This is a genomic window from Streptomyces sp. WAC 04229 (genome assembly GCF_003947455.1).
Lineage (GTDB): Bacteria > Actinomycetota > Actinomycetes > Streptomycetales > Streptomycetaceae > Streptomyces.
The window spans coordinates 1-57,671 of the sequence record NZ_QHJH01000010.1 but is presented as its reverse complement, the minus strand read 5'-3'; the positions used below and the strand labels follow the sequence as shown (position 1 = coordinate 57,671).

The 57,671-nt window shown below is 72.1% G+C and carries 48 protein-coding genes and 5 pseudogenes (1 of these 53 running past the window's edge); 22 read left to right on the top strand and 31 right to left on the bottom strand.

Annotated elements, in window-relative coordinates; translation table 11 throughout:
* The 12 genes from DMH12_RS04860 to DMH12_RS04805 all read right to left on the bottom strand — a co-directional run.
* On the bottom strand, positions 1-671 hold the 5' portion of the coding sequence (locus tag DMH12_RS04860) for a class I SAM-dependent methyltransferase (RefSeq protein WP_125490281.1). The gene continues 565 nt to the left of window position 1, outside the view; only the first 671 of its 1,236 coding nucleotides appear in the window; its start codon is at positions 669-671; its stop codon lies beyond the left edge, outside the window.
* The gene (locus tag DMH12_RS04855; protein WP_125490280.1) at positions 668-1,909 is read right to left on the bottom strand and encodes a glycosyltransferase; all 1,242 of its coding nucleotides are present in this window, start codon (positions 1,907-1,909) and stop codon (positions 668-670) included. The genes DMH12_RS04860 and DMH12_RS04855 overlap by 4 nt, the downstream gene beginning before the upstream one ends.
* A 1-nt stretch (position 1,910) precedes the next feature.
* A complete protein-coding gene (locus DMH12_RS04850) occupies positions 1,911-3,152 on the bottom strand; it encodes an O-antigen ligase domain-containing protein (protein ID WP_125490279.1) in 1,242 nt (413 codons plus the stop codon).
* 1 nt (position 3,153) lies between these two features.
* Positions 3,154-4,674: a right-handed parallel beta-helix repeat-containing protein gene (locus tag DMH12_RS04845; RefSeq protein WP_125490278.1), complete on the bottom strand. Its 1,521-nt coding sequence runs from the start codon at positions 4,672-4,674 to the stop codon at positions 3,154-3,156.
* Positions 4,675-4,682: 8 nt separating this feature from the next.
* On the bottom strand, positions 4,683-6,659 hold the full coding sequence (locus DMH12_RS04840; RefSeq protein ID WP_185832148.1) for an alginate lyase family protein: 1,977 nt from the start codon (positions 6,657-6,659) through the stop codon (positions 4,683-4,685).
* Positions 6,656-8,842: a bi-domain-containing oxidoreductase gene (locus tag DMH12_RS04835; RefSeq protein ID WP_185832147.1), complete on the bottom strand. Its 2,187-nt coding sequence runs from the start codon at positions 8,840-8,842 to the stop codon at positions 6,656-6,658. The genes DMH12_RS04840 and DMH12_RS04835 overlap by 4 nt, the downstream gene beginning before the upstream one ends.
* Before the next feature lie 16 nt (positions 8,843-8,858).
* The gene (gene asnB / locus DMH12_RS04830; protein WP_125490277.1) at positions 8,859-10,793 is read right to left on the bottom strand and encodes an asparagine synthase (glutamine-hydrolyzing); all 1,935 of its coding nucleotides are present in this window, start codon (positions 10,791-10,793) and stop codon (positions 8,859-8,861) included.
* 3 nt (positions 10,794-10,796) lie between these two features.
* A complete protein-coding gene (locus tag DMH12_RS04825; RefSeq protein ID WP_125490276.1) occupies positions 10,797-12,329 on the bottom strand; it encodes a Wzz/FepE/Etk N-terminal domain-containing protein in 1,533 nt (510 codons plus the stop codon).
* Positions 12,326-13,693, bottom strand: a complete 1,368-nt coding sequence (locus DMH12_RS04820) for a Wzz/FepE/Etk N-terminal domain-containing protein (protein ID WP_125490275.1) — start codon at positions 13,691-13,693, stop codon at positions 12,326-12,328. Before DMH12_RS04820 ends, DMH12_RS04825 begins: the two co-directional genes overlap by 4 nt.
* Positions 13,683-14,969 carry a glycosyltransferase family 4 protein gene (locus DMH12_RS04815; protein ID WP_185832146.1) on the bottom strand — a complete coding sequence of 429 codons (1,287 nt, stop codon included), beginning with the start codon at positions 14,967-14,969 and terminating at the stop codon, positions 13,683-13,685. The genes DMH12_RS04820 and DMH12_RS04815 overlap by 11 nt, the downstream gene beginning before the upstream one ends.
* On the bottom strand, positions 14,959-16,278 hold the full coding sequence (locus DMH12_RS04810) for a nucleotide sugar dehydrogenase (RefSeq protein ID WP_125490274.1): 1,320 nt from the start codon (positions 16,276-16,278) through the stop codon (positions 14,959-14,961). Before DMH12_RS04810 ends, DMH12_RS04815 begins: the two co-directional genes overlap by 11 nt.
* 73 nt (positions 16,279-16,351) lie before the next feature.
* Positions 16,352-17,845 carry a sugar transferase gene (locus DMH12_RS04805; protein ID WP_125490273.1) on the bottom strand — a complete coding sequence of 498 codons (1,494 nt, stop codon included), beginning with the start codon at positions 17,843-17,845 and terminating at the stop codon, positions 16,352-16,354.
* 813 nt (positions 17,846-18,658) lie between these two features.
* Here DMH12_RS04805 and DMH12_RS04800 point away from each other — a divergent pair.
* Complete coding sequence (locus DMH12_RS04800; RefSeq protein ID WP_125490272.1) at positions 18,659-19,210, top strand: EF-hand domain-containing protein; 552 nt, start codon at positions 18,659-18,661, stop codon at positions 19,208-19,210.
* A gap of 99 nt (positions 19,211-19,309) precedes the next feature.
* Here DMH12_RS04800 and eno read toward each other — a convergent pair whose 3' ends face one another.
* A complete protein-coding gene (eno, locus tag DMH12_RS04795) occupies positions 19,310-20,617 on the bottom strand; it encodes a phosphopyruvate hydratase (protein WP_125490271.1) in 1,308 nt (435 codons plus the stop codon).
* A gap of 240 nt (positions 20,618-20,857) precedes the next feature.
* Between eno and DMH12_RS04790 the strand changes: the two genes are divergently transcribed.
* A complete protein-coding gene (locus DMH12_RS04790) occupies positions 20,858-21,280 on the top strand; it encodes a MarR family winged helix-turn-helix transcriptional regulator (RefSeq protein WP_125490270.1) in 423 nt (140 codons plus the stop codon).
* 23 nt (positions 21,281-21,303) lie between these two features.
* Here the strand turns inward: DMH12_RS04790 and DMH12_RS04785 are convergent.
* Positions 21,304-21,561: pseudogene (locus DMH12_RS04785) on the bottom strand (alpha/beta fold hydrolase); the annotation flags it as partial.
* Between the two features lie 24 nt (positions 21,562-21,585).
* Here DMH12_RS04785 and DMH12_RS04780 point away from each other — a divergent pair.
* Positions 21,586-21,975, top strand: coding sequence for a hypothetical protein (locus DMH12_RS04780; protein WP_185832145.1), 390 nt, complete (start codon positions 21,586-21,588; stop codon positions 21,973-21,975).
* A gap of 87 nt (positions 21,976-22,062) precedes the next feature.
* On the opposite strand, the gene pntB is transcribed toward DMH12_RS04780, so the two are convergent.
* Both pntB and DMH12_RS04770 read right to left on the bottom strand, forming a co-directional pair.
* Positions 22,063-23,508 carry a Re/Si-specific NAD(P)(+) transhydrogenase subunit beta gene (pntB, locus tag DMH12_RS04775; RefSeq protein WP_185832144.1) on the bottom strand — a complete coding sequence of 482 codons (1,446 nt, stop codon included), beginning with the start codon at positions 23,506-23,508 and terminating at the stop codon, positions 22,063-22,065.
* The gene (locus DMH12_RS04770) at positions 23,508-25,076 is read right to left on the bottom strand and encodes a Re/Si-specific NAD(P)(+) transhydrogenase subunit alpha (protein WP_125490268.1); all 1,569 of its coding nucleotides are present in this window, start codon (positions 25,074-25,076) and stop codon (positions 23,508-23,510) included. Before DMH12_RS04770 ends, pntB begins: the two co-directional genes overlap by 1 nt.
* Before the next feature lie 207 nt (positions 25,077-25,283).
* Here DMH12_RS04770 and DMH12_RS39655 point away from each other — a divergent pair.
* Positions 25,284-25,648 (top strand): annotated as a pseudogene (locus tag DMH12_RS39655) (long-chain fatty acid--CoA ligase); the annotation flags it as partial.
* 50 nt (positions 25,649-25,698) lie between these two features.
* Here DMH12_RS39655 and DMH12_RS04760 read toward each other — a convergent pair.
* Positions 25,699-25,899 (bottom strand): hypothetical protein, encoded by a 201-nt coding sequence (locus DMH12_RS04760; RefSeq protein WP_125490267.1) that lies wholly within the window; start codon positions 25,897-25,899, stop codon positions 25,699-25,701.
* 120 nt (positions 25,900-26,019) lie between these two features.
* Positions 26,020-26,820, bottom strand: coding sequence for an SDR family oxidoreductase (locus DMH12_RS04755; protein WP_125490266.1), 801 nt, complete (start codon positions 26,818-26,820; stop codon positions 26,020-26,022).
* A 164-nt stretch (positions 26,821-26,984) separates the two neighbouring features.
* Between DMH12_RS04755 and DMH12_RS04750 the strand changes: the two genes are divergently transcribed.
* Positions 26,985-27,206: a DUF3072 domain-containing protein gene (locus tag DMH12_RS04750; RefSeq protein ID WP_125490265.1), complete on the top strand. Its 222-nt coding sequence runs from the start codon at positions 26,985-26,987 to the stop codon at positions 27,204-27,206.
* A 109-nt stretch (positions 27,207-27,315) separates the two neighbouring features.
* Positions 27,316-29,157: a GAF domain-containing SpoIIE family protein phosphatase gene (locus DMH12_RS04745; RefSeq protein ID WP_125490264.1), complete on the top strand. Its 1,842-nt coding sequence runs from the start codon at positions 27,316-27,318 to the stop codon at positions 29,155-29,157.
* A 129-nt stretch (positions 29,158-29,286) separates the two neighbouring features.
* Here the strand turns inward: DMH12_RS04745 and DMH12_RS04740 are convergent, their stop codons facing one another.
* Together DMH12_RS04740 and DMH12_RS04735 are read right to left on the bottom strand one after the other, a co-directional pair.
* Positions 29,287-29,937 carry a hypothetical protein gene (locus DMH12_RS04740; protein WP_185832143.1) on the bottom strand — a complete coding sequence of 217 codons (651 nt, stop codon included), beginning with the start codon at positions 29,935-29,937 and terminating at the stop codon, positions 29,287-29,289.
* Between the two features lie 72 nt (positions 29,938-30,009).
* A complete protein-coding gene (locus tag DMH12_RS04735; RefSeq protein WP_125490321.1) occupies positions 30,010-31,278 on the bottom strand; it encodes a PP2C family protein-serine/threonine phosphatase in 1,269 nt (422 codons plus the stop codon).
* A gap of 869 nt (positions 31,279-32,147) precedes the next feature.
* Between DMH12_RS04735 and DMH12_RS04730 the strand changes: the two genes are divergently transcribed.
* From DMH12_RS04730 to DMH12_RS04705, 6 genes are all read left to right on the top strand, one after another.
* On the top strand, positions 32,148-32,903 hold the full coding sequence (locus DMH12_RS04730; protein ID WP_125490263.1) for a (5-formylfuran-3-yl)methyl phosphate synthase: 756 nt from the start codon (positions 32,148-32,150) through the stop codon (positions 32,901-32,903).
* 8 nt (positions 32,904-32,911) lie between these two features.
* Positions 32,912-34,315 (top strand): aldehyde dehydrogenase family protein, encoded by a 1,404-nt coding sequence (locus DMH12_RS04725; protein ID WP_125490262.1) that lies wholly within the window; start codon positions 32,912-32,914, stop codon positions 34,313-34,315.
* Between the two features lies 1 nt (position 34,316).
* Positions 34,317-35,429 (top strand): NAD(P)-dependent alcohol dehydrogenase, encoded by a 1,113-nt coding sequence (locus tag DMH12_RS04720; protein ID WP_125490261.1) that lies wholly within the window; start codon positions 34,317-34,319, stop codon positions 35,427-35,429.
* Positions 35,426-36,334, top strand: coding sequence for an SAM-dependent methyltransferase (locus DMH12_RS04715; RefSeq protein WP_125490260.1), 909 nt, complete (start codon positions 35,426-35,428; stop codon positions 36,332-36,334). Before DMH12_RS04720 ends, DMH12_RS04715 begins: the two co-directional genes overlap by 4 nt.
* 58 nt (positions 36,335-36,392) lie before the next feature.
* Entirely contained in the window at positions 36,393-37,586 is a 1,194-nt protein-coding gene (locus DMH12_RS04710) for an acyl-CoA dehydrogenase family protein (RefSeq protein WP_125490259.1), read from the top strand.
* A 228-nt stretch (positions 37,587-37,814) separates the two neighbouring features.
* Positions 37,815-38,354, top strand: a complete 540-nt coding sequence (locus DMH12_RS04705; RefSeq protein ID WP_125490258.1) for an EF-hand domain-containing protein — start codon at positions 37,815-37,817, stop codon at positions 38,352-38,354.
* 85 nt (positions 38,355-38,439) lie between these two features.
* On the opposite strand, the pseudogene DMH12_RS39650 reads toward DMH12_RS04705, so the two are convergent.
* Positions 38,440-38,577 (bottom strand): annotated as a pseudogene (locus DMH12_RS39650) (NADP-dependent oxidoreductase); the annotation flags it as partial.
* A 300-nt stretch (positions 38,578-38,877) separates the two neighbouring features.
* Between DMH12_RS39650 and DMH12_RS04695 the strand changes: the two are divergent.
* Complete coding sequence (locus DMH12_RS04695) at positions 38,878-39,903, top strand: YncE family protein (RefSeq protein WP_125490257.1); 1,026 nt, start codon at positions 38,878-38,880, stop codon at positions 39,901-39,903.
* Between the two features lie 52 nt (positions 39,904-39,955).
* Here DMH12_RS04695 and DMH12_RS04690 read toward each other — a convergent pair whose 3' ends face one another.
* A complete protein-coding gene (locus DMH12_RS04690; RefSeq protein ID WP_125490256.1) occupies positions 39,956-40,297 on the bottom strand; it encodes a hypothetical protein in 342 nt (113 codons plus the stop codon).
* 84 nt (positions 40,298-40,381) lie between these two features.
* Between DMH12_RS04690 and DMH12_RS04685 the strand changes: the two genes are divergently transcribed.
* On the top strand, positions 40,382-40,573 hold the full coding sequence (locus tag DMH12_RS04685; RefSeq protein ID WP_125490255.1) for a hypothetical protein: 192 nt from the start codon (positions 40,382-40,384) through the stop codon (positions 40,571-40,573).
* A 52-nt stretch (positions 40,574-40,625) separates the two neighbouring features.
* Here the strand turns inward: DMH12_RS04685 and DMH12_RS04680 are convergent, their stop codons facing one another.
* The 5 genes from DMH12_RS04680 to DMH12_RS39640 form a co-directional block, all read right to left on the bottom strand.
* Entirely contained in the window at positions 40,626-41,438 is an 813-nt protein-coding gene (locus tag DMH12_RS04680) for a GvpL/GvpF family gas vesicle protein (protein ID WP_125490254.1), read from the bottom strand.
* A complete protein-coding gene (locus DMH12_RS04675; protein WP_125490253.1) occupies positions 41,435-41,749 on the bottom strand; it encodes a gas vesicle protein K in 315 nt (104 codons plus the stop codon). The genes DMH12_RS04680 and DMH12_RS04675 overlap by 4 nt, the downstream gene beginning before the upstream one ends.
* 49 nt (positions 41,750-41,798) lie before the next feature.
* A complete protein-coding gene (locus DMH12_RS04670; RefSeq protein WP_260474053.1) occupies positions 41,799-42,728 on the bottom strand; it encodes a gas vesicle protein in 930 nt (309 codons plus the stop codon).
* Positions 42,718-43,215 carry a gas vesicle protein gene (locus DMH12_RS40225; RefSeq protein WP_312023902.1) on the bottom strand — a complete coding sequence of 166 codons (498 nt, stop codon included), beginning with the start codon at positions 43,213-43,215 and terminating at the stop codon, positions 42,718-42,720. The genes DMH12_RS04670 and DMH12_RS40225 overlap by 11 nt, the downstream gene beginning before the upstream one ends.
* 193 nt (positions 43,216-43,408) lie before the next feature.
* Positions 43,409-43,567, bottom strand: coding sequence for a hypothetical protein (locus tag DMH12_RS39640; RefSeq protein ID WP_260474052.1), 159 nt, complete (start codon positions 43,565-43,567; stop codon positions 43,409-43,411).
* 228 nt (positions 43,568-43,795) lie between these two features.
* On the opposite strand from DMH12_RS39640, the gene DMH12_RS39635 reads away from it, so the two are divergent.
* Positions 43,796-44,122 (top strand): hypothetical protein, encoded by a 327-nt coding sequence (locus DMH12_RS39635; RefSeq protein ID WP_125490251.1) that lies wholly within the window; start codon positions 43,796-43,798, stop codon positions 44,120-44,122.
* Between the two features lie 36 nt (positions 44,123-44,158).
* Here the strand turns inward: DMH12_RS39635 and DMH12_RS04650 are convergent, their stop codons facing one another.
* Both DMH12_RS04650 and DMH12_RS39630 read right to left on the bottom strand, forming a co-directional pair.
* Positions 44,159-44,596 carry a glutaredoxin domain-containing protein gene (locus DMH12_RS04650; protein WP_125490250.1) on the bottom strand — a complete coding sequence of 146 codons (438 nt, stop codon included), beginning with the start codon at positions 44,594-44,596 and terminating at the stop codon, positions 44,159-44,161.
* A gap of 113 nt (positions 44,597-44,709) precedes the next feature.
* Positions 44,710-44,805 (bottom strand): annotated as a pseudogene (locus DMH12_RS39630) (oxidoreductase); the annotation flags it as partial.
* A 174-nt stretch (positions 44,806-44,979) separates the two neighbouring features.
* On the opposite strand from DMH12_RS39630, the gene DMH12_RS04640 reads away from it, so the two are divergent.
* From DMH12_RS04640 to DMH12_RS04615, 5 genes and pseudogenes are all read left to right on the top strand, one after another.
* Positions 44,980-45,342, top strand: coding sequence for a hypothetical protein (locus tag DMH12_RS04640; protein ID WP_125490249.1), 363 nt, complete (start codon positions 44,980-44,982; stop codon positions 45,340-45,342).
* A 7-nt stretch (positions 45,343-45,349) separates the two neighbouring features.
* Positions 45,350-48,061, top strand: a complete 2,712-nt coding sequence (locus DMH12_RS04635; protein ID WP_125490248.1) for a substrate-binding domain-containing protein — start codon at positions 45,350-45,352, stop codon at positions 48,059-48,061.
* Positions 48,061-49,473, top strand: coding sequence for an extracellular solute-binding protein (locus DMH12_RS04630; protein WP_185832142.1), 1,413 nt, complete (start codon positions 48,061-48,063; stop codon positions 49,471-49,473). Before DMH12_RS04635 ends, DMH12_RS04630 begins: the two co-directional genes overlap by 1 nt.
* Before the next feature lie 395 nt (positions 49,474-49,868).
* Positions 49,869-51,091, top strand: a pseudogene (locus DMH12_RS04625) (serine hydrolase domain-containing protein).
* Positions 51,092-52,821: 1,730 nt separating this feature from the next.
* Complete coding sequence (locus tag DMH12_RS04615) at positions 52,822-53,931, top strand: hypothetical protein (RefSeq protein WP_125490318.1); 1,110 nt, start codon at positions 52,822-52,824, stop codon at positions 53,929-53,931.
* Between the two features lie 198 nt (positions 53,932-54,129).
* On the opposite strand, the gene DMH12_RS04610 is transcribed toward DMH12_RS04615, so the two are convergent.
* Positions 54,130-54,603, bottom strand: a complete 474-nt coding sequence (locus DMH12_RS04610; protein WP_125490247.1) for an RICIN domain-containing protein — start codon at positions 54,601-54,603, stop codon at positions 54,130-54,132.
* A gap of 447 nt (positions 54,604-55,050) precedes the next feature.
* On the opposite strand from DMH12_RS04610, the gene DMH12_RS04605 reads away from it, so the two are divergent.
* Both DMH12_RS04605 and DMH12_RS04595 read left to right on the top strand, forming a co-directional pair.
* The gene (locus DMH12_RS04605) at positions 55,051-55,719 is read left to right on the top strand and encodes a maleylpyruvate isomerase family mycothiol-dependent enzyme (RefSeq protein ID WP_312023901.1); all 669 of its coding nucleotides are present in this window, start codon (positions 55,051-55,053) and stop codon (positions 55,717-55,719) included.
* 322 nt (positions 55,720-56,041) lie between these two features.
* Positions 56,042-56,482: an OsmC family protein gene (locus tag DMH12_RS04595; protein ID WP_125490245.1), complete on the top strand. Its 441-nt coding sequence runs from the start codon at positions 56,042-56,044 to the stop codon at positions 56,480-56,482.
* Positions 56,483-56,917: 435 nt separating this feature from the next.
* Here DMH12_RS04595 and DMH12_RS04590 read toward each other — a convergent pair whose 3' ends face one another.
* On the bottom strand, positions 56,918-57,490 hold the full coding sequence (locus tag DMH12_RS04590; RefSeq protein WP_125490244.1) for a GNAT family N-acetyltransferase: 573 nt from the start codon (positions 57,488-57,490) through the stop codon (positions 56,918-56,920).
* Positions 57,491-57,671: the final 181 nt, after the last annotated feature.

Sequence of the window (57,671 nt, the reverse complement as noted above, 5' to 3'; positions counted from 1 at the left end):
GCGACCGTGTAGTACTGGAAGTGCTCGTGGTAGATCGTGTCGTACTGGTTCTCCTCGATCAGCGTCAGCAGGTGCTGCACCTCGATCGAGACCCAGCCGTCGTCGGCGACCAGGGCGCGCAGCCCCTGGGTGAACCCGACCACGTCGGGGATGTGCGCGTACACGTTGTTGGCCACGACCAGGTCCGCCGGGCCGTGCTCGGCGCGGACCGCGGTGCCGGTCTCCGGATCCAGGAACGCCGTGAGCGTGGGCACACCCGCCTCCCGCGCCGCGGCGCCGACGTTCACCGAGGGCTCGATGCCCAGGCAGCGGATCCCGCGGTCCGTCACGTGCCTCAGCAGGTACCCGTCGTTGCTGGCGACCTCGACCACGAAGGCGGCGGGGCCCAGGTCCAGCCGCGCCGCGGCGTCGGCGACGAAGGTGCGCGCGTGCTCCACCCAGGAGGTCGAGTAGGAGGAGAAGTACGCGTACTGCGTGAACGTCTCCTCAGGCGTGATCAGCGGAGGTATCTGCGCGAGCCAGCAGTCGGTGCAGACCCGCAGGTGGAGCGGGTATGTCGGCTCCGGCTGGGCCAGTTGCTCCGCCGAGAGGAAGCTCTCGCACGGTGGTGTCGCCCCCAGGTCGACGACGCTCTCCGTCGCCTCGGAGCCGCAGAGTCGGCATCTTGTCATGTGCTGTTCCCATCCCCCCTGCCCGCGCGGGCGCGCCCGCCCCGGGCCAGTGCTGACCGATCCGCGATCGCGGTGCGGTACCCCTCCAACAGGCGTTCCAGCCCGACGACCGGGCTGAAGCCCTGCTCGTAGCGGAGCCGGGCCGCCTGCCCCATCTCCCGGTTGCGGGACGCCCCGGCCGTGATCCGGCGCAGGCACGAGGCGAGCGAGGCGGGCTCGCCCGGCCGGTGCAGCAGCCCGCTCACCCCGTCCTCGACGAGTTCCACGAAGGCGCCGTGACCGGCGGCGACGGCCGGGACCCCCGCGGCCATCGCCTCCACGACCACCAGGCCGAACGCCTCCAGCCAGGTGGACGGCGCCACCACGGCGACCGACCGCGCGACGGCCTCCCGGCACTGGGCCGGGTCGTACAGGCCGACGTACCGCACGTCGTCCCGGCCCGCCGCCCAGGCGGCCACCTCCCGCTCCAGCGGCCCCGCGCCGGCGATCACGAGCGGCACGCCCACGCCACCGCCGGCGGCGATCTCGTCCCACGCGGCCATCAGCAGCCGCACCCCCTTGGCCTCCGCGAGGCGGCCGAGGAAGAGCAGGTGCTCGCCGGGGCCCGTCCGCCGGGCGCCCGGATCGGGCACGAAGTTGTGCTTCACCGACAGCCGTTCGGGCGGCATGCCCGCTCCGACCAGCACGTCGCGCTGCGCCGCGGAGATGCAGAAGAACCGCTCCACGCCGGACCACCAGCGCCGCCGGTTGACCGACATGCTGACCGCGAGCGGCACCGTCGCCAGCCGGGAGTTCCGGTAGCAGCCGTGCCGGACCGCGGGCAGCGGACCGGACCCGACGCACTCGGTGCACGGCCGGCCGTCCCGCTGCAGGGTGCCCGGCGGGCACACCTGGGTGTAGTTGTGCAGCGTGGCGACGGCGGGCACACCCGCGTCGGCACACGCGGCCAGCACCGCCGGCGACAGGAGCGGGAAGACGTTGTGGATGTGCACCACGTCCGGCCGCTGGGCACGGAGCCGCGCGGCGAGCTCCGCCCGCACCGCCGGATTCCACGGCACGAGGAGCGGCACCGCGACCTTGCCCGGCAGCGACCGGGCCGCGATCTCGTCGCTGCGCCGCTCGAACAGCTCGACCCGGTGCCCGGCCCCGCGCAGCAGCGCCACCTCCTGGTCGACGACCTTGTTCTCCCCGCTCGGCTGCGCCGAGGCGTAGCGGTTGTGCGCCACGAGCACGTGCATCTCAGGTCACCTCCGGTGTGCTGCGGGCCCATCGCGGTACGTGTCGGCCGGGGGCTCCCGGCGTCGGCAGGGGAGCGGCCGCCGGGGCGGGAACCGCCAGGAGCGACGCGGCCACGGCCAGGTGCAGCAGATACGGCGAGGCGTCGCCCAGCCCCGCCTCGGTGTACGACGCGATCGCGCAGTAGCTGATCAGGAAGATCGCGCAGGCCCTCGACAGCGAGGGCGGCCGCAGCAGCGCGACGGCGCCCAGGACGACGACCATGCCCGCGACGAGTGCCACGCCGGTCACGCCCTGCTCGTGGTAGACGGCCAGCCAGCTGTTGTCGATCGGCAGCCCGCCGAACGACTTGTCGCCCAGGCCCGCGCCGAACAGGTACTCCGCAGTCGTCCGGGGAGCCGCCAGCAGGGCGTCCCAGACCTTGGCCCGCCCCGTGAGGCTGGTGAAGTTCTCCTCGCTCTGGCCGCGCAGGAACCACGCGTGCAGCGCGGAGCCGAACACCACCGCCGCCAGCGCGGCGCACCCCACCGCCCGGACGAAGAACCGCCGGGCGGCGGCGCTGGTCAGGACGAGCGAGCCGATCGCCAGGGCCAGCCCGACGAGCAGACCGAGCGTGGCGGTCCGGGTATGGGTCAGCATGAGCAGGACGAGCGCCGGCACGACGACCACCGCCGCACTGGTCCTATCGGTCCGGTGGCCGAGCACGAGCAGCACGGTCAGGCCGATGACCACCGCGGCGTACTGTCCGATCTGCGGCGGGGTGAGCGGCCACAGGGCGCCGACCAGCCGCCCGCCGTACAGGTCGGGCATGGCCTTGCCCGGTGAGACGACCGCGCCGGCGGCCACCGTCCCGAGGACCGCCACGTACATCCGGATGTGGTGCCGGACGAACGTCGTGCCGCCGTCCCACCAGCGGCTGAGCAGCCACAGGGTGGCGAGGAAGAGCGCCAGCCGGGCGCAGCGGAACAACGCGCCGAACCCGGACTCCAGGCTCAGGCTGGAGAGCACGCTCGGCACCAGCAGCAGGGTGAGCAGGAGGAGGAAGGAGCTTGCCCGCACGCGCAGCCGGAGGTTGACCACGAGCGCCAGCGCGAACGCGGCGACCAGCGCGCCCATGGTGACCATCTGGATGAGGGAGCGGGGGAGCGGCACGACGGTCTCCGCCCCGGTGGAACCCAGCGTGTTGAGGACCAGCAGCCCCCAGACCGTCGCCACGGTCCTCGGCGCGGTGTGGCCGGTGGTCATCTCAACCACCGTCCCGAGCACGGAAGGTACTGCCCTCGTCCTGCCGGTACGGCATGCCCTGCCACTGTCCGGAGTCGAGGGTGCGGCTCGGGTCGTGGGCGACGAACGTCCACGCGCCGAGGTAGACGTTGTCGTACCAGCGGTTGTGCTGCTCGCCGGTGATCGCCTCCGCCACCCGCTCGCCCTGGTACGGCGACCAGTCCGGGTAGGTCCCGTAGTTCGCCAGTACCGCCATCCGGTCGCAGAGCGCCGTGCAGTCGACGACGGACTTGTCCAGCACGAAGCGGTTGTCGTGGATGTCCACCCGCTGGGTCTTCCACCGGCAGTCGGCGTACAGCGGTGCGGTGGCGATCGCCGGCTGTGCGCACCGGCCGGTGTCCTTCACCAGGAGCGTGCACTCGCCGGAGGAGGTGTTGGCCGGGCTGTTGCAGAACCGGTCGGCGTTCTCCCACAGGGTGATCCCGGACCAGTTGTTCTCCAGCAAGTTGCCGTAGATCTCGATCCGGTCCGTGCGGGCCCGGATCCGCGGTTCGCCGCCGGACTCGGACACGTAGACGGTCGCGAGCGGGAAGCTGTCGCCGCGGTCGGCGTACCTGCGGCCCTCGACCCAGTTGTTGCGCCGGATCGTGTTCTTGCGGACGACGGCGTTGTAGCTGGTCTCGTAGATCAGCGCGGCACCGTCGTTGGCCTCCAGCACGTTGCCCTCGATGCGGAAGTCGTTGTTGTTGGTGTCCGCCCACAGGCCGGCTCCGCGGTTGTCGTGCACCCAGTTGCCGCGGACGTCGGCGCCGTCGACGGCCCAGAACTTGACGCCTCCGGTGCAGCCGCACCCCGGCCGCCGCCGCTCCCAGTCGTCCCTGTTGTTGCCCGTGATCTCGTTGCCCTCGACCACCAGGCCGGTGATGCCGCCGCCGCCCTTGTACGCGTTCATGCCGTACTGGCCGTTGTCGCGCAGACAGCTGGCGCGGACCCGCTGGCGGGCACCGGCCATCAGCCCGGCACCGGAGTTGTGCTGGATCGTCGCGTGCTCGATCACCCACCCGTCGGCGGAGTCGTGGTTGACCACGCCCTCGTCGTGCGGCGCGACGAACCCCTGCACGGTCAGGTGGCGGATGGTCACGTCGCGGGCGGTGCCGCCGAACGCGTACTGGTTGGTCTTCCGGCCGTCGAGCACCGCGCCCGGGGCTCCGAGATACCTGTTCCCCTCCTTGGGGACGACCTGCGCGTAACGGTCCGGCTGGAGCCGGTGGGTGCCCGGACGCAGCCAGAACGTGGTGTTCGGCGGACTCTTCCTGGTCTTCGCGGCCAGATCGCCGGCGACCGCGGGGTCCACCGTCACCGCGCCCGCGGGCGCCTTCGCGGGACCGGCGGCCGGCTCGGCGCACACGCGTGCCACCGGCGCGGTCGGCGCGGCGGTCGGCTTCGGCCGCGCGGCCTGCGTGCTCTCACAGCCGGTCGCCGCCAGCAGGGCCAGCGCCAGCGGTGCGGCAGGCAACGCCCAGCGCCGCCACTTGATCCCCACGCGGCCCCCTAGCCGTGGAACCTGAGTACGGTGGTGAACCCCTCGGCCCCGTCGGAGAAGCCGGTGCCGACGAGCGTCGTGGCGGGTTCCTTGCGCCCGAAACCGGGGGAGTACCAGCCCAGCGGCGGATCGGTCTCGCCGCGGTGCGCGCGCCAGCTCAGCTCCCCGGGCAGGTCGAGCACGGCGGAGTGCTCCGCGCCGTCCCGGGTCCAGCTGAGGGCGGCCCGGCTCCCCGTCAGGTCCGCGGTGACCGCCGGACCGAGGTGGAAGGCCAGCCGCACGGACCGGCGCGGGCCGCGCACCTCGTCGACCACCTTCAGCTCCCGGCTCGCGGCCGTCAGCTCCACCCGGCGGCGGTGCACGGAGCGCTGGTATCCGTCGTGCTCGGCGCACCACCGGGCCGTGCCCCCGTCCAGGGCCCCGGACGGGTCCGCGACCAGCACCCGGCTGCGGGCGTGCCGGGTCCACAGGAACGGGCCGCCGGAGACGGACTGGTCGGCGTCGTCCAGCTGCAGGGTGTTGTGACCGAGCGTCGACCGGAAGTACCGCCGCCACACGGGTTGCCCGTGGTAGCAGAACGTCCCGGGGTCGGCGAGCACGTCGACGCCGTCCTGCCGGACCTCCACGGACAGCGCGTCCGCGTGCGCGTGCGCGGCGATGGACAGGAAGCCGTGCGGACCGCCGTCGCAGCGGCACCAGATCCCGGCCGGCCCCCGCAGGACGGTGAGCCCCGCGTCGGCGAAGTGGGCCGGGCGGCTCGCCGGGCGGGTCACCGGGGGCACGGCTCCGTCCTCCGGGTACGGCCGGACGAGCGCGGCCAGCAGCGGGGTGCGCACGTCGGTTCCGGTCACCTCCGGCCACCAGGCGCGCCGCCCGAACACCGCGTCCCCGGTGGCCAGCAGCGAGCCCCAGCGGTCGGTGCCCGCGCCGTCCAGGACCAGACCGTGGCCGTCGTCGGCGTCCCCTTGGCGCGGCGGCCGCAACCGGTCGTCGACGATCGCCGCGAGCGCGTCGGTCATCCGCAGCAGCACCAGCCGGACCGTCGGCGGCACCGGCACCCCGGCGAGATCCGCCTCCGCCAGGGCGGCCAGGCCGAGTTCCAGCACGAGCCCGTGGTACTCGGTGGCCAGCTCGCGGTTGAGGCCGGACCGGAAGGTGTTGCCCCGCAGGTGCCGCTCCAGGGAGCGCAGCGCGTCGGCCCGCAGCCGCGCCGAGGTGGGGAACCACCCGAAGGCGCAGGACGCCGCGAACTGCCCGGCGGCCTCGGCGATCACGTGGTTGTTGGCCGACGACCCCCGGCTGGGGAAGGCCGCCAGCCAGCGCTGGTGGTGCCAGATCTGGTTCAGCGCCACCGGGTTGCGCTCGAACAGCTCCGCCGCGCCCGGCCAGCCGTCGAGCAGCCGGCGGACCCACACCCACGACAGCAGCCGGATCCCCAGCTCGATCCCGCTCGTCCAGTGCACCCCGTGCAGCGGCGCGTTCGCCGCCCACCACGACCGCAGATGGTGGGCCACACGCTCCGCGTACCGCTCGTCGCCGGTGATCGCGTAGGCGGCGGCGAGCACGGTGAGGTACTGGTGCCGGGACAGCTCCCAGATCTGCTTGATGTCACCGACCACCTCCTCGTCCCGGTACGGCACCCCGAAGGCGTACCCCCAGGGGGCCCGGCGCCCGGTCTTCGGGTCGTACCACCAGTCCGGGTCGGCCAGGTCGTCGCGGACCACCCCGAAGTACTCGACGTGCCCGGCCATCAGCCGGTCGGCCTCGGCGACGAGACGTTTCGCGGCGTCCGGCGCCACCGCGGCGACCGTCCCCGCGGGCAGCACCGCGGTGAACCGGGCGCCGGTCACCGTCGGGCAGTGCGGCGGTGCCGACCGCCAGCGCCGCCTGCGCAGGGCGTCGCCCGCCCGGCCACCGACCTCCCGCGGCCCCATCCGGGACAGCCGCCGCAGGTACCAGCCCGGACTCCCCGAGGTCACCGTCATCGTGCCGCCGCCAACGCGACCGGCGCGCCGCCGGCCAGACTGGCCTGCACGGCGAGGGTGGCCGTGGTGGTGGCCACCAGCGACTCCAGCGGCACCGGCATCGGCCGACCGGTCCGCACGGCCCTGATGAACGCGGCCAGTTCGGCGTTCTGGCCCTTGTCCCGCGCCTTCGGCAACCGGGAACTCACCCACCGCTTCCGGCCACCGTCGTAGACGGAGGCACGGACGAAGTCGTCGAGCCGCAGCGCCCGGCCGTCGGCGACCAGGTCCAGCGTCTCCTTGGGGAAGCCGGACGGGCCGGTGGTGAGGTAGCTGATGGTGGCGGTCGAGCCGCCGGGGTAGCCCAGCACCACCTGGAGGTCCTCGTTTCCGGGCGTCGCCGTCGCGTACACCGAGACCGGGTCGGCGTCGAGCAGTCGGCTCGCCGTGTCGATGAAGTGCCCGCCCTCACCGGCGAACCGCGAGCCCTGGGTGCCCTGTTGGAGGTACCAGCTGCCGTGCTCCAGCCGGCCCGCGTTGACCAGGTAGCGCAGGCTCGCCGGCCCGGTCCGCGCGCCGAACCGCTCCCGCGCCTCCAGCAGCAGCGGCGCGAACCGGCGGTTGAAGCCCACCTGGATCCGGTCGTTGCCCGACTCCTCGACCGCCGCGAGCACGCCGGCCAGCTCGTCCTCGGTCAGCGCCAACGGCTTCTCCACGAACACCGCCTTGCCGGCCAGCAGCGCCCTACGGGTCAGCTCGGCGTGCGAGCTGTGCCGGGTGACCACGAACACCGCGTCGACGGACGGATCGTCGAGCACCGCGTCGAGTTCCGTGGTCGCCTCGGCGAAACCGAACTTGCGCTGCGCGTTGGCCGCGGACAGCGCCGTCGTGGTGACGACCGTGGACAGCTCGACGCCCTCGCGCTGCGCCAGGTGCGGCAGCAGCATCGACGTCGCGTAGTTCCCGGCGCCGACGAACGCCAGCCGCACCGACGCCTTGCCGGACCGGGCCGGAGCCGGGGCCCCGCCACCGCGGCGCACCGCGGGCACGGTCAGCTCCGGGGCCGCGGCCTCCTCCTTGTGTCCGGGGTACCGGAACAGCACGGCCACGGCCTTGAGACCGCCGTCCTTCAGGCGCTGGTACGTCTCGACGGCGTCGTCGAAGTCGGCCGTGTGGGAGACCAGGGGCTCCACGTCGACGCGACCGCGGGCGACGAGATCGAGGAAGCACGCCAGGTTGCGGCGCTCGGTCCAGCGCACATATCCGATCGGGTAGTCGCGCCCCTCCAGTTCGTACTCCGGGTCGTAGCGGCCGGGACCGTACGAGCGGGAGAACCGGACGTCGAGCTCCTTCTCGTAGTACGCGTTCCAGGGCAGGTCCAGGCTGCACTTGCCGATGTCGACGACCCGGCCGCGGTCCCGGCTCAGCCGGGCGGCCAGCTCGACGGGCTCGTTGCTGCCGCCGCCCGCCGCCAGGTACACCTGGTCCACACCGTGACCGCCGGTGAGTTCGGCGACGGCGTTCTCCACGGCCGGTGCGGAGGGATCGCCGCAGGCCGCCGCGCCGAGGCGCTCGGCCAGTTCGCAGCGCGCCGGGTCGGGGTCGGCGCCGACCACGCGCACCCCCGACGCGGCCAGCAACTGCACCACCAGCTGACCGATCAGCCCGAGGCCGATCACCAACGCCACCTCGCCGAGCTGGGGCTCCCCGCGGCGTACGCCCTGCAACGCGATCGACCCGACGGTGCCGAACGCGGCGTGCCGCGGCGCGAGGCCGTCCGGCACCCGGGTGTAGAGGTTCTTCGGGACCCAGTTCACCTCGGCGTGCAGCGCGTGCTCGTTGCCCGCGCACGCCACCACGTCACCCACCGACACGTCGTCGATCCCGGCGCCGACCTGCTCGACCACCCCGCACAGCGAGTAGCCGAGCGGCGTGTAGGAGTCCAGCTTCCCCATCACCTTGCGGTAGGTGGCGGGCACGCCGTTGGTGGCCACGCTCTGCACCACCTTGGCGACCTGGTCCGGGCGTGAGCGGGCCTTGCCGACCATCGACATGCCGGCCTCGGACACCTTCATCAGCTCGGTCCCGGTGGAGATCAGCGAGTAGGCGCTCCGCACCAGCACACCGCCCGGCTTGCACCCCGGCACCGGGACGTCGAGCAGCGTCAGCTCGCCGCTCTTGTAGTTCTGCACAACCTGTTTCACCGAATTCCTCTTGTCTCTACGCCGTCGAGGGAGAGTGCTGGCCGGCCCCGGAGAGCGCGCCGCGGTACCAGTACTCGAGGGTCAGCACGTGCCACAGATGCTTGGAGTAGTCCCGGTGCCCGGCGGCGTCCTCGGCGACCAGCCGGGCCAGCGCGTCGCGGCGCAGCAACCCGGCCCGGACCAGCTCGCCGTCGTGCACCACCTCGCGGACCAGCGGTGCCAGATCCCGGCTCATCCAGGCCCGCAGGGGAGCGCTGAACAGGCCCTTGGGCCGGTACACGATCTCCCGGGGCAGGACGGAGACGGCCGCCTCCTTGAGGACCGCCTTGCCCTGACGTCCGGCGATCTTGCGGTCACCGGGCACGGCGAAGGCCGCCTTGACCACCTCGACGTCCACGTACGGCACCCGCACCTCGGTCGACGCGGCCATGCTCGACCGGTCCGTGTACGCGAGGTTCAGACCCGGCAGGAACATCCGGGCGTCACCCAGGCACATCCGGTTGACGAAGTCGTCGAGGTCGTTGTCCAGGTACACGTCGGCGTGCTCGGTCAGCACGTCCTCCACCGTCCCGGCCAGGTCGGGATCGACCAGGGCGAGCAGCTCGTCCCGGTCGTACATGGTGTAGCTGCGCCGGAACGCGGTCTCCTCGGGCAGTTCGGCGAAGGAGAGGAACCGCTTCGCGAAGCGCACCGACCGGTACCCGCGACGGGCCGTGGCGACCGGCAGCCGGTCCACGGCCGCGGACACGCCGCGCCGCAGGGGACGCGGGACGCGCTGGTAGCGCAGCGCGAGCAGGTTGGCCAGGTGCTTGCGGTACCCGGCGAACAGCTCGTCGGCGCCCATCCCCGAGAGCATCACCTTGACCCCGGCCTCCCGTGCGGCCTCGCAGATCAGGTACGTGTTGATCGCCGCGGGGTCGCCGATCGGCTCGTCCAGGTGGTACGTCATCCGGGGCAGCAGGTCGAGCACGTCGGGTGCGATCTCGATCTCGTGCAGGTCGACGCCGAACCGCTCGGCCACGCTCCGGGCGTGCCGCAGGTCGTCGGGCATCGCCTCGAACCTGGCGTCCTCGGCGCGGAACCCGATCGTGTACGCGGAGATCCCGGGCCGGTCGCGGGCGGCCAGCGCGGTCAGGTAGCTGGAGTCCAGCCCGCCGGAGAGGAAGGTCGCCACGGGCACGTCGGAGAGCAGGTGCCGCCGGGTGGACTCCTCGACGACCGCCGCGACGTCCGGCCGTTCGCCGCTCAGCGCCCGCTCCCTGCCCTCGGCCGCGACGTCCTTCAGGTTCCAGTACCGGCCGCGCTCCACCCGGCCGTCGGGCCGGCACCGCAGCCAGCTTCCCGGCGGCAGCTTCTCCGCCCCGCGCAACGCGCAGCGCGAGTCCGGCACCCAGTAGTACAGCAGCGAGGCGACCAGCGCCCCGTGGTCCACCTCCAGCGACCCGCCGGTCACGGCGGCGAGCGCCTTCAGCTCGGAGGCGAACACCAGGCCCTCGCCGCGCCGGAGCAGGAACAGCGGCTTGACGCCGAGCTGGTCGCGGGCGAGGACCAGGTCACCGGTCCGCTCGTCGAAGATCCCGAACGCGAACATGCCGCGCAGCCTGGGCAGGCAGTCGGTGCCCCAGCGCCGCCACGCCTCAAGCAGCACCTCGGTGTCTGACGTACCGCGAAAGCGCACCCCGGCGGCCGCCAGCTCGGCGCGCAGCTCCGGCGCGTTGTACAGCTCGCCGTTGTACGTCAGGACGAGGCCCCCCGAGACCATCGGCTGGGCGCCCGTCTCGGTCAGGTCGATGATGGCCAGCCGGCGGTGCCCGAGGTGCACTTCGCCCTCACCGACGGGATGGCTGTAGCGGCCCGCCCCGTCCGGGCCGCGGTGGGCGAGGACGTCGGTCAGCCGGTCGGCCACGGCCTTCCCGTCCGGCCATCGGTAGGTGCCTGCGATGCCACACATGTCCTATCGCCCCTCCTGGTCGCTGTCCGGGACCCGCGTCGCCCGCATCGGCAGCCGCTCCGTCCGCGGTCGTTCGGTCCCGTTCGGCCGGGCCGGCCGCTCGCTGCGGCCGCGCAGCGCGTGGGCCTGCCCGTCCCACAGGGTCCCGTCGGTCCGGTCCCGTGGATCGGGGTCGATCAGCACCACACCGAGCACCGTGACGCGCTGGTCGGCTAGCTGCCGTGCCACGGTGTGCAGCCAGGCGGCACTGCCGTGCCCGGCACGGACGACGAGCACGGTCCGGCTGCCGAGGTGCGGCAGATCGGTCCACGCCGTGCCCGGCGCCACCGAGCCGACGTAGAGCCGGCGCTCCTGCTCCGGTCCGGCCGCGGCGGAGCCTTCGCCGCCGGTCACGGTCGGGTCTCCGGGCTTTTGGCGGCGCCGGGCGAGCGGGAGGCCGGGCAGGGCGTCGACGACCACCGACTCCTGTCCGTCCCGCGCCTCCAGTGCCGCCGCGAGGTCGAGGGCGATGACGCCCGCGCTGCGCGCACACCCCAGTTCCAGCAGCGACACCGGTTCCGCGGAGCCGCGCACGGTGCGGGCCAGGGACGTGGTGAGCCGCGAGCGCGCCGCCCGGATCCGTCGGCGCCGCCAGAGCCTGGGCGACCCGCGGCGGGGAAGCTCCGCGATGACCGAGGCCCCGAGGTGCGCGGCGATCTCCCGGCGCAGCACGGGGCGGTCCGCCACCAGGGAGCCGACCGCCGCCATCACGAGCCCGAGGACCAGCCCGAGGACCAGTCCGATCCCGGCGTTGGTGACGGCGGTCCTGGGCAGGGAGTGGCGCACCGCGCGGGGGGCGTCCACGATCTGTGTGCCGGAGACGATCCCGGGTGTGCCGGTACGCGCCTCCGCGGCCCGCTGGTCGAAGTCGGCGACGCGTGAACTGAGTTCGGCCCGGCGGGCGAAGAGCGATTCGAGGCTCGCCGACGCCTTCGGGTCGCTCTCCGGTGACCGGTCCCCGATCGCCTTGTTGACCTCGGCGAGTTCGTCCCGCGTGCGCTCTCGCTGCTCGAGCAGGGCCTTGGACTCGGCGTCCGCGGTCGCGCGCATCCGACGGACGTGATCCGCGACGAAGGCGTCGGCCAGCGCCTCGGCACGGGCCACGGCGTGAGCGTCGCTGTCGCCGGACACGGTGATCTCGAGCAGGTTGTTGGTGAGGCCGGTGCCCCGGTAGTCCGCCATGAAGTCCTCCGGTTTCTCCGGGGACTCGAGGGACTTCAGGGCCGCCTCGGCGATCCGCGTCGTCCTCAGCAGCTCGACGTCGGTGCGGATCAGCGTTCCGGTGTCGTTCGGCTGATCCTCCTTGTGGGCGACCAGCACCTTCGTCACCGCGGTCGGTGGTGGCGGCAGCAGGACGGCGAGCGCCCCGCCGGCCACCAGGCCCAGCATCGCCAGGGAGCACCAGAGGCGGCGGCGCCTGCGCACCGCCACCACCAGTGGCTGCAGGTCCAGCAGCGGAGCGGCGGCCGGAGAGTCCGCGGTCCTGTCCGTCGTCACGCCGAACCTCCCCTCGCGTCGTCCCCGACCGCGACCGCCGGCGCCGTGTGACGCGGAGGGCGCGCGTCCGCCCGGGCCCGGGGGGCCAGGACGGTGGTGGCGACGACGACACCGACGATCTCGTGCCCGGCGTCCGCACAGGCTTCGGCGATGCCGGCCAGCTCGCCCGCGGTCCGACTGCCCGCGCCGAGCACGACCAGGGCACCGGACTCGGCGTCGCCATCAGGCACCATCGGCCGGTCCACCGGGACTTCCGCCACCCGCAGCAGCGCATCGCTCCCGGCCTCCGCGACGAGTTGCCGGGCGGCCCGACGGGCGGTCTCGTCGCCGCCCGGTACGACCACCAGCAGCCGCCGAGGGGCCGGCAGCCGGTCCCGGAGGCGGGCGCACACCCGCCGGTAGCGGATCCGCCTGCCCTCCTCGTCGCCGGACGCCTGCGGGGGCGGCGTGTCCCACGGCGTGTCGATGCCCAGCAGACCGCCGATCCGGGCCCCCCGGCCACGGCCTTCCGGGCGGGACGCCGTCCGCTCACCGGGTACGTCGACGGTACCCAGCAGCGCCGAGCCGAGCGCCCCGGCGATCTCCTGGCCGGTGCGCGGCCGGCGGTTCATCCGTGCGGTGACGAGATGGCCGACGACCGCGAGCAGGAGGAACAGCAGCGACCCGCCCACGATGAGGTGCACCCGCGTCGGCGGGGCCTCGCCGGTCGGCCGGGCCGCCGGCCCCATGACGACCAGGTTGGCCTTGCCCGTCGCCCCGCCGGCCTGCTCCAGCTTGTTCATGGCGTCCGCCAGCGTGGTACGCAGCTTCGCCAGCTCGGTGCGGGCCTGCACGCTCTCCACGGTCCGCCCGGGATCGGCCGAGTCGGCCAGATCGGTGATGCGGCGGTTGGTCCGCACGACCTGCTGCCGCAGCGCCTCGGACTCCGTGGCCGCGTCGGAACCGGTGGTGTCGCCCGCGATCCGCGCGGCGAAGGAGACGAACTGCTGGGCCACCTCGTCGGAGAGCCGCTGCGCGCGCCCGGGGCTGTCGGCCGTACCCGAGATCTTGATGATGTTCCCGTCGGTCGCCTTGGCGCCCACCTGGTCCCGCAGGTCGATGCCGTCCACGCCGCTCCAGTGGAGCGCGGCGGCCGCGCGGTCGACCACCTCCGAACTGGTCGCGATCTCCGCCTGGGTCAGCAGCTCGCGCTGCTCCCACTGCCCGGGCAGGAGGACGGATGCCGACGTCGTGTATCTCGGCGGGAACAGCAGGGAGGCGCCGTAGCCGACGAGTGCGCCCACCACGGCGAGGACGGCGAACAACCGCCGACGCCGGCGGAGCATCCGCCCGATCGTGACCAGACGTATGGTGTCATCGCTCAACGGTGCGGCTCCCGCCCGGTACTGACGTGCCGGCCGGCGGCACCGGAATGCGGCCGTCGCAGGCGGCGGCGTAGGCGGCTAGCAGCGACCGCTGGGAGTTCCGCCAGGAGAGCTCCCCACCGATCCGCTCCTGGCCGAGCTTGCCCATCCACTCCCGCCGCTCCGGGTCGTCGAGGAGCAGCGCGATGAGCCCGGCGAACTCGGCCTCGTCGTTGGCGGGCGCGTAGACGGCCGCGTCGCCCGCGGAGACCCTCGCCTCCCGGAGGTCGAACGAGACGATCGGCCGGCCCATCACCATGTACTCCAGGACCTTGTTCATGGTCGAGACGTCGTTGAGCGGGTTGCGCGGGTCGGGGGAGAGGCACACGTCCGCGGTGGACAGGTAGCGCACCAGGTCGGCGTCCGGAATGCGCCCGGTGAACTGCACCTGCTCCGCGAGCCCGAGCCGCCGGGACAGCTCCACCATCTCGTCGAAGGTGTCTCCGGCACCGACGAACACCGCGTGCCAGTCGGTCCGTCCGAGGTCGTCGCGCAGCCTTGCGAGGGCCCGCAAGGCGTAGTCGACGCCGTCCTGCGGGCCCATGACGCCGAGGTAGCACAGCAGATGCGGCTTGCCGCGCTTCAACTCCGGCTCTGGCGGCACCGGGTGGAACCGGTCGACGTCGGGAGCGCTGCGGACCACGAAGACGTCCGCCGGGCGCCGGCCGCCGCGGCGCACCGCGACGTCCCGGTAGCTCTCGTTCGTGGCGATCACGACGTCCGCGGCCCGGTAGGTGAGCCGCTCCAGCGCGCGCACACCGCGGTAGAGCAGGTCCTCGCCGCGGCCGAACCGGGACAGGTACAGCTCCGGAACCAGGTCGTGCTGGTCGAAGACGAAGCGCGCACCGCGCCGCTTCATCCACAACGCGGGCAGGAACAGCAGGTCGGGCGGGTTGCAGGCGTGGACCACGTGGACCGGGCCGACCTTCCGGGCCAGCCGGACCGTGTGCCACAACGCCGCCCCGTACTCCCGCAGATAGCCGGCCGGTCCTCCGGTGGCCGCGCGCAACGGGTAGCGGTGGATCCGCACCCCGTCGATCTCCGCCTCCGATTCCGTGTCCCGCTTGGTCCCCCGGGGGCAGATGACGTGCACCGTCCAGCCCGCGTCGCGCAGCGTCGTGCACTCCTGCCACACCCGGCGGTCGAACGGGACCGACAGGTTCTCCACCAGGATCAGCGCGCGCCGTTCCGGCCGGGCACCGCCCTTCGCGTCGTTCGACGCCGTGTCACCAAGCAAGGCCCATGTACCCCGGTTCGGCCCGGCGCGCCTCGGCGTCGGGAAGGTGGACGAGATCGACGATCACGGGGCCGCCGGCGCCGCGGGGCAGTGCCGACAGCACGGCCGGGTCCCTGGTCCCGACCAGGCACACCTCGGCGTGGTCGATCACCTCCTCGACGGAATCCGCCAGCAGCTGCGCGAGGTGCGGCAGCCGCGTCTCGATGTACTCGCGGTTCGCGCCGAGCAGCCGGGACAGGCTCACGTTGGCGTCGTAGATCCGCAGGTCGTACCCCTTGCCGAAGAGCCGCTCCGCCAGCTCGACCAGCGGGCTCTCGCGGAGGTCGTCGGTGCCGGGCTTGAAGGACAGCCCGAGCAGGCCCGCCCGGCGTTTGCCGGTGCGCTCGACCAGATCCACCGCGCGCTGCAGATGGTCGGAGTTGGAGGGCAGCACGTGGGAGAGGATGGGCACCGAGACGTCGGCCCGCTGCGCCGCGTGGACCAGGCTGCGCAGGTCCTTGGGCAGGCAGGAGCCACCGAAGGCGAAGCCTGGCCGCAGGTAGGCGGGGCTGATGTTCAGCTTGCGGTCGGCCAGGAACACGTCCATCACCTGGTGCGAGTCCACGCCCAGCGCCTGGCACACCGCGCCCAGCTCGTTCGCGAAGCCGATCTTGAGGCCGTGGAACGCGTTGTCGGCGTACTTGATCGCCTCCGCCGTCGGGATCGGCACCCGGAACACCTCGCCGGGCAGGCCGTAGTACAGCTCCATCACCGCCTCGCCGCTGGCGGAATCAAGCTCGCCGATGACGGTCTTCGGCGGGTCGAAGAAGTCCCGCACGCTCGTGCCCTCGCGCAGGAACTCCGGGTTGACCGCGACCCCGATGTCCACGCCGGCCGTGCCGCCGACGGCCTTCTCCAGGATCGGCACCAGCAGGTTGAGGCAGGTGCCGGGGAGCATGGTGCTGCGGAAGACGACGGTGTGCCGCCCACCCCTTTCGGCCAGCGCGGCGCCGATCTGCTCGGTGACCCGCTCCAGGTATGTGGTGCACAGGCTGCCGTTGGGCTCCGACGGGGTGCCCACGCAGACCAGCGACACCTCGCTGTTCACGACCGCCTCGTGGACGTCGGCGGTGGCGCGTAACGCGCCGCTCCGCGTGACCTCGGCGATCAGTTCGCCGATCCGCTCCTCGACCACCGGGGCCTTGCCGTCGTTGACCAGGTCGACCTTGACCTGGTTCACGTCCACCCCGATGACCTCGTGGCCGATGCCGGCCAGGCACGCGGCCGACACACAGCCCACGTAGCCGAGTCCGAAGACGCTGACTCTCATGACGCGTTCCTCCCCCCAGGCAGGCCCACCGGGCCTGCGGTCCGTGCGCCGGCCGGACCCCGGCTCCGGCGCATCAGTAGGCCCCCTGGCCGTAGAACACCGCACGCAGCGTCTTCCACAGGATCACTGTGTCCAGGGCGAGCGACCAGTCCTCCACATACCGCAGGTCCAGCCGGACCGCCTCGTCCCACGACAGGTCGCTGCGTCCGCTGATCTGCCACAGGCCGGTGAGTCCGGGCTTGACCAGCAGCCGCCGCCGGATGTCGGGGCCGTACGCGGCGGACTCCTCCGGTAACGGGGGCCGCGGGCCGACGAGTGACATCGATCCCGTCAACACGTTGAAAAGCTGCGGGAGTTCGTCGAGCGAGTACCGGCGCAGCACCGCCCCGACCCGGGTCACCCGCGGGTCCCGGCGGAGCTTGAACAGCAGGCCGGCGCCCTCGTTGCGGTCGGCCAGCGCCGCACGCGCCCGGTCCGCCCCGACGACCATGGTGCGGAACTTGAGAATGGTGAATTCGCGGCCGTCCTTGCCGACCCTGCGCTGGCGGTAGAAGGCCCCGCCCCGGCTGTCGACCAGCACGAGCAGCCCCACGAACACCATCAGCGGCGCGAACAGCACCAGCAGGATCGCCGCGCCCGTCCGGTCGACGATGCCCTTGATCGCGCGGCGGCCCCCCGTGAAGGTCGGCATGCTGACCCGCAGTAACGGGATCCCGAGCACCGCGTCGATGTGCAGCCGCGGTCCGGCCACCTCCATCAGCACGGGCGCCACGACCATCTCGGTGTCGCTGCCTTCGAGGTTCCAGGCCAGTCGCTGCAGCCGTTCCGGCGACCAGTGCGGATCCGGCGTGACGGCGACGACACGGTAGCCGTCGCGGTGGACGTGGCCCGCGACGTCCGAGAGCCGGCCGACGACCGGCACGCCGTCCAGTTGGTCACCGCCGTGTCCCTGACCGTCCGTCCCCAGACCGTCCGTCGTGCACACCGCGTCGATCCGCCAGCCGAGATGCGGGAATCTTCGGGTCCGCGTGATCAGGTCGCGCACGGTGGCCGGACTCCCGGCGGCGAGCACCGGTATCAGGCACCGTCCGTCCTTCCGCTGCCGGTGCAGCCACAGCCGCAGCACGTAGCGCGCGGTCATGGTGACGAGCGCGATCGCGGGAATGGCGACGAAGATCCAGAGTTTGATGTTGCGCGAGGTGAGGGCGATCCCGCCGAGCGCCAGTACGACGGTCGCCATGAACAGCGAGCGCCCGAGCCGGCGGAATTCCTCGGCACCCTGGCCGAGCACCCCCGGGGCCCACGACCGGCTCACCGCGAGCGCGCCCAGCACCAGCAGCTCGGTGCCGAAGGCGAGAATTCCCCACTTCTCATGCCAGTTGGCCGCGTCCCGGGCCCCGAAGAAGTTGCCGATCGCCGCCACCACAACGGCGGTCGCCACCGTATCGGTGGTGATCACGGTACGGCGATACCGCTGCTCCCAGTCGACCGCGGGCCGGCCGGCCGCCCCGTTCGCCAGGCTTTCGCCCGCAGCCGGAAAAGGGCTGACTATTCCCCCTTGCCGCACAGAACCCCCCAGGTCCCCAGTGATTCGACGTGTTCGCCCAACACTGTTTTGCTCTGCCGGGAGGCCCCCGCCTTCCGTGCCGATGCGGCAATGCAGAGCTACTTGAAGCAGAGCTACTTGAATTCGAGGCGCGCCGGTACCCGCCGAAACCTTGGGTGCTCCCCTCACCCAAGCGCCCTTTCGGGCTCCAGAAATTGATCATCCCCATGGCCGGCACTGATGCCGCAGGGTGCAACGCTGACCTGCCGAAGTGCCGGACCTTAGATCATTACTGGTCGCCTCGTGTCGAAGCACGGTCAATGTAGACCATCGGGACCCGGCGTGAAGAGGGGATGTGTGTAATTTGTGTTCAACCTTTGAGGTTGCCTCCATTATTCGGTCACGCTTTGTCGCGCTCCCGGCGGCGCCCGGACTCCGGCGGCGGCCTTGATCGACTTTGCGATGCTTCTCACTCCTGAACTCCGGCCGTCCGTCACTGAACCGGTGCTGAGCTGCGGACCTTGTGCCGTGTGATCGCCCGCGCACGTCGCCCGCGCCTTTGCACGCGGTTGCCCGATCGCGCCGAGCCGCCCGGCGAAGAGCGCTCTCCGGCGGAGATCACCCGCCCGCCGAGGAGGGGCCTCGGGATCAACATCGGCTGGATTGCGGCGGGGTGGGGTCTCGGCCGTCGAGGGAGTGGGTGCGAGGGAGGCCGCCGAAACTCCAAACCGGCGCGCGGAGGCTTGGGCTCGGCCGCCGGTGATCCCGGGCGCCGTTGGCCGGCCCGCGGAACTGGACAGGCTGTCCCCAACCGGGTGAGTCAGGGGGCTTGAGATGGCCAGTGGGTTTCAGCGGGAGAAGGTCCGGGCGATGTTCGAGGCGTTCGACGCCGACGGCAACGGCCTTCTGGAGGAGGCGGACTTCGCGGCGCTCGTGGAGCGGTGGCGCCTGCTGCCGCGGGTCGCCGCCGCTCCGGAGCTGACGGAGCGGGTGCGGGGCGTGCTCATGGGATGGTGGCACCAGTTGTCGGCCCTCGCCGCCGAGGAGGGGGAGGGCGCGGAGCGGGTCGACATGGACATCCTGATGGCGATGGTGGACCGGTTGCCGTCGATGCCCGAGGCCGTCACGGCCACGGCCGACACCATCTTCGACGCCGTGGACGAGAACGGTGACGGGCGCATCTCCCGCGCCGAGCACCAGCGGCTCATCGACACCTGGCACGGGCGCGGCACGGTGACGGGGGACGTCTTCGACAGTCTCGACCAGGACGGTGACGGCTACCTCAGCCGGCCGGAGTTCGCGCTGCTGTGGCTGCAGTTCTGGATCAGCGACGACCCGGCCGAGCCCGGCAACGCGATGTGCGGTCCACTGGCCCCGGCCGCCTGACGCCGCGGGCGCCGACACGGGAGTACCGTGTCGGCGAGCCGGCCGCCGGGTGGCGCGTCCCGGCGATCGTGGGCAGCGGCAGGTCGCCGCGGCTCCCGCCTATGCCCGCCGCAGCGCGGAGTGGCCCGCGAAGCGTGCCGAGGAGCCCAACTCCTCCTCGATGCGTATCAGTTGGTTGTACTTCGCGGTCCGGTCGGAGCGGGAGAGCGATCCGGTCTTGATCTGACCGCAGCCCGTCGCCACCGCGAGGTCCGCGATCGTGGTGTCCTCCGTCTCGCCCGAGCGGTGCGACATGACGGCAGTCCAGCCCGCCTGGTGTGCCGTGGCCACCGCGGCCAGCGCCTCCGTCAGGGTTCCGATCTGGTTGACCTTGACCAGGACGGAGTTGCCGACGCCGGTGCGGATCCCCTCGCGCAGCAGCGTCTCGTTGGTGCAGAACACGTCGTCGCCGGTGAGCTGGCAGCGGTCGCCCACGCGGGCGGTCAGCTCGCGCCACCCGTCCAGGTCGTTCTCCGCCATCGGGTCCTCGATGGAGACGACCGGGTAGGCGTCGATGAGCTTGGCCAGGTAGTCGGCCTGCTCCGAGGGGGTGCGCCGCACTCCCTCGCCCGCGTAGTCGTACACCCCGTCGCGGAAGAACTCCGACGACGCCGGGTCCATGACCAGGCCGATGTCCGTGCCGGGGCGGTAGCCGGTGCGTTCGATCGCGGTCATCACGAAGTCGAGCGCCTCCTCGGCCGTGCGCAGGGCCGGTGCGAAGCCGCCCTCGTCGCCGACGCCCGTGGAGTGCCCGGCGCTCAGCAGGTCGCGGCGCAGGGTGTGGAAGACCTCGCTGCCTATGCGGACGGCCTCGGCGAAGGTGTCCGCGCCCACCGGCGCGATCATGAACTCCTGGAAGTCCAGCGGATTGTCGGCGTGGACGCCGCCGTTGACGATGTTCATCATGGGCAGCGGCAGGAGGTGCGCGCCGGATCCGCCCAGATGGCGGTAGAGGGGCTGGCGGCGGGCCGCCGCGGCGGCCTTGGCGGCGGCGAGGGAGACCCCGAGGATCGCGTTGGCCCCGAGCCGGGACTTCGTGACCGTCCCGTCGAGGGCGATCAGCGCGCCGTCGAGGCCGGCCTGATCCGCCGCGTCCCGGCCGCGCACGGCTGCCGCGATGTCGCCGTTGACGTGCGCCACGGCGCGGTCGACGCCCTTGCCGTGCCAGCGCGCGGAGTCTTCGTCACGCAGCTCCACGGCCTCCCGGGCACCCGTCGAGGCTCCGGAGGGGACGGCCGCGCGCCCCAAGGACCCGTCCGCCAGGACGACATCGACCTCGACCGTGGGATTGCCTCGGCTGTCGATGATCCGGCGGGCGGTGACGGTCTCGATGACGGCCGCGACGTCTTCGGCTGCCTGTGCGGACATGGGAGGTCCTTCCCGTTGTCGTATGCCGTGGCCCCGGCTGCGACGACGCTGGCGCTGAGCCCGACAGATCAGACTCTACAGCAATGCTGAACAGCTCAGCTGCTCAGTTAGACTGTGCAGTACCGCTGTGCAGTACCGCTGTGCAGTACCGCTGTGCAGTACCGCTGTGCAGTACCGCTGTGCAGTACCGCTGTGCAGGTCAGGTGCACAGCGGCGCTGGTCAGCGGGATAAGGTGCCGTATGCCCACCTCGGAAGCCGCCGCCATCGCCGCCGAACTTCGCACCGCGATGGGAAAGCTGACCAGACGCGTCAAGCACGAGGACCGCATTCCGCTGGGTCAGGTCGCCGTCCTCGGCGCACTCGACCGCGCCGGGGCCATGACCACCAGCGACCTCGCCGCAGACCAACGCGTCCGCCCCCAGTCGATGGCCCGGGCGGTGGGTCTGCTCATGGAGAAGGACCTCGTCACCCGCCGCGCGCACCCCACCGACGGCCGTAAGACGCTGGTGGAACTGTCGGACGCGGGCCGGGCCGCGCTCGAAGCGGAACGCAACCGCAGGGCCGGCTGGCTCGCACAGGCCATCGACGCCGGCCTCGACGAAGAGGAACGGGCACTACTGGCCCGGAGCACCGCGCTGCTGGAGCGGCTCGCGGACTACTAGAGCGGATGTCGGGGTCGCCTCGGTCAGGCCGCCCTCGCATGCTCACCGGCCAGGAACGGACGCAGCAGCGTGAGCAGTTCGCGCGGGCGGTGCAGCGGAATGATGTGGCCGCAGTCCTCGATGACGTGTCCGGTGAGACAGTCGGTGAACGGTCGGAGCTGGCGTTCCAGCGCGGCACCGACGGGCCGGGCGCCCACCGCCATCGTCGGCACCGTCAGGCGGGCGGCGGCGACCGCCTGCTCGACCTGTGCCGCGCTTTTGGCCAGCGCCCTGTAGTACGAGGACCGCACCACCAGGAGGAACCGGTGTCGTACCCGCACCTGCGCACCCCCGAGGAGAAGCTCGCCGACGCGAAGAAGCTGTTGAGCCTCCCTCGCATCGTCGTGATCTGCGGCTCCACCCGCTTCATGACCGAGATGAACGAGGCGGAGCTGCGGGAGACCAGGGCCGGAAGGATCGTCGTCAAACCGGCCTGTGACATGAAGTCGCCGCACGGACTCTGGTCCGATCCTGTCGAGGCCGAGGCGCTGAAGGTCCGTCTCGACGATCTGCACCGGGCGAAGATCCGGCTCGCCGACGAGGCGCTCGTGGTCGGCGACCACATCGGAGACAGCACCCGAGCCGAAATCGCCTACGCCCGGTCGCTGGGCAAGCCCGTGCGCTTCACGCACCCCGAAGCCGACCCCGGCGCCTGACCGTCTCGCGGTGGATTCGTCCACCGCCCACGCCGCCGGTCAGCGGGTGTCCCGACATGGCCGGGACACCCGCTCCCTCCGGCACCGTCAGACGGCCCCGCGGACCCGTTCGCCGACCCTCTCCTCGGAACCGAGAGCCCGCAGTATCTCCTCGACGCTCTGCTTGGCGTCGCCGAAGAGCATGCCGCTGTTCTCCCGGAAGAACAGCGGGTTCTGCACGCCCGCGTAGCCGGAGGCCATCGAGCGCTTGAAGACGATGACGTTCTCCGCCTCCCAGACCCGCAGCACGGGCATACCCGCGATCGGGCTCGACGGGTCCTCGGTCGCCGAGGGGTTGACCGTGTCGTTCGCGCCGATGACCAGTACGACCGACGTGTCCGCGAAGTCGTCGTTGATCTCGTCCATCTCCAGGACGATGTCGTAAGGCACCTTCGCCTCGGCCAGGAGCACGTTCATGTGCCCGGGCAGTCGCCCCGCGACGGGGTGGACGCCGAACCGGACCTCGACGCCGCGCTCGCGCAGCCGCCGCGTCAGCTCCGCGACCGGGTGCTGGGCCTGCGCCACGGCCATGCCGTAGCCGGGGGTGATCACCACCGACCGCGCCCCCGCGAGCAGCCCGGCCGCCTCGTGCGCCCGGATCTCGCGGTGCTCGCCCTGCTCCTCGTCACCGCTCGGCGGAGCTTCCATACCGAAGCCGCCCGCGATGACGGAGAGGAAGGAACGGTTCATCGCCTGGCACATGATGTAGCTCAGATACGCACCGGAGGACCCGACCAGGGCGCCGGTGACGATGAGCAGGTTGTTGTCGAGCAGGAACCCGGCGGCCGCCGCGGCCCACCCGGAGTAGCTGTTGAGCATGGAGACGACGACGGGCATGTCGCCACCGCCGATGGAGGCCACCAGGTGCCAGCCCAGGGCGAGCGCCAGGACCGTGACCGTCACGATCAGAGGCAGGCTCGGGCTGACGGTGAACCAGACCGTGAGCACCGCGAACAGAGCCAGCGCGCCCAGGTTGAGGGCGTTCTTGCCGGGCAGCGTCAGGGGCCGGGACTTGATCCGGGCGGACAGCTTCAGGTACGCGACGACGGAGCCGGTGAAGGTCACCGCGCCGATGAAGACGCCGATGAACACCTCGGCGTGATGGATGCGGATCAGATCGGCGGGGATCAGGGTCTGCGAGCCGTGGGCCTCGACCTCCAGGTAGCTGTTCCACCCGACCAGCACGGCCGCGAGGCCGACGAAGCTGTGCAGTACCGCGATCAGCTCCGGCATCTGCGTCATCTCCACGCGCCGCGCCTGCCACAGGCCGATCGCGGCGCCGATCACCGTGGCGAGCAGGATCAGCACGACCGGACCGGCGGAGACGCTCTGCGCCGAGACGACGATGGTGGCGGTCAGGGCCAACGCCATCCCCGCGATGCCGTAGACGACGCCGGCGCGTGAGGTGCGGTGCTGGGACAGGCCGGCCAGGCTGAGCACGAACAGCAGGGCCGCCACCAGGTCGGCCGCACGGGAGGCGGTCATGGACGTCATCAGGACTCGCCTCTCGAGAACATGGACAGCATGCGGCGGGTGACGGCGAAACCTCCGAAGATGTTCACACTCGTCAGCAGGATCGCCACGAAGGACAGCACGGTGACGAGCGTGCTCTCGTGCCCGACCTGCAACAGGGCACCGATCACCACGATCCCCGAAATGGCGTTGGTCACCGACATCAGCGGTGTGTGCAGCGCGTGGTGCACCTTGCCGATGACGTAGTAGCCGATGATCACCGCCAGAGCGAACACCGTGAGATTCTCGGCGAGTCGGGCGGGTGCGAAGGCGATCAGGAGGAACGTGATCGCCATCCCGAGACCGATCAGCCCGAAGCGCCCGGCCGGGGTGAGCCGGGACTTTCCCGCGGGCACGGGCGCGGGCGCCGGCGCCGCCGGCTCGGCCGCGGTGGGGGCGGCCGAGACGGCCACCGGCGGGGGAGGCCAGGTGACCGCGCCCGCGCGCACCACGGTCACGGCCCGCTGCACCACGTCGTCGAAGTCGACGACGAGCCGCCCGTCCCTGCCGGGGGTGGCCAGGGCCAGCAGGTTGACCAGGTTGGTGCCGAACAACTGGGAGGCCTGGGCCGGGAGTCGGGACGCCAGATCCGTGTAGCCGATGAGGGTGACGCCGTTGTCGGTCACCACGGTCCGGCCCGCGACGGTGCCCTCCACGTTGCCGCCCTGCGCGGCGGCCATGTCGACGACGACGCTGCCGGGTCTCATCGCCGCCACGTCCGCGGCGGTCAGCAGGCGCGGCGCCGGCCGGCCGGGGATCAGGGCGGTGGTGATGACGATGTCCACGTCCCCGGCCTGCCGGTGGTAGAGCTCGGCCGCGGCCCGGTCGTAGTCGGCGGAGGTCGCCCTGGCGTAGCCGTCGGTACTCGCCTCCTGGGAGGCGTCCACCGCCAGGTACTCGCCGCCCAGGGAGCGCACCTGATCGGCGACTTCGGGGCGCGGGTCGGTGGCCCGCACGACCGCACCGAGGCTGGAAGCGGCCCCGATGGCGGCGAGCCCCGCGACCCCGGCTCCTGCGACGAGGACCTTGGCGGGCGGCACCTTGCCCGCGGCGGTGACCTGCCCGGTGAAGAAACGTCCGAAGACGTGGGCCGCCTCGATCACCGCGCGGTATCCGGCGATGTTCGCCATGGAACTGAGGACGTCCATCGACTGGGCCCGCGAGATGCGCGGCACCGCGTCGAGGGCGAGCACCGTGACGTCCCGCGCGGCCAGCGCCTCCAGCAGTTCCGGGTGCTGAGCCGGCGCGATGAGCGCCACCAGCGCCGCACCCTCGCGCAGTTCGGCGATCTCCTCGCCCGACGGCGCGTTGACCTTCAGTACGACGTCGGCGGCCCAGGCCTCGCCGATACTGGCCCCCGCCTCCGCGTAGGCGTCGTCGGCGAATCCGGAGGCCGTGCCGGCTCCCGACTCGACGACGACCTCGTAACCGAGGCCGAGGAGCGGGCGGACCGTCGCGGGCGTCGCGGCGACGCGAGTCTCTCCGGGTATGGACTCGGCGACGACGCCGACGCGTTGCGGCGGATGGTGGGTGGCGTGGTGTCCAGTCATGTCCAGTCTCTCGTCGAGGCGTTGTTGCCGGGTTCCGTACCCAGACCAGGGCGACCGGGCACCGAAAACGTGATCCCGGTCCCGGCCCGGGGGAGTGGCGTACGCCGACGCCGCAGTCGGGGAAGGACGGAATCCCGGCAGGGAGGGACGATGAACCGGACGACGCGGCGGACGGTCGTGATCACCGGGCCGGTGGAGGTCCTGTACCTCGCCCGCGTCGACGAGGACGGCTACTACTCCATCGTCGAGCGCAAGAAGGACCTGGTCATCCGCGGTGGGTACAACGTCTGTCCGCGGGAGATCGAGGAGGTGCTCTACGAGCATCCAGCCGTCGCCGAGGCCGCCGTGATCGGATTGCCCGACGACGTGCTCGGCGAGGAGGTCGCCGCCGCGGTGACACTGCGTCCCGGTGCCGAGGCCACGCCGGAGGAGCTGCGGTAATTCGTCCCGGCCAGGTCGCCGCGTACAAGTACCCCCGGATCGTCTGGCTGGTCGACACCCTGCCGAAGGGTGCCACGGGCAAGATCCTCAAGCGGGAGATCGCGGCCATCCGGCCGGGAGAGCCGGGCTGACCCGCTGCCTCCCACGCAGGCCGTTCCCCTTACGCCGACGAGCAGTGGGGTCACCAGCCCACCAGCCCCTGGGTGGCCTGCGTGGGGCAGCCGTCGGCGCCCGGGACGCGTCGCCGGTCGGCGACGAGCCGTTCGGGGATGGTGACGGCCTCGCGCATGTTGCCGCGGGGCTGTGACGACGAGCCCGGTGGTGGGGCGGGCGCGAGGTCGTGGTCACGCCCCCACGACGGGCCGTCACCGTCGATCAGCACGACGAGGGCGGCGGGCCCAAGGGTTCCTGGCAGCGGCGCGGGACGTGGGCGTGCGACGGCTGGTGACGGGGGACGGACCGGGTCCGAAACGTGGCTCGCCCCCCCCGTGCGGGCGGTGCGTCAGGTCCCTTCGCCCGAGTCGGGTTCGGCCATCCTGCGGTGGGCCTCGGCCTTGAGCCTGTCGGGCAGTACCTTGCTCGCCAGTCCCTGTGCCTTGGTCCTGGCGGATCCGGCGGTGAGTTTGTCCTTGCCGGCGAAGAGCGCGTCCAGCCCCTGCCGCGCCACCTGCGCCGGGTCGTCCTTGTCCTGCCGGCCGACCGGGGTGTCGTCCATGCCGGCGCGGTGGAAGAAGTCGGTCTCGGTGGGGCCGGGCATCAGCGACGTCACTGTGACGCCGGTGCCCTCGAACTCGTTCCGCAGGGCCTGGGTGAATGACTGGAGGAACGACTTCGACGCGTTGTAGACCGCCTGGTAGGAGCCCGGCATCGTCGACGCGATGGAGGACGTGACGAGGACCCGTCCGGCGTCGCGGGCGGCCATGCCACGGAGGACGAGTTTCGCCAGGTGGACGGTGGACCGGACGTTGAGATCCACGATCTCGAGATCGTCCGCGAGGTCGGTGTCGACGAAGGCGCCGCCCCGCCCGACACCCGCGTTGAGTACGGCGACGTCGAGCGGGCGGCCGGTCGCGGTGACCGCGGCGTAGAGCGCCTCGGTCCGTTCGGGAAACCGCAGATCGGCGGGGACGGTGTGGACGACGGTCCCCGCCTCCCGGATGCGCCCCGCCGCCCGCTCGAGTCGGGCCTCGTCCTCGGCGTTGACGATCAGGTCGTGTCCCCGCTCGGCGAGCTGCCTCGCCAGTTCGAGGCCGATACCGCTGGAGGCGCCCGTGACCAGGGCGAAAGGCTTGACGTCGTTCATGGCCGCTTCCCGGGGGTGTGGGGTTCAGGAGGAGGACGGTCCGGACCCCGGCCGCGTGGACGGGGCCGACGGCCGAGTGCCCCGTATCGCGCCCCACAACACGGCACCGCCCCTGGTCCGAACACCCCCGCGTCGACCTTGTCCGTGCGGGTAGTCGGGGTGGCATGAGCGAAACGGACCCGAGGAAGAACGTGCGGGACTGGGCCACCGGCGAGGAACCCGCGACCGGCCCGCAGCTGAGCTATCTCCGGACGCTGGCACGCGAGGCGGGCGAGGAGGTCCCCGAGAACCTGACGAAGGCGGACGCGTCGCGGATGATCGACCGCCTTCAGCAGGCCTCACCCCGGACGAAGGAGACGGGGCCGGACGGCGGAGAGGCCGTCTGACCGGCACCGCGGCCCGGCTGACCGGAAGCGGGGCCGGACATGCGTGGACTACCGTTGGCGTGAGCCGGACTCAGCGGCCGGTGAGCCCGGACGAGTCGGGGAGGCGCGGGTGGCGAGCCCGGACGACGAGGCGGTCGGCGACGCCGACCGGCTCCAGGCGGTGCGGGACACCGGCCTGACCGCGGTCGCGGACGCCGACATGGACCGCTTCGCCCGCCTGGTCTCCCGCATGCTGGGCGTGCCGGTGGCGCTGGTGTCGATGCTGGAGGAGACCCGCCAGGTCTTCCCCGGCATGGTCGGCCTCGGCGAACCGTGGGCGCGGACACGGCAGACCCCCCTCTCCCACTCCTTGTGCAACCACGTCGTCGCGAGCCGCGAGCCCTTCACCGTGGCGGACACCCGCGCGGACCGGCGGACCGCGGCGAGCCCGGCGATCGACGACCTCGGGGTGCTCGGCTACGCGGGGGTGCCGCTGACGGACGACGTCGGGCGGGTACTCGGCTCGCTGTGCGCCATCGACACCCGGCCCCGGCAGTGGAGCGCCGGGGATCTGGCGGCGTTGCGGGACCTCGCGGCCGCGTGCAGCGCGGAGCTGCGCCTGCGCATCGCCTCCGGCCAGCGGGAGCTGGCGCGCCGGGGGGAGGCCCGGGCCCGTGAGCGGGCCGACGTGATGCAGGAGGGCACCCGGACGGCACTCAAACGCTCCCAGCTGCTGCTGCGCGCCGCGGACGCGCTGGCGGACACCACCGGCCTGAGCGAGGTCCGCCAACGCGTCAGTGAACTGGTCAGCGGCGACCTCAAGCCGCACTACGTCGGCCTGGTCCTGGCCGAGCGCCGACGCATGCGCCGGCTGATCGACCGGACCGGCGTCGCTCCCGTGGAGTACTCCTACGAGACCTACTCGATCGACTCGGCCTGGCCCACCGCCCGGGCGGCACGCGAGAAGCGGACCGTCGTCGTGCACAGCCCCGAGGAGCTTGCCGACCAGTACGGGCCGGACGCGGTCGCCGCCTTCGGACAGCTCGGCCTGCACACGGCGGTGTGCGTTCCGCTGCCCGGCACGGTCAGCTCGCTCGGCACCCTCGTCCTCGGCTGGGCCCACCCCTACGAGATCGACGTGCTGGAGCAGGCCGTGCTGGCCTCGCTGGCCGGATACACCGCCCGCGCGGTCGAGCGCGCCCTCTTCGTCGACGACCGCGTCCACGTGGCCCACCAGCTCCAGGAGGCCATGCTCACCGACCTCCCCGCCGTCGACGGACTGGACAGCGCCGCCCTTTACCGCCCCGCCGCCCGGGCCGACATGGTCGGCGGCGACTGGTACGACCTGTACGTCCTGCCCCCGGCACCGGACCGCGCGGCAGGCCCCGCGACGGTCGCGCTCACCATCGGCGACATCACCGGCCACGACATGCACGCCGCCACGCTCATGGGCCAGACCCGCAGCATGCTCCGCCAGGCCGACCTCGACCACCCCGGCAAGGGCCCCGCCCACATCGTGCGGGCCCTGGAGCACGCCAACCGCGAACTGCTCATCGGCTCCAGCGGCACCCTCGTCCACACGCACCTGCGCCCGTGCCCGCCGCCCGACGCCGCCACCTGGGAGATGACCTGGACCAACGCCGGTCACCCCCCGCCCCTGCTGGCCCTTCCCGACGGCACCACCGAGCTCCTCCACGACCACGGAGCACTGATCCACCCCGCTCTCGACCCGTCCGGTCGTACCTCCCACCGCCGTGTCCTCGACCCGGGCACGCTGCTGCTGCTCTACACCGACGGCCTCGTGGAGCGCCGGGGCACGGACATCGACGCGCTCACGGACCGAGCGGCCAGAGTCCTGACCACCCACCGGCGCGACGATCTCCCGGCGCTCCTGTCACACCTGGTCGACACCGTCGCGGGCACGACCGCCCCGGACGACATCGCCCTCCTCGCCGTACGCGTCCAGGAGTGAGCTTCGCACAGCCCGGGAGATCTTCCGGCGGTGACCGGCGGTCCTGTGGACTCCGCCGCCCTCACGACGCCGCGGGGGACTGGCCCGGTCGGCCTCCACGACGGAGCGCGCCTCGATATCCGGAGCCCTTCACGGCGGCTCGTCGCGCTGCCGTTCGCGACCGCGGGCCGTTCTGCTCCGCTGCACGGCCCGCCCGGCCCTGCCGCTCCCGCGCCCGGACTCGGGCGAGGCCTCCCGAGCAGCGCGCCCCGACGTCTTCCCGACGACCTCACCGGCGCCGTCGCCCACCTCCCGGACCGCCTTCCCGGCGCTCTCGCCGACTCCCCGGACGGCGTCCCCGGCACCTTCCGCCAGCTCTCCCGCGACCCGCCCGGCGCCGCTGCCCAGGCTCTCGGCCGCGGAATCGAGGCCGGACGTCAGCCGCTCGAGGATCTGCGGATGGGCGTCGACGGTGGACAGGACCCTGCCGACCATCTCGGCGACGTTGTCCAGCCGGACCTTGAGCAGGGCCTGCGCCTGGACGCCCTTGATGTCGAGCTCCACGCGGCCGAGCGACACGTCGGCCCCGACGTTCAGCTTGAGGAGGTCGAGCACCTCCGCGCTCAAAGACACCCTGGCCTGCAGGTTTTCCACGTGCAGGCTGATCTCCTCGACGTGGAGCTCCGGCACGTCCAGGAGCACGTCCGGCTCGCCGTCGTGCCCGGCACCGGCCGATGCCTCCTCCTCGTCGTCCCACTCCTGCTCGGACGTCTCGTTCTCAGCGTCGTCGCGGTCTGGCATAAGACCCCTCAAATCGCATATTCGTCTCTTTCCATACTGCATCGTCCGCACGTCGGAGTGCGCAGGGGGCGGTCACGACGTCCCGGTGCCCGAGTCCACGGTGATGTCCGGCGCGGACGGGAGTCCGTGGAGCGGCAGCCCCGTCAGGTCCGCCGCCGGATCGGTGTCCCGCAGGGTGTCGCCGAGCCACTCGCACATCAACACGGTCGCGTCGTCCTGCAGTTGCCCGTCGTGGTAGTCCAGGACGGCCTGCATCAGGCGGCGCAGCGTCTCCGGGACCGGCAGGCCGTCGGCGTGGTGGCGGATGAGGAAGTCGGTGAAGCGCTCCACGCCGAACTCGCTGTCGTCGTGGCGCCGGGCGTCGGTGATGCCGTCGGTGTAGAGGACGACGCGGTCGCCCGGCTGGAGCTGTTCCCGGCAGACGGTGCTGGACAGGTTCAGGTCGGTGCCCATGGGGTGGGCCGGCGGGCACTGCATGTGACTCACCCAGCGGTTGCCGCGGATGACGATGGGCGGGTGATGGCCGCGGTTGACCCAGCTCAGCACCCCCGTGCGGGTGTCCAGGGTGGCGAGGACACCGGTGACGTACCGGCGGTGACCGTACTGCTCGACGAGGGCGGCCTCCACCGCGGCGCCCTTGGCGGCCAGGCCGGCTCCCTGGCGGCGGGCGTTGCGGCAGGCTCCCAGCGCCAGGGCTCCGCACAGACCCGCCGCGTTGTCGTGGCCCATGGCGTCGAACAACGTCAGATGCACCAGCGGCCCGTCGAGGGCGTACTCGTAGACGTCGCCGCTGATCTGGTAAGTCGGCTCCATCACCGCGGAGATGACGACCCGCCCGTCGGCATAGGTGCGCGGCGGCATCAGGTTCCACGCCATCTCCGCCGCGACGTTCAGCGGCTCGGTCCGCATCAGCCGGGCCAACGTGTCGCTGGAGGTGCGTTTGGTGGCGAGCAGCAGCGCCACGAGAGCCGCGAGACGGTCCGCGTCCTCGCGGGCGCGGGCGTCGTCGTGGGTCGAACGCAGGCGCAGCAGTCCGAGTCGCTCGGTACCGTCCACCAGGGGCACCCACCAGTCGGTGCCGGGCGCCTCCTGAGGCGCGGCGGAGGTGAGCCGTCCGCGCTGGTAGGCCCGCCCGGGCGAGGTGCCCTTGATGCGGATCTCCCGCTCGGCCCCCTGCGGCGGACCGTCCGGCCCGGCCAGCAGGTGCAGGCCCTGGTGCCCGAGGTCCGCGACATAGACGAGCACGTCGGTGAAGCCCGCGGCACGCGCGTGCGTGCGGACGGTGGCCGGCAACGCGTCGACCGGCATGAGGTGGCCGGCGTCCAGCAGGCCGGCGAGCATCGCCCGCGCCCCGGCGTCACGGTCCACGTCCACGGCCAGCTCCCTCCCGCTCGGCAGCCGCCCCCGCGTCACGTACTGGGCCCATCGCAGCACAGGAGGCGCCCATGCACCATCGGAGCGGACACGGCAAGGGATCCTGGGTTCCCCGGGACCCGAGGGCCCCGAGGAACTCGGGGCTGTCTGCTCAACCCCTGGACGGCGAGTAGCCCCGCCGAACGCGCCTCACACCCCCACACCCGACCCGAGTACCCGCGTGGCCGCCCCGTCGCCCCGCGATCACCAGCCGGCGTCCGGCCGGCGACACGAGCGCCGCAAGCCCGTCAGTGCAGCCGCCGCACCGGGGCACCCGGCCGACAGGACGGGGAACGCGCAGGTCAACGGCTCGTACCGGCTGCAGGCGGCCCCCGGTGGCGCGCCGTGTCCCCCTCTCGACGCCCACCTGGAAACCGACGTCGTCGTGATCGGTGCCGGGATCGGCGGAATCGGCGCGGCCTGGGAGCCGGGCGGGCCCGGCGCCGGGTGCTGGAGGCCGGGCGGGTCGCCCTCGGCGTCACCGGGCACACCAGCGCGAAGCCGACCGCCGCACACGCTGATCCACGACCGGCTGGAGCTGACGCCCCTCTCACCGTACTGAGGGGAGAGGCGGCCCCTGTGCCCTCCCGGCCGGCCGTGCTCCCGTGCGCGGCCGGCCAGGCGCGGACGGCGCACTGCGCCGGGCGCGGGGGCGCCGCGGCATTGCCCCATTCGTCCCCCTGCGCGCCCTGCCGAGCCTGTGTCACCCGCGGAAATGATGTGCGGACCGCACGTGCACCACGAGCATCCGCGCACCCGCCCCTCACCAGGCGGGACATGCAGGGAAGGACACCACCTTGCTGCTTCTCATCTCTCCGGACGGCGTCGAGGAAGCCCTCGACTGCGCCGAGGCGGCCGAACACCTCGACATCGTCGACGTCAAGAAGCCCGACGAGGGCTCGCTCGGCGCCAACTTCCCGTGGGTCATCCGGGAGATCCGAGCGGCGATACCGGCGGACAAGCCGCTCTCCGCCACCGTCGGCGACGTCCCCTACAAGCCCGGCACGGTCGCCCAGGCCGCGCTCGGGGCGGTCGTCTCCGGCGCCACGTACATCAAGGTCGGCCTCTACGGATGCTCCACGCCCGAGCAGGCCGTCGACGTCATGCGGGGCGTCGTCCGCGCGGTGAAGGACCACCGGCCGGATGCCTTCGTCGTCGCTTCGGGCTACGCCGACGCCCATCGGATCGGTTGCGTCAACCCGCTCGCCCTGCCCGACATCGCCCGCCGCTCCGGCTCCGACGCCGCCATGCTCGACACGGCGGTCAAGGACGGGACGCGGCTGTTCGACCACCTCCCGCCCGACGTCTGCGGGGAGTTCGTCCGGCGCGCCCACGACGCCGGCCTCCTGGCCGCGCTGGCGGGCAGCGTCAAGACCGGCGACCTGGCCGACCTGGCCCGTATCGGCACGGACATCGTGGGCGTACGCGGGGCGGTCTGCGAGGGCGGCGACCGCAACGCGGGCCGCGTCCGGCCGCACCTGGTGGCCGCCTTCCGGGCGGAGATGGACCGGCACGCCCCGGAGCACACGGTCACCGTCCCCGCCGCGAGCTGACCGCCACCATGGCGACAGAGACCCGAGGGCGCCACCCCGAGACCCGCAACGGGTACTTCCCCGTCGTCGATCCGGCGACGGGCGAGCCCTTCGACGAGGCCCCCGACCGGCAGCCGGACGACCTGGACCCCGCGATCGACCGCGCGCACACGGCCTGGCACGGCTGGCGGGCCGACCCCGCCGCCCGTACGGCCGCGCTGCTCGCGGCCGCGGACGCCGTCGAGGCGGCCGGTCCCGGCCTCGCCACCCTGCTCACCCGCGAACAGGGCAAACCCCTGACCGAGTCGCACGCGGAGGTGGCTCGCACGGCCGCCCGGCTCCGCCACTTCGCCGACCCCGACATCCCGACCCTGCCGATCACGGACGGCCGGCCGGTCCGCAGCGAGCTGCGCTGGCGGCCGATCGGCCCGGTCGCCGCGATCGTCCCGTGGAACTTCCCCCTGCAGCTCGCCTCGGCGAAGTTCGCACCGGCGCTCGCCGCGGGCAACACGGTGGTGCTCAAGCCCTCCCCGTACACACCCCTCGCGACCCGCCTGTTGGCGTCCGTCGTCTCCGCCGCCCTGCCCGAGGACGTCCTGACCGTCGTCACCGGCCGCGAGCCCCTGGGAGCCCGTCTTGCTTCGCACCCGGGGATCCGCCACGTGACCTTCACCGGCTCGGCCCCCACCGGACGGGCGGTCGCCCGACAGGCGGCGGCCTCACTGGCCCGCGTCACCCTCGAACTCGGCGGCAACGACGCCGCCGTACTCCTGGACGACGTCGACGTGGAGAAGATCGCGGACCGCCTCTTCTGGGCGGCGTTCCGCAACTGCGGACAGGTCTGCATGGCGGTCAAGCGCGTCTACGTCCCGGCACGCCTCCACTCCCTGGTCGTGGAGGCCCTCGCCCACCGGGCGAAAACCGTCGTCGTCGGACCCGGACTGGACCCGGCCTCACGACTCGGCCCCCTGAACAACGCGGCGCAGCTGACCCGCGTCGAGCACTGCACGGCCCGCGCCCTCGCGGACGGCGCCCGAGCCGCCGCCGGCGGCCACCGGCTGGACGGGCCGGGTTACTTCTTCGCCCCCACGATCCTGACCGGCGTAGCGGCCGACAGCCCGGTGGTGACCGAGGAGCAGTTCGGCCCGGTCCTGCCGGTCCTGCCGTACGACAGCGTCGACGAGGCCGTCGAGGCCGCCAACGGCACCCGCTTCGGACTCGGCGGCTCGGTGTGGGCGACCGACGCCGACCGGGCCGAGGCCGTGGCCGACCGGCTGGAGTGCGGGACGGCGTGGGTCAACCACCACGCCGAGCTGTCCCTCGCCCAGCCCTTCGCCGGCATCAAGGACAGCGGCGTCGGCGTCGCCGGCGGACCGTGGGGCCTCTACGGGAACCTCAGGCCGTTCGTCGTGCACCGCCCGCGGGAGGCCTGACGTGAGGTTCCGCGCGGCCGTACTGCGCTCGTACGAGAAGCCGTTCGCCGTCGAGGAGGTGACGCTGGACGAGGCCCCGGCCGCGGACGAGGTCCTGGTCCGGATCGCGGGCTGCGGCCTGTGCCGGACCGACCTCGCGGTACGGCACTCCGCCGGCCGCTCACCCCTGCCGGCCGTACTCGGTCACGAGGGCTCGGGCGTCGTGGTGGAGACGGGCGACGCGGTCACCGGCCTGCACCCCGGCGACCACGTCGTGCTGAGTTTCGACTCCTGCGGGCACTGCCGGAACTGCGTCGGTGCCGCCCCCGCCTACTGCGACTCGTTCGCCACCCTGAACCTCCACGGCGGGCGCCCCGAGAACGCCGGCCGGTTCACCGACACCGCGGGCGCCGTACTGGCCCCCCGCTGGTTCGGCCAGTCCTCCTTCGCCGAGTACGCGGCGGTCCCGGCCCGCAATGCCGTCCGGGTCGACCCGGCGCTGCCGCTCCACCTGCTCGGACCGCTCGGCTGCGGGTTCCTCACCGGCGCGGGCGCCGTCCTCGACTCCTTCGCCGCCGGCCCCGGCGACACCCTCGTGGTCCTCGGCGCGGGCGCGGTCGGCCTCGCGGCCGTGATGGCGGCCACCGCGGCCGGCGCGGTGGCCTTCGCCGTCGACCGGCACCCGCAACGGCTGGCCCTCGCCGAGCGATTCCACGCCGTCCCCCTGCCCGCAGCGTCGACCGGCCTGAGCGACCGCGTCCGACGGCTGACGGGCGGCGGAGCCCACTACGCCCTGGACACCACCGCCTCGGCCGAACTGATCAACTGCGCGCTCCACGCCCTGCGCCCGACCGGCCGCCTCGGCCTGGTGGCGCGGCTCCACACCACCCTGCCCCTCGAACCAGGAACACTCGACCGGGGCCGCCGCATCTCCCACATCTGCGAGGGCGACGCCGTGCCCGCACTGCTGATCCCCCGGCTGACCGCCCTGTGGCAGGCCGGGCGGTTCCCCTTCGACCAGCTGATCCGCACCTACCCGCTCGCCGACATCAACGAAGCCGAACAGGACTGCGACGCGGGCCGCGTCGTCAAACCCGTACTCATCCCGGAACCGATCGGGGGACATGACGCATGACCCATACGGCAGCGCAGGACACCGGCGTGGAGGGCGTGGAAGGAGGGGTCGGGCTGACCGCCCTCCTGGTCGCCGCGGCCCGGGCGCTCGAGACCCACCGGCCCGACAGCCTGGCCCAGGACTCCTACGCGGAGCACTTCGTGCTCGCCGCTCCGGCGTCCGCCGCCTGGCCGGTCCGCCCCGAACAGGCCCCGGACGGAGACGCGAACCCGCTGTGGGGGCGGTTCGCACGGTACTTCGGCCTGCGGACCCGCGTCCTCGACGACTTCGTCCTAGACGCGGTGCGGGCCGGCGGGGTCCGCCAAGTCGTCCTGCTGGGCGCGGGACTGGACTCGCGGGCCTTCCGCCTCGACTGGCCGCCCGGCTGCGTGGTGTTCGAGATCGACCGCGGCGGCGTCCTCGACTTCAAGCACGAGGTGCTCGCGGGCGTGTCCGCGGCACCGCTCACGACCCGCGTGCCCCTCCCGGTCGACCTGCGCGACGACTGGGCCGGCGCGCTGACCGACGCCGGCTTCGACACCGCGGCCCCCACCGTCTGGCTTGCCGAGGGACTGCTGTTCTACCTGCCCCGCGCGGCCGAGACCTACCTCGTCGACACGGTGGACCGCCTGAGCGCGGCAGGCAGCGCCCTGGCCTACGAGGTCAAGCTGGAAGAGGACCTCACGGCCTACCGCGACAGCCCCCTCTACACCGCGACGCGCCGGCAGATCGGCATCGATCTGCTCGCGTTGTTCAGCCGGGAACCGCGCCCCGACTCCGCGGGCGACCTGACGGGCAGGGGCTGGGCGACATCCGTCGGCACGCCCTTCGACTTCACCCGCAGACACGGACGCGGCCCGATGCCCGAGGAGAACGACGCGCTGGCGGGCAACCGGTGGGTGTTCGCGGTGAAACACCCCCGGTAGGACGGCCACACACGGTCGGCGGGGGCTTGCCGCGGCGCGAGCGTGGAAGAAGGGCCCCATGAGTTCACTCACGACGCAGCAGAACCCGGCCGACTTCTACGACTTCGAGGGCGCCCTGTCGGAGGAGGAACGCAAGGTCCTGGCGAGGACACGGGCGTTCATGTTGGAGGAGGTCCAGCCCCTCGTCGCCGAGCACTGGGCCGAGGGGACGTTCCCCCGAGAGCTGATCGACCGCTTCCGTGAGAGTGGACTGGTCGGCCTGCCCTACGAGGGATACGGCGAACCCGGCCCCGTCGCGTCCCACTTGCTGACCGGGATGATGGCCATGGAGATGAGCCGCGTCGACGCCTCCGTGGCCACCTTCTTCGGCGTCCACAACGGACTGGCCATGTACGCCATCCAGTCCGGCGGCGACCGGGACCAGCGCGACCGGTGGCTCCCCGGCATGGCGACCATGGAGACGGTCGGGGCGTTCGCGCTGACCGAACCGCTCGACGGATCCGACATCGCAGCCGGCATGCACACCACCGCCCGGCGCGACGGCGACACCTGGGTGCTCGACGGCCAGAAGCGCTGGATCGGCAACGCCACCTTCGCCGACCACGTCGTGGTGTGGGCCCGCGACGTCGACGACGACCAGGTCAAGGGCTTCGTGGTCGGGCAGGGGACACCGGGATTCGAGGCCACGCGGATCGAGCACAAGACATCGCTGCGCATCGTGGAGAACGCGGACGTCACCCTCACCGGCGTACGGGTTCCCGAGGCCGACCGCCTCCAGAACGTGTCGTCCTTCCGCGACGTCGCGGAGATTCTGCGCGCCACCCGCAGCGGCGTCGCCTGGCAGGCCCTCGGCGTCATGATCGGCGCCTACGAACTGGCCCTGCGCTACGCCACCGAGCGGGAGCAGTTCGGCAGGCCCCTGGCGGGCTTCCAGCTCGTCCAGGACCTCCTGGTGAAGAGCCTGGCCAACATCACGTCCAGCTGGGGACTGCTGCTCCAGCTCGCCCGCCTGCAGGACGCGGGCACCTTCCGCGACGAGCACTCCTCCCTGGCCAAGGCCCACGTGACCGCCCGCATGCGGGAGGTGGTGGCCTGGGCGCGGGAGATATTCGGAGGCAACGGCATCGTCCTGGACTACGACGTCGCCCGGTTCTTCGCGGACGCCGAGGCCATCTACTCATTCGAGGGCACCCGGGAGATGAACACCCTGATCGTCGGCAAGGCGATCACCGGGGAGAGCGCCTTCGTCTGATCCGCGGCGGCACCTCGGGCGGGCACAGCGGCGCTGCGTCGGCAGGTACGCCGCGCTTCCCCGTGCGGCGGCGTCCGACGCATCGGCGGGAGGGATACGCCCGTTCGTGTGCACGGGACAGCCTTCGCCATCGCGAGCGTCCGGTCGGCCCGATAGTGGACGAGCCGCCGGCCGCGGAGCCGGCGCGCACCGACGGCAGTACTCCACCCGGAAAGTTCGAGGTGCACCATGACGCCCACCAGCGAGGCGACGGACCGTGTCCAGCTGGTCTTCACCCTCTTCGACGCCGATGGGAACGGCTACCTGGAGCCGGCCGACTTCGAGCTGATGAGCGGCCGCGTCGTGGCGGCCGTGCCGGCGGCCGGCGACGCCGTGAAGGACCGGCTCGCCGCATCCTTCCGCCGCTACGGGGACACACTCCTGACCGAGCTGGACGCCAACGGCGACGGGCGGATCAGCCCCGAGGAGTTCGACTCCGTGGTCCTCAACCCCCAGCGCTTCGGCGCGGCCGTCGACGAGTTCGCGGAGGCCCTCGCGGCGATGGGGAACCCGGAGGGTGACGGCTTCGTCGCGCGGCCCGAGTTCGTCGCGCTGATGCTGGCCATCGGCTTCCGGCGGCCCAACATCGAGGCCCTGTTCGACGCCTTCGGGCCGGACGGGGACGACCGTATCCGGGTGGCCACCTGGGCGGACGGCATCCGGGACTTCTACCGGCCCGAGAAGTCCGGCATCCCCGGCGACCACCTGACCGCGAACGTCTCCGCCTGACGCGCGGGCGGTGGCGGCGGGGGAGGCTCGTACGCGCACCACGAGCTTTCCCCGGGGGTGTCCGCGCTCGGTGCGTGCGTGCGGCCCCGAACACCGCGGCACCCAGGGCCACCGCGATCTCGGCGGCCTCCTCGTCGGTCCAGGCGGCCGGCGCGGGGGCCCAGGCCGACAGCACGGCCGGCTCCGCCGTCGCCCGGGTGACGCCGCCCAGCCCGCAGACCCTCCCGGCGGCGGCCTGGACCGGCCGTGTCTCTTGTTGGACGGCACGCCCGTCGCGCGATGGTCCGCCCAGGCGTGGAAGTCCGGTGGGCGGGTCGAGTTGGCCGGTGAGACCTTCGAGCTGAGCTCCGGCAAGTGGGGCCCGTCCGCTGCGGCGGCGTCGGCGTCCAGCGGCTGATCGGAGACACGCCGCGCAAGCCGGTTGACCTCAACCGCCGTGCACAGCAGGCTCGTTCGCGGACCCGACGGGCCCGTGGTGCCTCGCGGGACGGACGACGACCTCCGAGAGAACGGGGTGAGGGCTGTGGCGACACGTCGCGCGGTGATCATGGCAGCGGGAGCCGGGGCACTTGCGTCCGGTGTGCCGACGTCGGCTTCCGGCTCGGCCGGGCCCGCCGGGAGCGACGTGCTGGCGGTCGTGGAGAAGAGCGGGCACGCGGTCGGCTTCTACGAGACGACGTCGGGCCGGCTGCTGCGGAGGGTGGCACTGCCCGACTACCCGCACGAGATGGTCGTCGACTCCCACCGGCGGTCCGCCTACGTCGGGCACTACGGAGTGCGCATGTCCGCGACGGCCGGCGAGGGCGGTGCCGCGGTCTTCGTCATCGACCTCGCCGAGCGGACGCTCGCCCGGACGATCGACACCCGGCCCTTCAACCGCGTCCACGGCATTGGCATCGACGACCGCGACCGGCTCTACGCGCTGAGCGAGGAGAAGGCGGTCCTGCTCGGCTTCGACACACCGGCCACCGACCAGGCGCCCACACGGGCCGTCCCGGCGCACGGCGTGAAGACCCATCTGTTCACTCTCAGCAGGGACGGCGAACGCGCCTATGTCACCGGCCTCTTGTCCCACACGGTAAGCCTCGTGCGTCCCCACGACGCCTCCGCCCCGCCACTCGTGGTGACTCCCGGTCAGCTGCCCGAGAGCAGCTGCCTCAGCCGCGACGAGAAGACCCTGTTCGTCGGCGCACGCAGGAGTTCCGCCCTGGTCGCCGTCGACGCGCGGAGCATGAAGGTCCAGCGGAGCCGGAAGGTGGGCGGCGACCCGCTGCGCGTCTACACCGTCGACGACGACCGGCTGCTTGCGACGGACATCGCCGCCAACACCGTCACCCTCTACAGCACGGCCCTCCGTCCGATCCGCTCACTGAAACTCGACGGCATCCCGGCAGCCGTCTCCTTCCACCCCCACAGGCCACTGGCGTACGTGTCCCAACTGGGCACCAACAGCGTGGCCATCGTCGACCTGGAACGCTTCGCCGTCGTCGGAGGCTTCGACACCGGGCTGGAACCGGACTCCTCGGCCCTGCTACCGACGACCGGATAGGGACGGGGCCGCAGTCGGCACGCAACTCCGGACCGCACCCCCCGGGGGGGCGTCAGACCGGTGCGGCACCGCCGAGGATCAGTTCGACCTCGTCCCCGGCGAGGACCGTGCCGCGCACCACCCAGCCGCGTCCGTCGATCGAGGTCCCCGCTGCCGTGGTGTAGGCCGCGACGATGAGCACGGGGGCCGCCGGATCGTCTGCCGACAACCGCGCGTCCGCGATCACACCGTCGGAGAAGCGCACGTCCACGTCGATCGGGGCGGGCCGAGCCGCGAAGCCCCGCGGATCGGGCAGACCCTGGACACGGCACCGAGCCCCAGGGAACAGGTGCGTGCGGTCACACACGGCCACGTACGTGTCCGCGTCGGCCGGCCCGGTGGAGGAGCGGGGCATGCGGGACCTCCGCGAGCGTGAGAGGGGCGAGGGGCGATGCTTCGCTCGGCGACTCTAGGCCACCCCCGCCTGCCCCCGGCGCAGGTGCGGGGGTCGTTTCGCTCCTTCACGCACGCGTGCGTCTGCGGCGGTATTCCCCGGGCCGTCGTCGCCGCCGAGGCCCGCACCGTCCGGGCCGACGAGGAGGAGCCCGGCGGCGCGGCCGGGCACGCGCTCGACCCCGACGCGGCGTACCCGCTGTGGGAGTCCGCGGCGAGCGCCCTGCCCGGCGACTGAGAGCGACTGGCCGCCGGCGCGCTTCCGCGGGAGCCCGTCGGCGCGCCCGGCGTCAGCGCGCCGCCTGGTCCGCCGGCTCGTGCGGCCGGGTCTCCGTGAAGGAGTACGGCGGCCAGGGGCCGAGAAAGCGGATGCGCAGCGCGGGCTCGCCCGCCCGGGCCTCGCTCAGTACCGCGCCCACGGCGTCGATGTCCTCCCGGCGCACCAGCACGGCGGCGGAGAGGACGGCCGTCTCGCCCGGTGCGCGCTGGGCCGGACCGCGGTCGCGCAGGTCCTCGGCCACCGACAGGAGCCGACGGCGCAGTCCGGCGTGCAGGGTGTCCGCGAGCTGCCCGGCGGTGTTCTTCTCACGCTGCTCGCGCTGCTTGGCCAGGAGCCTGCGCATGCCCGGGGACCGTCCGTCGTCCCCGCTGCCCGGCGTGTCCGCGGCCCGCGCGCCCGGCCCACCGCCCGCGCCGCGCTCCAGGGCGACCTCCACCCGCAGCTCGCAGCGTCCGGCGAGCGCGTCGAGCTGACCGGTGATCTCGTCCCGCTGGTCCTTGACCCAGTCGCCGAGCCGCTGTTCGGCGCCGCGTCCTGACGCCGTGTCGGCGGCCACCAGGACGTTGAAGGTCATCGGCAGCAGGGTGCCGGTGCGCTCCCAGACGGTGGTGACGGCCTCGCTCTGCTCAGCCACCCAGCGGCGCACCCGGTCGTCGTCGCCCTGGAAGGGTTCCGGCGCCGCGTCGTGCACCAGCGCGGCCACCCCGGTCCCCTCGACCGGCACCAGCCGCAGCCGGCGTCCGTCGAGCCCGGTGACGCCGTCGGCGGCGCCCGGCCGGTCGGGCAGCAGGGCGTAGACGTACAGCGCGCTGTCCTCGGTCATCGCCCGGCCTCCTCCGCCCAGCGCTGAGGGTTGACGAGCTTGTCCACGACGTCGTCGACCACCTCGTCCAGGCCGCGGTGCAGATCGGCGACCGACGTGACGATGCCGTGGTCCTCCTTGATCTGCTCCATGGCCTCGTCCAGCTCCAGCAGGGCGTCGGCGAGACGTTCGGACTCCTCCGGGTTCAGGTCGCCGCCCTCGATACGGCGCATGGCCTGGCGGTCCAGCGCCTCCTGGATGACCTCGACCAACGTCACCACGAGGGACAGCACTCCGTGTTTGAGGCTCTTCTCGTCGACGGTCAACGGCATGTCGTCCCCTTCTTTCCACGCGTCTGTGTCAGGTTCCCGCGCGCGCCGCTCATGCGGGCGCCGCCATCCGGCCCACCGACTCGAAACGCCGGACCCAGGCCGCCGGGTCCTCGGCGGAGAGCCGGTGCTCGTCGCCGTCGACGGTGCGCAGCAGCAGGACGCTCCCCTCGCCCCCGGGCCCGTACCCCGGTGCCCGGCTCACCTCCGTGAGTTCGGCCGTGGCCAGCACCAGTGCGGGCCGGCCGTCCACCGGCGACTTCCAGGTCAGCCGGCCGGCCGTGAGCCGTGCCCGGCCGCCCCGCCACATCGGACCGGACCGGCGCGGCTCCTCGTACCACAGGTGCCCGTCGGCGAGTGGCGGCTCCTCCTCGGCGACACCGGGGGACAGCGACGGCCCGAGGCTCCCGGCGAGGGAGCGGGTGAGCAGGTCGTGCAGGGTCTCTGGCTCCCGTGCGGAGAGCAGCTCCCGCCGGCCGTCGGCCAACGCGACCTCCAGGCGCAGGCGTTCCTCGCCGCCCACCGTCTCCTCCGGCTTCAGCCGCACGTCCCGTACGGCGTCCAGGTCCGTCTGCCAGAGCACCTCCCGCGGCTCGTCGCGCATGACCACCAGTCGCTGGTCGGTGAGACAGACGGTGCCGGGTCGCCAGCCGTGGTAGACGCCGCCGGTCAGCAGGTGGCCGCCGCCCATCCGCCGCACGACGCTCTCGTCCTCGCGCAGCCCGAGGCCGCGGGGCGCGGCGGAACGTTCCGCCCACTCCCTGGTGGCCTCGTCCCAGTTGCGCATCATGCCGTACTCCAGCATCGTCTCCATCCCCGCGATCGCCGCCCGCACCGATACGCCGATCAGCGGGATGTCCGCGACGGCGACGATGAGGTCGAGGTGCAGCACGGCGCCTTTGTTGAGCAGCACCTCCACCAGGTCGTCCAGGGTCACCCGCGGTTCCCGGGTGGGGCGCATCGGCGGCTGTTCACTCGCCACGCGGCTCGTCCTTCCGCTCGGTGGAGCGCCGGGTGCGGCTGCCGTCGCCCTCACGGTCACCGTCGTCGGGGGCGTCGTCCTTGCCGCCCTCTACGGCCGCCTCGTCGCGGTCCACGACGGCGGCCCGGCCGGATGCCTCCCGCATCTGCGCCTGCGCACTGCGCCAGCCGCACCAGGGGCACCACTGGTTCAGCAACTGCTCCACGGGGGCGCGCTTGCCGCACGCCGGGCAGGACTCCTTCTCCTCGCGCGTCTCCCGCCACGCGGCGGTCTCGGTGTCCGTGCCGGAGGGGAACTCCAGCCCGTAGCGGGCCGCCGTCTCGAACGAGGCGAGGGCCGCCCGCAGGCGGATGCCCAGCAGTTCGACGCCGGCGACCGAGACCATGATGTCGGCGTTGAGCACCAGGCCCTTGTCCAGCAGGGTCTCCACGACGTGTGCGAGGCTGCCCTCGCCGTCCCGCCGGGGCTGCATGGGGGCCGCACTCACGGCCGGAACCGTACGGGCGGACGGCTCGCGCGCCGCGGCAGTGGCGGGGAACCCGCCCTCACCCGGCGAAGTTCTTCCGGAAATGCTGCTCATCCCAGCCGCGTATCCGGTCATGGGCCTTTCATACCCGGCGACTGCCCGCATGCGGGATCCCACCGCGTGACACGGGCCACCGCGGCTTCGGTCCGCCCCGTCACTCCACGAGCGCGTACACACCGATGATCACGACGCCGATCGGCATGCCCATGAACCCGACCAACTCACCCGCCGGGTCCGCACCGTCGTACAGGGCAGGGTTCGCAGATTCCGACGGGAAGGGCGTGGACGGGCCGGAGCCACGGTTCCGTGTCACTTTCCGCCACGAGAGCGGTCAGCAGCGGCGACCAGCCGTCGAACTCGCCGGCGACCTGTCGCAGGCCGGCGGACGGATCGCCGAAGTCGATCGACCTCATCCACTCCTCGGACCTGTTCAGCGCCGCGTACCGGTGTCGGCGAGCCCCGGCGGCTGACCGGGGCCCGGCCGGAGGCCGTGTCGCGTTCCGTTCTGCGCAGTGCGGCTCTGTTGGGCAGAATCGGTTCCATGGAGGCGGATCAGTCACCGGAGCGGACACCTGATGGGCATTTCGTCGTCATCCGGGGCCGGAAGTGGCGGGCGACCGACCCTTCCATCCCGGAGGAGGCCGCGGCCCGCCTTCGGCGCCATTTGATGTCCGCTCGGCGTGCGGTGCGCCGTGCGCTCGCTGAGAGCGACGCGCGGGCTGAAGCGGCGGCGCGTGAGCGGGTGAACCGGGCGAAAGTTGCTTTGGGGGAGCGCGGTACGCCCTGGTGGGAGCAGTCCGACCGGGCGCGTCGGGAACGTTGGGAGGGCGGGTTGGCGGAGCTGGACCAGCGGGCGTCGGACGTGTAGGTGGCCGGGGTGCGGCGCCGAGACCGGGCGGGTCGATCACCCGGAAGGTTTGAGCTGGTCACGCACCCATTCCGGAGCGGGGTTGGTGTGCGGGCGGCCCGCCACGACGACGGTCGGCACGGTCTCGTTGCCGTCGTTGGCCTCCCGCACCGCTGCGGCTGCCGCCGGATCGCGCCAGATGTTGACCCAGTGCAACCGGCGGCCGTTGCGGCCCAGCCGGAAGCGCAGCCGTATGCAGTACTTGCAGCCAGGCCGCCAGTAGACGACGGGCCGGCTGTCGACCGCGGCGCGGCGTTCCGCCTCGCGCGCACCGATCGATCTCGGGAAGATGAGAGGCGAATGCGCGCCGGCGAGCGCCAGGAACACCAGCAGGAGTGCCACGGCAGTGCCGGCGTCCCCCGTGAGGGCCGGACGCATCACGACGGCGGAGCCGCAGAGCACGAACACCATCGGCAAGATCCAAGCGCGCATCATGATGACGCAGGCTATCGCTGAGCCGAACTGTCCAGGACCCGTCGCCTCATTGCGCAGACCGAACCGATGCCGAGTGCCGGCCGCGACCATCGACGCCGACCGGCCGGGCCGCCCGCCCTGGAACCGAGGCGTACGTCGTGTCCTGCGTCCTTCCATCCGTGGGCCGGTGGTCGGGCGACGTTGCCGGTGCCAAGGAGTCCTGTACGCATGGCGGGAGGCCAACTGCGGTCGTGGATCGACGAAATCGGCCCGCGGTCCCAGGCGGACCGGCACCAAAGACGTAGACCCGGGGGCAGGGACGGCGTGCGCCCTCCGCGCGGGTGGCGCGGCAGCGGCGTACGAACCCTCGCCTGTGCGCAACAGCGGTGTCATGATGGTGAGTTATGGCTGAGGGGGACGGTGTGGTGACGCGCGGTATCCGGATCCGGCTGGACGGGACCGAGAGGGCGACTGACATCGTCGCCCTGCACAAGTGGCTGGAACGGGAGAAACCGCTCGCCGACCTGGCCCGGATCGACCAGCTCCGCATCACCGAACAGAGCCGCACAGACGAGGCCGGTACCCCCATGGGCACCGGCATGGACATCGTCGTGGCGGTGCTCGGGGGCGCCGCGGGCGCGATGTTCCAGGGGGTGGTGGACCAGGTCAGACGATCCGTGGAGGCCTGGCAGGCCAACCGCCGTGCGGTGGAGGAAGGCGATCCGCCGCAGGCGCGCGTCGAGCCGGTGCAACCCGACGACAGGTAGGCGGCCGGTGACCGGTTACGACCCGCGGGGGAAGGCGAACCGGGCGCTGTTGGTCGGAGTGTCCGAGTACGACAACACGGCGCCGCCGGACGGTGTACCCGGCGACCTTCCCGCCGTCAAACACAACCTGAACCGGCTGGCGGAGGCGCTGCGGCACGGCGGTGTGTTCGCCGAGCGGGAGATCACGGTGTGCCGCTCTCCCGACCAGGGCACCTTCGACCAGGAGCTGTGGAAGGCGGCCAACGAGGCCGACGGAGTCCTGCTGCTGTATTTCGCCGGGCACGGGGCGATACCGAACGCGGGCGACGAGCTGTTCCTGCAGATGCGCAACGCACGCGTGGTAGCGGGCGGGCACGCGGTCTTCCCGGGCGCGGTGCTGTTCAGCCTCGCGCAAGCGATGCTCACCGCCAGTTCGGCCCGGCGGATCGTGGTCGTCCTCGACTGCTGCTTCGCCGGCAACGCCGCCTGGGTCCGCCAGGAGACCCCCGACAAGCGACGGCTGCTGCTGATGAGCGTGCAGCCCAATCACCGCATCGACGCGGGCGATCCCGACACGCCGACGCCGTTCACCGCCGAGCTGGTGAAGCTGCTGGAAGCAGGCGGCGACGTGTCGTTCCGCGCCCTCGTGGACGACCTGCGGGCCCGGATGTCCGCCGCGGGTCACCGGACGGTACGGGGGGACGCCTGGGAACCGGAGAGCCGCGCCGAGCCGGGCATGGACGTGCTGCTCGCCGTCGGGGCAGGGGGCACCGGAAGCCCGCCCGCGCCCGACCTCGCCCCCGGCCCCGACCCGGGGCCCTGGGCCCGCGACCCCGACCCTGGGCGCGCCCGCCAGGTCGGGGCGGTTCTGGTCGGATGGCTGAGCGGGATGGGCGCTGCCTGGCGCACGCTGATCCGTCGTAGGCATGACTCGGAGGCACGGAAGGGCCGCGGCAGCGACGGGAGCCCCGGTGTGCAGGCGGGCGACACGGGAGACGAGAACCAAACGAGGCGCCACCCGCGGCGGACGCGGCGGCTGGTCGCCGGCGTCGTCATGCTGGTCCTGGTCGTATCCGCCCTCGGTATCGGGGCCTACCGTCACCTCGTTCTGACCGGTGGCCCCTCCTCCTGCGCCCCAGCCCTGGAACTGCGGGTGCTCACCGACCCCGACCTGGAGCCGACCGTCCGGGCCGCGGCCGACGCGTATCTGACGTCGGAGGCGAACACCACCGGCGACGGCTGCCGCCGCAGCGGCATCACCGTCTACAGCGCGGGCGCCGCCGACGCGGTCACCGCCTTGCGCAAGCAGACCCGTGCCTGGCAGGAACCCCACGAGGCCGACACCAACCCGCAGCGCGACGTCGGCCCGCAGCCCGACGTCTGGATACCCGCTTCCCCCGCCGACGCCGCCCGGGCCGTCGCGGGGCAGGACACCGACGCCGTGGCCGAACTGGAGGCCGACCAAACGCCTTTCGCGTACTCTCCCGTCGTGCTCGCCGTCCCGCAGGGCATCGCCGTCGACGAACTGAACGACCGAACCGGCCCCCCGCTCACCCGGATGATCGACAACCTGCGCGCACGGACCGCGGGCGCGGCGGTGCGCCGCCCCGACCCGGAGTTCACCGACACCGGACTGCTGGCCACGATCGCCCTGTACGGCACCCCGGGCGCGGCCGGCGCCCCTGACCCCCGCCGGGCCGAGGACCGGGTCGCCCAGTCCGGGCCGCCCGCCCCGACCGCCGCCGAGTTGCTGTGCGCGCTGCCCGACGACGACGCCGTCGACAACCGCACCGCGGCCCTCGTCCCCGAGTTCCTCCTGAAGAGCGGCGTCGGCTGCGACAGCGCGCGCCGCACCCCGCGCATGGCCCAGTACCCGAGTGACGTTCCGGGGCTGGAGCCGGTCTACGTCCGCGTCCGCTGGCAGGGCGCCGACCGCGACGGGACCGACCGGGACCGTGAGGCGGAGGCCTTCCGGGAATGGCTCACCGGTGAGGGCGGCCGGGTGGCCTTCGCCCGGGACGGCTTCCGCGCGGCCACCGGCGACCGGGCCTTGCTGGATGCCACCGAGGTCGCCAAAGGGGTACTGAGGGCGCCGTCGCCGCTGACCGAGTCCGCGGGACGGGACGCGATGGAGGCTTCGCTGGAGGAGTACCGGGGCGCCAACGGGCCCGGCCGCGTGCTGTTCCTGCTCGACAGTTCCGGCTCCATGGCCGGCCAGTGGGAGGGGCCCAGTGGTGGGCCAGGCCTGCTGAAGCAGTCGCTGGGCGGGCTCGGCGACCGGGACGAGTACGCCGTGTGGACGGTGTCGGACGCAGGCGAGGACACGTACGACGCTCTGCTGTCCTTCGGCCCGCACTCCCGCAAGGACGCCGAGCGCGCCATCGACCGCGAGGCCCAGGTCCGGGACGCCGAGGCGGACCCGCTCGGGGCGCTGCGGGCCGCGCTCGACGCCATGGAGGTGCGGGACACCGACGACGAGCGCCCCGGTTTGATCGTCTTCGTCACCGACGACGAGGACGCGGACCGGTTCACCGGCGACGGCTTCGGCAGCCTCCTGGACATCGCGCGCGCGAGAGGGCTGCCGGTCGCGATGGTCTCCTTGCAGGGCGGCGGCTGCGACGCGGGGAAACCGGACGCCCGGATCTCCGAAGCCAGCGGTGGCCGCTGCCTGGACGCCGACGACGATCTCGGTGCCGCCCTGCACGACGAGGTCGCGCGCACCGGAACGGGGGAGACCTGATGCGCGGGGTACCGCTGCGACGACAGAGCCGACGGCGGCTGGCGGTGCTGACGGCCGCGCTGTGCCTGCTCCTGCCGACCGCGTGCAGTGGAGGTGGCGGCGACGGCGGAAGCGGCCCCGCGGCGCCGCCCTCCGCCGACGTGCCCGGCGACATCGTGGTCGCCAGCGGCCGGGACGTCACCGGCAAGAACGGCGTCCGCCAGCGGCTCATCGACGCCTGGAACACCGAGCAGGAGAAGGCCGGCACCGGCTACCGTGCCCGACTCGTCGAACTCCCCGGCAACGCCGACGAACAGCGCAGCCAACTGCTCGGCGCGCTCCAGTCCGGCAGCGCCGCCTACGACGTGGTCAACCTCGACGTCACCTGGGTCCCGGAGTTCGCCGCCGCGGACCTGATCAGCCCACTGCCCGCGTCGCTGCTCGACGACGACGTCATCGCACCCGTCGCGAGCACCGCACGCTGGGACGGCAACGTGTACGCCGCTCCCTTCAACAGCGATGTCGGCCTGTTCTACTACCGTCGCGACCACTTGAGCCAGGCCGACGTCGAGCAGACCGACCTGACGGGCGGCCTGGACTGGCCGGAGCTGAAGACACTGATCAACGCCGTCGGCGACCACAAGCCCAAAGGCTACGACAAGGGCTGGACGACCCAGCTCGCCGCGTACGAGGGGCGGACGGTCAATGCCGTGGAGGCCTTCGCGTCGGCCGTACCGAACCTCACGCTCACCGGTGAGGACGGCCATTACGACGCCACCGTCGAGGAGTTGACCGAGGGCATCAGCGAGCTGCGCCGTCGCACCGAGGCCGCGTACGTGCTCCCGGACGCCTTCCACTCCGACGAGGCGGCTTCCCTCGCTGACTTCGCCGCGGGCCGCACCACCTTCCTGCGCCACTGGCCGTACGTGTATCCCGCCCTGCATCAGTCGTTCCCCGACGACGACCGGCTCGGTGTGACCGCGTTGCCCGGGCGGGCCGTGCTCGGCGGCCAGAACCTCGCCGTGACCGCGGCGTCCCAGCGCAGGACCAAGGCGACCGACCTGATCGAGTACCTGACCGGCAAGGAGAGCGAACGCTGCCTGCTGGACGCCGGTTTCGCGGCGACGCGCACCTCCGCCTACACGGACGACGCCGTGGCGTGCGCGGTGGGTACGACGACGCCCTCGGCGGCGCCGACCGGGGAGAGCACGGACACCGTGCCCCGCGACGCGGCCGGCCGCCCTGAGTACGCCCGCGACATCCTGCTCCCCGCCCTGCAGAAGGCGGTGCACCGCCCCCGCACCCCGCTGTACGGCGCCTTCACCCAGACCTTCACCACCGAGCTGGGCGCCCTCTTCGCCGACGACCCGCCGAGTGACGCGGAATTGGCGCGGCGCTTGGACGAAGCGCTCAGACGTGCCCTGCCGGACTGAGGGGCGGTCGGTTGGCGGCTTGGGCGTGGGTGGAGGCGCGAACCGGCGAGTGAGACGGGCTACTGGTACGGCCTCGTCGTCCCGTCCGTCTACGCCGCCCGCAGGATGTGGAGCAGCCTGGCACGGCGCCGCACCAGGACGGCCCGGTGGGGGTCTTCCCACGCGGCATCGCCCCAGGCGAGCACCTTGTACATCCCTCCCGGTACTCCCACCAACACCCGGGCTGTACGCCGACGTCGACCTGGTGTGATCCGGTCTGGGCTATCGTTCTGAGCGCCCTGGAGATCACGTCCGTCGCGCGGACAGGAGGCGGCAACACGCCCCTGTACAGGCGGGATTCACAGTTCCTGAACGGAGTCCAGGGCCTCCGCCCGATCACACGTAGAGAGAATCGGATGCGCATCAGAAACACGAGCCTCGCGCTCGTAGGTTCCGCGATGGTGGCCGCCCTGGTCACCGCTTCGCCCGCCGTCGCGGACTCGACCCCCACTCTTCCCCAGCCCTCGCCCACCGGTGTCCTCGCCGTGCAGAAGCAGGCGATGGCCGCGGGGCGCCCGGCGCCCTCACCCGGATCGACTCTGGCTCCGCGGTCTACCGGCTCTCCATGGGCAAGGCGGACCGGGCCGCCGGTACGCCCATGGACGCCGACCGCAGGTTCCGCGTCGGCAGCGTCAGCAAGAGCTTCACCACCGTCGTGCTGATGCAGCTCGTCGCCGAGGGCCGCATCGACCTGGACGCCCCGGCCAACGACTACCTGCCGCAGGCCCTGCCGGACGACCGCATCACCGTGCGGCACCTGCTGAGCCACCGCAGCGGGCTGTGGGACTACACGAACGACATGTTCTACCACACCGTTCCCGGCTTCGAAGCCGTACGGAACAAGGTGTTCACGTACCAGGAACTCATCGACCTCTCGACGGCGCACGCCCCCACCGGCGAGCCCGGGGCCGCCTACGGTTACTCCAACACCAATTTCGTGGTGCTGGGCCTGATGATCGAGCACACCACGGGTGTGCCGATGGCGACGCAGTACCAGCAGCGGATCTTCGAGCCGCTCGGCCTGAAGAACACCTCGTACGTCCACCCGCGGACCACCCTCACCGGCTCCTACGCACGCGGGTACGTACGCGACGACGACACCACGCTGCCGCTGGTGGACTCGACCGAGCAGACCGCCTCGTGGGCGCAGTCCGCCGGTGCCGTCATCTCGAACTCCTCGGATCTGAACCGCTTCTTCGCCGCGGTCGTCTCCGGCAAGCTGGTCGCCCCCGCACAGCTGCGCGAGATGATGAGCATGGTCCCGGTCAACGCGGACCAGACCCAGTCCTACGGCCTCGGGCTGCGTGGGCGGAAGCTCTCCTGCGGTGTCACCGTCTACGGTCACACCGGCACCGTCCAGGGCTACTACACCTACGCGTTCACGACGGCCGACGGCCGCCGCGGCATGTCGTCGATGGCGAACACCTCGAACAACGGCACGGTGAACACCATCCTCGGCGGCACCCTCGAGGCCGCCTTCTGCGGCATCGACCCGACGCGGTCGACCGCCCTCAGCCGCTCCGCCACCGCCGGCGGCGGCCACACCGAGGACATCGCGCCGCAGGTCGTACGTCGCTGACCCGGCCCGGCGCGTGACCTCCGGGCCACGCGCCGGTACCGCCGCAGCGGGAGCAGGACGCCCGGGGCGCGCGCCATCGCCGGATGAGCCGGCCGGGCGGTGTCACATCCGGTGCCGCTCCCCGGTCCGACACACATACCGGGAGGACCGGAGGACACCGTGTGGTTCCACCATGGCAACAGGGAGCGGCGTCCCCGTCGGCCGAAGGCTCATCGGGGGAGGAGGCACTGTGGAACAGGCTGGTGAGTCGGTGCCGATCGCGGTCGCGGTGGTCGATGCGGGCGCCGGGAGTCAGGCGCGCCAGGTACGTGTCGCGGTCGGTGTCCGTCAGCGTTACGACGGTGGGAAGAAGGTGCCGGGCCGCAAACGGCACATCGTGACCGATCCCCTCTTGCGTCAGAGGCCACCTTGTCGATGCCACCATCGGCCGTGTTGTCAGTGGCCTTTGGCATGATGCGGGACACGTGACGGCCTGCCCGGCAGGGCCTTTGAGGCCGTCCTCATCGTAGGGGAGTGCTGTGCGTAGGCCCGTCGCAGGCGAGGTGCGTGTTCACGATCGTCAGATCTACGTCGAAAGCGAGCCGGACGGTGTCCGACCGGACCTCGCCACGGCGCTCGCCTATCAGACAGGGGGGTTGTGCGGGGCTGCGGTCCCAGGCGTGATCGTCCTGTCCACCGGGCTGTACGCAGGCAACGTCGGCTTCGTCGTGGAAATCCACGACATACCCCCGGTGCTGGACCCGGTCTGGGATGACGTGATGGAGGTGTCCTTCCGCCCCGCGTCGGAACGCACAAGTTTGGTGCAGGGGGACGGCGAGGCCGCCTGGGACCTGGGTCTCGCCCGAACCGACTACCGCGTCCGCTACTGCGCCCGGGGGATGGACGAGGGACACGAACTCTCCACCAGAGCAGCTGGGGAGCCCCGGGCGGACAGCTACCTCCTGCAGTTCTGGCCGGCCCCGCCCCGCCCGGACGAAGTGATCCGCCACACCTCGCGGATCGCTGGGAACCTACACTCTTACGCGCGCCAGACGGCACGTACACCCGAGCAACTCGCCGAGGCCGAACGCCTGACTCGCCAGGTGTTCCAACGGGCGGCCGAGAAGCGGGCCGAACAAGCCGCCGAGGCGCGCCGCCTGCACCATGAAGAGTGGGAGTGGGGCGGGCGGCTGCCGAGCGAGAGACTGCTCACTGCCCGCGAGAGCAACGTCCTCGGTCTGCTCCGCTTCGACAGCGACCTGGTGCACGCCCTCGACGTCGTGGGCCCCGAGGTCCAGCGTGCAGCGGCATTGCTGGCCGCGCGGCGGGCCTGCGAGGCTGCGGGCCTTACCGATCTGCCGTGGGTCGCCCAGGCGCTCTCGGCAGCGGAAGAGGGACGCCCTCTGCCGCCGCCGTTCGACGACCCGGCCCTGATGCAGGAGGCCCTGCGCTCCGACCCTCGTGTCCCGGACAGGACGGTACTCGGAGCGATACCTCCGGAGCGACCGCCATACGTCCCGCCTCCGTCCGCGGACACAGGGCGCACGGTCGTCGTGGTGCCCCTTACCAGCACGCCGCGCACCCCAGGACCAATCTCACAACCGCACTTCGCTCTCCCCGCTGTGCTCGCCGCCGCCGCGCCCGACCCGCTCATAGCAGCATTGGACGCGGTGTGGCATGCGCTGAACACGTACGGCGAGCACTACACGGAGCTGCTGAACGAGATCCGGTCGGTGTGCGCCGAGCGGGCAATGAGCATCGCAGCTGCACTCCGTATCCGTACCACCCCGCCGCGGCAGGTCGACGTCACCGCGGTCGCCCCGCAACTGGCGCCGCTGGCACGCACGGCGACCCGGCTGCATCCCCGCCCCGGGTCGCCCACGCCATACGACAGCTCCGTCGGCGGACCGCTGCTGTGGCCCGCCGACGAGCCCTGGCCGTACTGCGAGGGACCGCACGAGTGGGACGGGTGGAACGAGATCCTCTCGCCCGAGGACGTACGGCAGCGGCGACGCATTCGTGCAGCAGTGGCAAACCGACCGGGCGGCGATCCCCCGGGGACCCGGTACACGCCCGAGGAGCGGGCGATCGAGGAGCGGATCGAGGCCGGCCGCCCATGGCCCGAGGGCCCGATCGCCATGCTGCCCGTGGCCCAGTTGTACGTACGCGACGTCCCCTTGCTGCGCCCGCCCAAGCAGGCCGAGGCAGATCTGCTCCAAGTGCTGTGGTGCCCCTTCGACCACCCCGCGCAGCCCGAGACCGCGCTGTTCTGGCGGTCCGCCGCCACAGTCACCGACATCCTCGACACACCCCCCGAGCCGCCCGCGATCCAGTTCCCCGGCTACCTGCCGGAGCCGTGCCTCCTCGCGCCGGAGCAGATCACCGAATACCCCAGCATCATGGAACTGGGCAAGGATCTCCAGAGGCAGCTGGAGGACTGGCGCAGGTGGCAGACGGCCGGTATCGCTCTGGACAACTTTGACAACACGCCGTATCCACTGGACAGCTCTGACACGCCGTACTCGAAGGATTTCTACAACGAGCTCTACACGGGCAGGATGTCCGTTGCTCCAGGCTGGAAGGTCGGTGGCTGGACCCGTTGGGGCCTCACCGATCCCCGACCTCGGCTCTGCCCTTCATGCGGCACCGAGATGGATCCGCTGCTGACCATCGCCTCGGGTGAATGGAACTCCCACTATCCCGACTGGATTCCCCACGAGGACCGAGCCCGCTCTCTGTCATCCACCACCTATCCCGAACCCGACAACCCGACCATGCTCGACCTTGCCGGAGGCTACGATCTGCAGCTGCACGTCTGCCCGGTATCCCCGAACCATCCGCACATCGAGCTGATCCAGTGAGCCGTCCCCCAGTCAGCGCCCGCGCTGGCCTGCCGCTCGTGGACCGGATGAACGATGGCGGCCCGCAAAGCCTCGTTCACGGCGTTGTCGACGCTGTGAACGAGGCCGGCGGTCAGCCGTCCGCCTTCACGGTCCACCTCCGCCCTTCGCGTTCGAAGGCGACGAACACGGCACCTTGCGCCTTGGCCTCCCGGTAGCTCAGCCGATGGTGAAGCGCTGGTTCTGGGCGTTTCGGTCGCAGCCGGCAGTGCGGTAGTAGCCGTCGTCCTGCTGGTAGAGGCAGCGGCCCGTACCGACGCTTTGGAGCATGACGGCGCTGCGGGGGGCAGGCTGGACGGTGCGCCACTTCTGATACGAGCCGCCGTTGCAGCGCAGGGGGTAGACGTCGCCCCGGTCATTGCTGTCGAGGCAGCGGCCCCACGTGTAGTTCTTGAGAGTGGTGCTGGTGTTGAGGCGGCCGTTCCAGTGCCACAGGATGCTGCCGCGCCCGCTGGTGCAGCGGTCTCCCTTGAGGCCGGTTTCGTCCGTCTCGCGCAGGCAGTCACCGTAGCGGTAGTTCGCGAAGCGGCTGGTGGCGGTGGCAGCCGACGCGGGTGAGGGAACGAGGAGGGGGAGGGCGAGGCCGGCTGCGGCTACGAGGGCGGCGAAGGCCCTCCGGGTCGGGTGGCGCACTGGCGGTCTCCTTGCAGTAGTTTTCAGAGGTATCTCAACAGGATCCCCGAACACCACCGCCTACGCCTGCAAATGGGAAAACCTTAAACGCTGTGCCGATGTAGACATCTCACGCGGATAACTGTGCGTCAGCCAACTCGAACAGCTCATCATCACGTCCGGTTGGACACGCACTGACTCGTCCCGGAAGCGTGACGTTTCTCCTGCCGCGGCTTCAGGCAACAGACCCACCTTCACGATCTTCGTCTCGTTCGGCACCCTTGATCGGAGGACATGATCTGATCAGACCAAGGCCCCTCAGGGCAGACGAATGCCCAGGTGAGCGGCGTAGTTCGAGGACCGTTTCGACACGGGAAGGTCGAATAGGTTCGCTACGTGGGTGCAGTCGATGAGTTCGGGCTGCAAGAGGAGTCTGATGGAGGACACCCGGTCTCTGGAGGTTGCCCTATGGCTGAACCACACGTTTCAGAAACTCGGAAAGCCATGGAACGGGCTATCCACGTCGAGCGCTTGGCGCTCGCTCAAGACCTCGCCGAGCTCAGCGAGGCCCAGTGGGCGAAAGCATCACTGTGTGAACGCTGGACCGTGGAGGAGGTCGTAGCTCATCTGACGGCAGGTGCCAGCACGAGGATGTGGCGCTGGCTGCTGAGCATGCTGGCAGCTCGGTTCGACCCCAATCTGCACAACGACAGACGACTCGCAATGCACCGTGGTGCCACACCGGAAGAGACCTTGCGGCGATTTCGGGAAGTTGTCGCCGGCCCGCCCGGGCCGACAGGACATACAGCGGCCTGGCTGGGCGAAGTAGTCGTCCACAGCGAGGACATCCGTCGGCCATTGGGTCTTGTGCGGACACCCCCGGTGGCCACGACGACCGCCGTCGCCCGGTTCTTCGCGAGTCGCGATTTCACAGTCGCGAGCAACACTGCAATCGCGGGCTTGCGGGTCGAGGCCACAGACGGACCGTTCACCACCGGTTCGGGGGATCTGCTCCGGGGGCCGACCCTCTCGCTGGTGATGGGAATGGCAGGCCGCCCAGCGGCCTGCGAGGACCTTGAGGGGGACGGTGCGGCAATCCTGCGCGTCCGACTCCGCTCAGGTCAAAGAACAAGCTGAGCGCGCCGCAACAGAGCACACCCTCTGCGCCGCTACGCCCCGAGGACCGGCAAGGTCAGCACGCTCGCGACGGACCTGCGCGAGCCCAGCGACGCCGTACTTGCCGGCGGCGACGCCCGGTCCGCCTCCCTGAGGCTGGGCCGGCTCTCTGCCGCTGGTGCTGGCCGTGCCGGCCGACCCATGACACGGACGGCGCCGACACCCCGGCGGTCCCGTGCGGGCGGGAGGGACCGGACGGACCGGCGCCCCACCGCCCGGCGCGCGCACGGTCCGTCGGCCGGGCCTCGTGCTGAGCCCCATCCCGAACCACTAGTGTCCGGGCATGAGCGAAAACTCGAAGCGTTCCGTCGTCGTCGAACGCACCAGCGGTGGTCGGTTCGTCGCGGTCAACGCCCGCGGCGAGTCGATCAGCTTCGGCACTTCCCCGGACGGCGGCCAGGCCACCGGGTTCACTCCGGTGGAACTGCTTCTGGCCGCGATCGGCGGCTGCACAGCCGTTGACGTCGATGCCGCCACCGGCCGTCACGCCGAGCCCAGCGCGTTCTCCGTGACGGTCAGCGGTGACAGGATCAGCGACGAACTGGGAAACCACATGACCAACCTCCAGGTCGCCTTCACCGTCGCCTTCCCGGACGTCGAAGGTGCGGAGCGCGCCCGTGCAATCCTGCCCCGCGCGGTCAAGGCATCCCACGACCGCCTGTGCACTGTGAGCAGAACGGTCGAGATCGGCACGCCCGTGACCGCGACCGTCGCGAACCCCTGAGGACGCAGCCGAGCAGGCGGTCCGACGCACGGCGGGACCGGACGGCGGCGCTGACGAGCGGCTGCGGCCACGCCGGCGCGCGGGGACCTCGCTCACCTCGTCCGCTACGCCTTCGGCCCTTCGCCCGGAATCGAGGAAGCCGGTGGGGACGTGACCGGCGCCGCGCGCACTCCGGTGCCGTCGGCGCCAGCGGGTGCTCGTGCGTCAGTGCGTGGTGCCGTCGATGCGCTGCAGGACCAAGAACTGCAGGCCTTCATGGATCCCCCGGTCGAAGAGGGTGATCGCGGTTCCCATGTGACACCGCCGAGGGCGCCGACCGAGTCGCAGTGAAGGGTTCAACCGTTGTGGCAGCCCTTGCGCCACGTTCGATGAGGGCTCGCTATACATGGCGGCACAGACTCCACCCCGTCACCTGATCACGACTGGATACGGATCCTAGCTGCGGGCTGTCGGTGTGCCGGTCGCCTGCCATTCGCGGCGGAGGAGGCCGTAGATCCAGGAGTCGGAGACGTCGCCGTTGACGATGCAGTCTTCTCGGAGAGTGCCTTCGCGGACGAAGCCGAGCTTTTCCAGAACCCGGGCGGACGCCAGGTTGCGGGTGTCGGTTTCGGCCTGGACGCGGTTCAGGTCCAAGGTGCTGAACGCCCATTGCAGGACGGCGTGCGCGGTCTCTGTGGCGTAGCCGTGGCCCCACGCGCCGGCGTCGAGTACGTAGCCCAGGGACGCGCTGCGGAAGCTGGGGTTCCAGCTGGTCAGGCCGCACCAGCCGATGAACGCGCCGTCGCAGACGCGGTCGACGGCCAGTCGCGCTCCCGTGCCTTCCTCCTCCATCGTCCGGCAGGTCGCGATGAAGCGCTGGGCGCGGGCCGGTTCGGTCCATGGCGGGGAGTCCCAGTAACGCAGCACGTGGGTGCTGCTGTGCAGCGCGTAGAGCGACGCCGCGTCGGCGTCGGAGAACGGCCGCAGCCGCAGGCGAGCGGTGTGCAGCTCGGGGGTGGGCAGTGTCATGCGGAGCATCCTGTCGCGTCACGCTCGCCCCCGGCCAGCCGTTTATCCGGACGGTCGGGGGCGCGTACGTCCACGGTGCGGTGATGCCGGGCGGCCGATGTTCGGGGCTGTCGGGGGTCCGGCGACTGCGAGGTATGCGGCCGAAGGGGGGGGTGGGTGCCCGTGGCCATGACGTTTCTCG

Bases quoted from the DNA above. Each gene is read 5' to 3' on its own strand.
- DMH12_RS04770 (WP_125490268.1), bottom strand. From the start codon at position 25,076: ATGACTGGACACCACGCCACCCACCATCCGCCGCAACGCGTCGGCGTC.
- DMH12_RS04855 (WP_125490280.1), bottom strand. From the start codon at position 1,909: ATGCACGTGCTCGTGGCGCACAACCGCTACGCCTCGGCGCAGCCGAGC.
- asnB (WP_125490277.1), bottom strand. From the start codon at position 10,793: ATGTGTGGCATCGCAGGCACCTACCGATGGCCGGACGGGAAGGCCGTG.
- DMH12_RS04800 (WP_125490272.1), top strand. From the start codon at position 18,659: ATGGCCAGTGGGTTTCAGCGGGAGAAGGTCCGGGCGATGTTCGAGGCG.
- DMH12_RS04680 (WP_125490254.1), bottom strand. From the start codon at position 41,438: ATGACCGAGGACAGCGCGCTGTACGTCTACGCCCTGCTGCCCGACCGG.
- DMH12_RS04810 (WP_125490274.1), bottom strand. From the start codon at position 16,278: ATGAGAGTCAGCGTCTTCGGACTCGGCTACGTGGGCTGTGTGTCGGCC.
- DMH12_RS04605 (WP_312023901.1), top strand. From the start codon at position 55,051: ATGGCTGAACCACACGTTTCAGAAACTCGGAAAGCCATGGAACGGGCT.
- eno (WP_125490271.1), bottom strand. From the start codon at position 20,617: ATGTCCGCACAGGCAGCCGAAGACGTCGCGGCCGTCATCGAGACCGTC.
- DMH12_RS04615 (WP_125490318.1), top strand. From the start codon at position 52,822: ATGAGCATCGCAGCTGCACTCCGTATCCGTACCACCCCGCCGCGGCAG.
- pntB (WP_185832144.1), bottom strand. From the start codon at position 23,508: ATGACGTCCATGACCGCCTCCCGTGCGGCCGACCTGGTGGCGGCCCTG.
- DMH12_RS04590 (WP_125490244.1), bottom strand. From the start codon at position 57,490: ATGACACTGCCCACCCCCGAGCTGCACACCGCTCGCCTGCGGCTGCGG.
- DMH12_RS04750 (WP_125490265.1), top strand. From the start codon at position 26,985: ATGAGCGAAACGGACCCGAGGAAGAACGTGCGGGACTGGGCCACCGGC.
- DMH12_RS04735 (WP_125490321.1), bottom strand. From the start codon at position 31,278: ATGCTCGCCGGCCTGCTGGACGCCGGCCACCTCATGCCGGTCGACGCG.
- DMH12_RS04595 (WP_125490245.1), top strand. From the start codon at position 56,042: ATGAGCGAAAACTCGAAGCGTTCCGTCGTCGTCGAACGCACCAGCGGT.
- DMH12_RS04740 (WP_185832143.1), bottom strand. From the start codon at position 29,937: ATGCCAGACCGCGACGACGCTGAGAACGAGACGTCCGAGCAGGAGTGG.
- DMH12_RS04790 (WP_125490270.1), top strand. From the start codon at position 20,858: ATGCCCACCTCGGAAGCCGCCGCCATCGCCGCCGAACTTCGCACCGCG.
- DMH12_RS04840 (WP_185832148.1), bottom strand. From the start codon at position 6,659: ATGACGGTGACCTCGGGGAGTCCGGGCTGGTACCTGCGGCGGCTGTCC.
- DMH12_RS04650 (WP_125490250.1), bottom strand. From the start codon at position 44,596: ATGATGCGCGCTTGGATCTTGCCGATGGTGTTCGTGCTCTGCGGCTCC.
- DMH12_RS04725 (WP_125490262.1), top strand. From the start codon at position 32,912: ATGGCGACAGAGACCCGAGGGCGCCACCCCGAGACCCGCAACGGGTAC.
- DMH12_RS04675 (WP_125490253.1), bottom strand. From the start codon at position 41,749: ATGCCGTTGACCGTCGACGAGAAGAGCCTCAAACACGGAGTGCTGTCC.
- DMH12_RS04710 (WP_125490259.1), top strand. From the start codon at position 36,393: ATGAGTTCACTCACGACGCAGCAGAACCCGGCCGACTTCTACGACTTC.
- DMH12_RS39635 (WP_125490251.1), top strand. From the start codon at position 43,796: ATGGAGGCGGATCAGTCACCGGAGCGGACACCTGATGGGCATTTCGTC.
- DMH12_RS04690 (WP_125490256.1), bottom strand. From the start codon at position 40,297: ATGCCCCGCTCCTCCACCGGGCCGGCCGACGCGGACACGTACGTGGCC.
- DMH12_RS04715 (WP_125490260.1), top strand. From the start codon at position 35,426: ATGACCCATACGGCAGCGCAGGACACCGGCGTGGAGGGCGTGGAAGGA.
- DMH12_RS04630 (WP_185832142.1), top strand. From the start codon at position 48,061: ATGCGCGGGGTACCGCTGCGACGACAGAGCCGACGGCGGCTGGCGGTG.
- DMH12_RS04705 (WP_125490258.1), top strand. From the start codon at position 37,815: ATGACGCCCACCAGCGAGGCGACGGACCGTGTCCAGCTGGTCTTCACC.
- DMH12_RS04640 (WP_125490249.1), top strand. From the start codon at position 44,980: ATGGCTGAGGGGGACGGTGTGGTGACGCGCGGTATCCGGATCCGGCTG.
- DMH12_RS04850 (WP_125490279.1), bottom strand. From the start codon at position 3,152: ATGACCACCGGCCACACCGCGCCGAGGACCGTGGCGACGGTCTGGGGG.
- DMH12_RS04755 (WP_125490266.1), bottom strand. From the start codon at position 26,820: ATGAACGACGTCAAGCCTTTCGCCCTGGTCACGGGCGCCTCCAGCGGT.